General features: G+C 35.9%; 46 protein-coding genes and 1 riboswitch (2 of these 47 running past the window's edge). Of the genes, 26 read left to right on the forward strand and 20 right to left on the reverse strand.

What is annotated here, in order from left to right:
* A protein-coding gene (gene gltB, locus DFQ08_RS14460) for a glutamate synthase large subunit (RefSeq protein WP_245935446.1) crosses the window boundary here: on the reverse strand, positions 1-1033 show its 5' portion. The gene continues 3482 nt to the left of window position 1, outside the view; only the first 1033 of its 4515 coding nucleotides appear in the window; it begins with the start codon at positions 1031-1033; its stop codon lies beyond the left edge, outside the window.
* A 441-nt stretch (positions 1034-1474) separates the two neighbouring features.
* Between gltB and DFQ08_RS14465 the strand changes: the two genes are divergently transcribed.
* A complete protein-coding gene (locus DFQ08_RS14465) occupies positions 1475-2509 on the forward strand; it encodes an outer membrane beta-barrel protein (RefSeq protein WP_114310748.1) in 1035 nt (344 codons plus the stop codon).
* 27 nt (positions 2510-2536) lie between these two features.
* A complete protein-coding gene (locus DFQ08_RS14470; RefSeq protein WP_114310749.1) occupies positions 2537-3835 on the forward strand; it encodes an ammonium transporter in 1299 nt (432 codons plus the stop codon).
* A gap of 337 nt (positions 3836-4172) precedes the next feature.
* Here the strand turns inward: DFQ08_RS14470 and DFQ08_RS14475 are convergent, their stop codons facing one another.
* Genes DFQ08_RS14475 through DFQ08_RS14495 form a run of 5 tightly spaced genes read right to left on the reverse strand, consistent with a single transcriptional unit; the run spans position 4173 to position 11044 of the window.
* Positions 4173-6752 (reverse strand): phosphoenolpyruvate carboxylase, encoded by a 2580-nt coding sequence (locus DFQ08_RS14475; protein ID WP_114310750.1) that lies wholly within the window; start codon positions 6750-6752, stop codon positions 4173-4175.
* 12 nt (positions 6753-6764) lie between these two features.
* Positions 6765-7883: a 3-isopropylmalate dehydrogenase gene (gene leuB, locus DFQ08_RS14480; protein WP_114310751.1), complete on the reverse strand. Its 1119-nt coding sequence runs from the start codon at positions 7881-7883 to the stop codon at positions 6765-6767.
* A gap of 9 nt (positions 7884-7892) precedes the next feature.
* Positions 7893-8483: a 3-isopropylmalate dehydratase small subunit gene (leuD, locus tag DFQ08_RS14485; protein WP_114310752.1), complete on the reverse strand. Its 591-nt coding sequence runs from the start codon at positions 8481-8483 to the stop codon at positions 7893-7895.
* Positions 8483-9865: a 3-isopropylmalate dehydratase large subunit gene (gene leuC / locus DFQ08_RS14490; RefSeq protein WP_114310753.1), complete on the reverse strand. Its 1383-nt coding sequence runs from the start codon at positions 9863-9865 to the stop codon at positions 8483-8485. The genes leuD and leuC overlap by 1 nt, the downstream gene beginning before the upstream one ends.
* Before the next feature lie 3 nt (positions 9866-9868).
* A complete protein-coding gene (locus DFQ08_RS14495) occupies positions 9869-11044 on the reverse strand; it encodes a 2-isopropylmalate synthase (RefSeq protein WP_114310754.1) in 1176 nt (391 codons plus the stop codon).
* A 148-nt stretch (positions 11045-11192) separates the two neighbouring features.
* On the opposite strand from DFQ08_RS14495, the gene DFQ08_RS14500 reads away from it, so the two are divergent.
* The 15 genes from DFQ08_RS14500 (at position 11193) to DFQ08_RS14570 (ending at position 30942) form a co-directional block, all read left to right on the forward strand.
* Positions 11193-12743, forward strand: a complete 1551-nt coding sequence (locus DFQ08_RS14500; RefSeq protein WP_181858417.1) for a hypothetical protein — start codon at positions 11193-11195, stop codon at positions 12741-12743.
* Positions 12744-12842: 99 nt separating this feature from the next.
* Positions 12843-12966: riboswitch (SAM riboswitch) on the forward strand.
* A 144-nt stretch (positions 12967-13110) separates the two neighbouring features.
* Positions 13111-14409, forward strand: coding sequence for an O-acetylhomoserine aminocarboxypropyltransferase/cysteine synthase family protein (locus DFQ08_RS14505; protein ID WP_114310756.1), 1299 nt, complete (start codon positions 13111-13113; stop codon positions 14407-14409).
* A gap of 159 nt (positions 14410-14568) precedes the next feature.
* Positions 14569-15579 carry an alpha/beta fold hydrolase gene (locus DFQ08_RS14510; protein WP_114310757.1) on the forward strand — a complete coding sequence of 337 codons (1011 nt, stop codon included), beginning with the start codon at positions 14569-14571 and terminating at the stop codon, positions 15577-15579.
* Positions 15580-15915: 336 nt separating this feature from the next.
* Positions 15916-16464 carry an NUMOD4 domain-containing protein gene (locus DFQ08_RS14515; RefSeq protein ID WP_114310758.1) on the forward strand — a complete coding sequence of 183 codons (549 nt, stop codon included), beginning with the start codon at positions 15916-15918 and terminating at the stop codon, positions 16462-16464.
* 134 nt (positions 16465-16598) lie between these two features.
* The gene (locus DFQ08_RS14520; RefSeq protein ID WP_245935447.1) at positions 16599-21668 is read left to right on the forward strand and encodes a translocation/assembly module TamB domain-containing protein; all 5070 of its coding nucleotides are present in this window, start codon (positions 16599-16601) and stop codon (positions 21666-21668) included.
* 12 nt (positions 21669-21680) lie between these two features.
* On the forward strand, positions 21681-23963 hold the full coding sequence (gene tamL / locus DFQ08_RS14525; protein ID WP_114310759.1) for a translocation and assembly module lipoprotein TamL: 2283 nt from the start codon (positions 21681-21683) through the stop codon (positions 23961-23963).
* Positions 23964-24061: 98 nt separating this feature from the next.
* Positions 24062-24535 (forward strand): nucleoside deaminase, encoded by a 474-nt coding sequence (locus DFQ08_RS14530; RefSeq protein WP_114310760.1) that lies wholly within the window; start codon positions 24062-24064, stop codon positions 24533-24535.
* A gap of 92 nt (positions 24536-24627) precedes the next feature.
* Complete coding sequence (locus DFQ08_RS14535; RefSeq protein ID WP_114310761.1) at positions 24628-24963, forward strand: arsenosugar biosynthesis-associated peroxidase-like protein; 336 nt, start codon at positions 24628-24630, stop codon at positions 24961-24963.
* Between the two features lie 55 nt (positions 24964-25018).
* On the forward strand, positions 25019-26074 hold the full coding sequence (gene arsS / locus DFQ08_RS14540; protein ID WP_114310762.1) for an arsenosugar biosynthesis radical SAM (seleno)protein ArsS: 1056 nt from the start codon (positions 25019-25021) through the stop codon (positions 26072-26074).
* Positions 26075-26420: 346 nt separating this feature from the next.
* Positions 26421-26885 (forward strand): rhodanese-like domain-containing protein, encoded by a 465-nt coding sequence (locus tag DFQ08_RS14545; protein ID WP_245935448.1) that lies wholly within the window; start codon positions 26421-26423, stop codon positions 26883-26885.
* Positions 26878-27507, forward strand: coding sequence for a TIGR04282 family arsenosugar biosynthesis glycosyltransferase (locus tag DFQ08_RS14550; RefSeq protein WP_114310764.1), 630 nt, complete (start codon positions 26878-26880; stop codon positions 27505-27507). Before DFQ08_RS14545 ends, DFQ08_RS14550 begins: the two co-directional genes overlap by 8 nt.
* A complete protein-coding gene (locus DFQ08_RS14555; protein ID WP_114310765.1) occupies positions 27500-28312 on the forward strand; it encodes a purine-nucleoside phosphorylase in 813 nt (270 codons plus the stop codon). Before DFQ08_RS14550 ends, DFQ08_RS14555 begins: the two co-directional genes overlap by 8 nt.
* A gap of 32 nt (positions 28313-28344) precedes the next feature.
* Positions 28345-29256 carry a sterol desaturase family protein gene (locus tag DFQ08_RS14560; protein ID WP_114310766.1) on the forward strand — a complete coding sequence of 304 codons (912 nt, stop codon included), beginning with the start codon at positions 28345-28347 and terminating at the stop codon, positions 29254-29256.
* Positions 29257-29260: 4 nt separating this feature from the next.
* Entirely contained in the window at positions 29261-30127 is an 867-nt protein-coding gene (locus DFQ08_RS14565) for a DUF547 domain-containing protein (protein WP_114310767.1), read from the forward strand.
* A gap of 32 nt (positions 30128-30159) precedes the next feature.
* Positions 30160-30942: a TIGR04283 family arsenosugar biosynthesis glycosyltransferase gene (locus DFQ08_RS14570; protein ID WP_114310768.1), complete on the forward strand. Its 783-nt coding sequence runs from the start codon at positions 30160-30162 to the stop codon at positions 30940-30942.
* Positions 30943-30948: 6 nt separating this feature from the next.
* Here DFQ08_RS14570 and DFQ08_RS14575 read toward each other — a convergent pair whose 3' ends face one another.
* Complete coding sequence (locus tag DFQ08_RS14575; protein WP_114310769.1) at positions 30949-31683, reverse strand: metallophosphoesterase family protein; 735 nt, start codon at positions 31681-31683, stop codon at positions 30949-30951.
* Positions 31684-31865: 182 nt separating this feature from the next.
* Here DFQ08_RS14575 and DFQ08_RS14580 point away from each other — a divergent pair, with 182 nt between their 5' ends.
* Complete coding sequence (locus DFQ08_RS14580) at positions 31866-33383, forward strand: carboxypeptidase-like regulatory domain-containing protein (RefSeq protein WP_114310770.1); 1518 nt, start codon at positions 31866-31868, stop codon at positions 33381-33383.
* Between the two features lie 15 nt (positions 33384-33398).
* Here DFQ08_RS14580 and DFQ08_RS14585 read toward each other — a convergent pair whose 3' ends face one another.
* Positions 33399-34403 carry a glycoside hydrolase family 113 gene (locus DFQ08_RS14585; protein WP_114310771.1) on the reverse strand — a complete coding sequence of 335 codons (1005 nt, stop codon included), beginning with the start codon at positions 34401-34403 and terminating at the stop codon, positions 33399-33401.
* A gap of 96 nt (positions 34404-34499) precedes the next feature.
* On the opposite strand from DFQ08_RS14585, the gene DFQ08_RS14590 reads away from it, so the two are divergent.
* The 4 genes from DFQ08_RS14590 (at position 34500) to DFQ08_RS14605 (ending at position 39861) form a co-directional block, all read left to right on the forward strand.
* Positions 34500-35810, forward strand: coding sequence for an NAD(P)/FAD-dependent oxidoreductase (locus DFQ08_RS14590; protein ID WP_114310772.1), 1311 nt, complete (start codon positions 34500-34502; stop codon positions 35808-35810).
* 71 nt (positions 35811-35881) lie between these two features.
* Complete coding sequence (locus DFQ08_RS14595) at positions 35882-37471, forward strand: 4Fe-4S binding protein (protein ID WP_114310773.1); 1590 nt, start codon at positions 35882-35884, stop codon at positions 37469-37471.
* Between the two features lie 210 nt (positions 37472-37681).
* A complete protein-coding gene (locus tag DFQ08_RS14600; protein WP_114310774.1) occupies positions 37682-38371 on the forward strand; it encodes a glycosyltransferase family 2 protein in 690 nt (229 codons plus the stop codon).
* Between the two features lie 56 nt (positions 38372-38427).
* Positions 38428-39861 carry a cellulose synthase family protein gene (locus DFQ08_RS14605; RefSeq protein WP_394347190.1) on the forward strand — a complete coding sequence of 478 codons (1434 nt, stop codon included), beginning with the start codon at positions 38428-38430 and terminating at the stop codon, positions 39859-39861.
* A gap of 94 nt (positions 39862-39955) precedes the next feature.
* Here the strand turns inward: DFQ08_RS14605 and DFQ08_RS14610 are convergent, their stop codons facing one another.
* Positions 39956-41047, reverse strand: coding sequence for an SMP-30/gluconolactonase/LRE family protein (locus DFQ08_RS14610; protein WP_114310775.1), 1092 nt, complete (start codon positions 41045-41047; stop codon positions 39956-39958).
* A 204-nt stretch (positions 41048-41251) separates the two neighbouring features.
* On the opposite strand from DFQ08_RS14610, the gene DFQ08_RS14615 reads away from it, so the two are divergent.
* A complete protein-coding gene (locus tag DFQ08_RS14615; RefSeq protein WP_114310776.1) occupies positions 41252-42634 on the forward strand; it encodes a mannosyltransferase in 1383 nt (460 codons plus the stop codon).
* A 15-nt stretch (positions 42635-42649) separates the two neighbouring features.
* On the opposite strand, the gene DFQ08_RS14620 is transcribed toward DFQ08_RS14615, so the two are convergent.
* The 6 genes from DFQ08_RS14620 to DFQ08_RS14645 all read right to left on the reverse strand — a co-directional run bounded on the left by DFQ08_RS14620 (position 42650) and on the right by DFQ08_RS14645 (position 48702).
* A complete protein-coding gene (locus tag DFQ08_RS14620; protein WP_114310777.1) occupies positions 42650-43018 on the reverse strand; it encodes a hypothetical protein in 369 nt (122 codons plus the stop codon).
* Positions 43019-43335: 317 nt separating this feature from the next.
* Entirely contained in the window at positions 43336-43662 is a 327-nt protein-coding gene (locus DFQ08_RS14625) for a hypothetical protein (protein ID WP_114310778.1), read from the reverse strand.
* Between the two features lie 45 nt (positions 43663-43707).
* Positions 43708-45240: a carbon-nitrogen hydrolase family protein gene (locus DFQ08_RS14630; protein ID WP_114310779.1), complete on the reverse strand. Its 1533-nt coding sequence runs from the start codon at positions 45238-45240 to the stop codon at positions 43708-43710.
* Positions 45240-46217 (reverse strand): deoxyhypusine synthase family protein, encoded by a 978-nt coding sequence (locus DFQ08_RS14635; RefSeq protein WP_114310780.1) that lies wholly within the window; start codon positions 46215-46217, stop codon positions 45240-45242. Before DFQ08_RS14635 ends, DFQ08_RS14630 begins: the two co-directional genes overlap by 1 nt.
* Entirely contained in the window at positions 46207-47148 is a 942-nt protein-coding gene (gene speB / locus DFQ08_RS14640) for an agmatinase (protein WP_114310781.1), read from the reverse strand. The genes DFQ08_RS14635 and speB overlap by 11 nt, the downstream gene beginning before the upstream one ends.
* 108 nt (positions 47149-47256) lie before the next feature.
* Positions 47257-48702 carry a type III PLP-dependent enzyme domain-containing protein gene (locus tag DFQ08_RS14645; protein WP_114310782.1) on the reverse strand — a complete coding sequence of 482 codons (1446 nt, stop codon included), beginning with the start codon at positions 48700-48702 and terminating at the stop codon, positions 47257-47259.
* A 698-nt stretch (positions 48703-49400) separates the two neighbouring features.
* On the opposite strand from DFQ08_RS14645, the gene DFQ08_RS14650 reads away from it, so the two are divergent.
* The 3 genes from DFQ08_RS14650 to DFQ08_RS14660 all read left to right on the forward strand — a co-directional run bounded on the left by DFQ08_RS14650 (position 49401) and on the right by DFQ08_RS14660 (position 52089).
* The gene (locus DFQ08_RS14650) at positions 49401-49919 is read left to right on the forward strand and encodes a hypothetical protein (protein WP_114310783.1); all 519 of its coding nucleotides are present in this window, start codon (positions 49401-49403) and stop codon (positions 49917-49919) included.
* Positions 49920-50154: 235 nt separating this feature from the next.
* Positions 50155-51096: a nucleoside hydrolase gene (locus tag DFQ08_RS14655; protein WP_114310784.1), complete on the forward strand. Its 942-nt coding sequence runs from the start codon at positions 50155-50157 to the stop codon at positions 51094-51096.
* Between the two features lie 12 nt (positions 51097-51108).
* The gene (locus tag DFQ08_RS14660; RefSeq protein WP_114310785.1) at positions 51109-52089 is read left to right on the forward strand and encodes a phosphotransferase; all 981 of its coding nucleotides are present in this window, start codon (positions 51109-51111) and stop codon (positions 52087-52089) included.
* Between the two features lie 21 nt (positions 52090-52110).
* On the opposite strand, the gene DFQ08_RS14665 is transcribed toward DFQ08_RS14660, so the two are convergent.
* The 5 genes from DFQ08_RS14665 to DFQ08_RS14685 form a co-directional block, all read right to left on the reverse strand.
* Positions 52111-52872 (reverse strand): helix-turn-helix domain-containing protein, encoded by a 762-nt coding sequence (locus tag DFQ08_RS14665; protein WP_114310786.1) that lies wholly within the window; start codon positions 52870-52872, stop codon positions 52111-52113.
* 47 nt (positions 52873-52919) lie between these two features.
* On the reverse strand, positions 52920-54059 hold the full coding sequence (locus DFQ08_RS14670; RefSeq protein WP_114310787.1) for an MFS transporter: 1140 nt from the start codon (positions 54057-54059) through the stop codon (positions 52920-52922).
* Between the two features lie 166 nt (positions 54060-54225).
* On the reverse strand, positions 54226-54960 hold the full coding sequence (locus DFQ08_RS14675; RefSeq protein ID WP_114310807.1) for a LytR/AlgR family response regulator transcription factor: 735 nt from the start codon (positions 54958-54960) through the stop codon (positions 54226-54228).
* A gap of 66 nt (positions 54961-55026) precedes the next feature.
* Complete coding sequence (locus tag DFQ08_RS14680; RefSeq protein ID WP_245935449.1) at positions 55027-57153, reverse strand: tetratricopeptide repeat-containing sensor histidine kinase; 2127 nt, start codon at positions 57151-57153, stop codon at positions 55027-55029.
* Positions 57154-57483: 330 nt separating this feature from the next.
* A protein-coding gene (locus tag DFQ08_RS14685) for a PorP/SprF family type IX secretion system membrane protein (protein WP_114310789.1) crosses the window boundary here: on the reverse strand, positions 57484-57671 show its 3' portion. The gene runs 826 nt beyond the window's last position; only the last 188 of its 1014 coding nucleotides appear in the window; the start codon falls outside the window, past its right edge; it ends in the stop codon at positions 57484-57486.

Here is a 57671-nt window from a genome sequence, read left to right on the forward strand (position 1 = left end):
CATCCCAAGGCTCCATTATACAAGCATTATAATCGTAAAAGGCCTTACGTTCTGGCGACATGGTTTTATGTTTCTCCCAAGCTTCGGGAATCATCATCATCATCACCTCTGGTAAAGATCGTCCGGTATGGGTTAAGAGTTCTACCACCATATCCATAGAGGCCGAATCTGATTTTCCAGGTAAAATAATAGGAAAGAGCTTATCGATTTGCGGTCCAAAAACCTCACTTTTCATAATTTCTTCTCTTACCCGCATACGGCTTACATTACCACGAAGGGTATTGATTTCACCGTTCTGACACATAAAGCGGAAGGGCTGAGCCAGCTCCCAAGTAGGCATAGTATTCGTAGAGAAACGTTGATGCACCAAAGCCAAACGTGTTACCAAGTCAGATTCCTGTAAATCTTTGTAGTACGTCCCGATATCTTCAGGCATAATAATCCCTTTATAGATAAGGGTATTTACGGATAAACTTGAAACATAAAAATAAGAGCTCTGAGACATCTTAGATTTAGCAATAGTATGTTCGGTAATCTTACGCGCCGCGTAGAGTTTGGCCTTAAAGGCCTCTTCAGAAACCTCGTTAGATTTCCCAATAAAAAGTTGCTCTATATTAGGCTCTGAAGCCAACGCTATAGGTCCTAATTGTGTGGAATCTACAGGCACTTCTCGCCAGCCAATAACAGACAGTCCTTGAGCAATAACTTCTTTTTCAAATGTATCTTTACAAAACTTATATTGATTTCTATTTTTAGGTAAAAAAACCATCCCTATGGCATACTTTCCACGAACCGGAATTTTAAACCCACAAACACGCTTAAAATAAGCGTGAGGAATATCGATTAATAACCCTGCTCCATCACCTGTTTTTCCATCGGAACTAACTCCCCCACGATGTTCGAGTTTTACTAGGATTTCTAGGGCATCATGGATAATTTGATTGGTCTTCTCTCCTTTGAGATTACATATAAAACCTGCACCGCAATTTTCATGTTCAAATTCCGGCAAATAAAGGCCTTGTTTCTTCAGCATAATTCAAGATATTTTCGAGGTTTTTAAACCTCATTACTCCCCTAATATAGAAGCAATAATTTTATAAAAAAAATTGTTGAAACACTTTTCAGAAATCCATAGTTTACAGCATTGAAACTAAATATTTTTCAAAATATAGCAGTTTACACTAGGAATTAGTCAATATGTAATATTTAATATTATTCAGAAAATTTTGACAAATCCACTTTTTTAAGACTTCAAAAGTGAAAATAACGCACAAAAATGAAGATTTTAACAAAAAATTAATTATTTCAAATTATTGATTTTTCAAAAAAATAGCGAAAATAAATTTTAACCCTAAAATTTATGGGGTATAAAACTCTATATTCATAAAAATTAATATTTTACCCCTATTTTTGCAGGGGCATTAGATAAGATTACATAGTTTTGGAAGACACTAACTAATCTAAATACTTAATTATGAAAAAATTACTTTCTCTGACTTTATTATTTTCAACGTTAGCATTAAGTGCTCAAGACACTGAAGACACGAGTAGCGACAAATCATTTACCTTAAGTGGTAGTGTAGACGCGTATTTTCAAACTTACATTTCTGCCCCCGACAATGTTGGAGCCTCTTTTGGTACCGCCTTCGCAGATAAAACAGGTTTTGCATTAGGTATGGGAAACATCATTGCTAGTTACGAAAGCGGCAAAGTAGGTGCTGTACTTGATTTAGTCACAGGACCAAGAGGTGGAGCCGCCACTTTTAATTCTGATATTATTGACGGCATTGTAAATCAGGCGTACGTGTATTGGAATGTTTCTGAAAGCACAACCTTAACCATGGGACGTTTTAATACGTATTTAGGTTATGAAGTTATTGCTCCCGCAGCAAACTTTAACTACAGTACATCTTACTTATTCTCTAGTGGTCCTTTTTCGCATATGGGTTTAAAAGCTGATTTTGCTTTATCTGACGATTTTAGTTTAATGCTAGCCGTTATGAATCCATGGGATACAAATGACACCTCAACAACCGGAGAATATTCTTTTGGCGCACAATTAGGATATTCTGACCAGTACTTAAATTTCTATTATGACAGTGGAAACAATGGTGGATTAGGATTTGAAGTAGACTATACCGGTGGCTTTGATGTTTCTGATGACTTTTTCTTAGGAATCAACGCAGCATATAACGATAATGATGGAAGTGGTTTCTACGGTGCCGCGCTTTACCCGCAATACGCAACATCTGATGATTTTAGCCTTGGACTAAGAGGTGAATATTACGCTTTACACGGTGATGACGACGCTATAGATTACCCGAGCGTTTTAGGATTAACACTAACAGGAAGTTACACAGTAGAAAGTTACCTTATCATTAAGCCAGAATTTAGATTAGACTCTTTAACGGATGCCGATGGAGGAATCTTCGGTAACGTTGTAGACAATGACGGTCTACCTGCAAGCAGCCTTAGCGCCTTTACTTTAGCTGCCATCTACACATTCTAAACCAAAACACTAACTAATATACAGATTATGACAAACATTTTTTTACCCCTAATTCCAAGTCTAACGATTACTCAAGAGGCCGCTTCTTCCGCAGAAATTGAAGCAGCCGTTAGCGCAATTAACACTGACATGGGGATGCTATGGATGCTCCTCTCCGCATTACTGGTATTCTTTATGCAAGCTGGTTTTACCTTAGTAGAAACCGGAATGACACGCTCAAAGAATGCAGCCAATATTGCCATGAAGAACTTACTCGATATTTGTGTAGGATCTTTAACCTATTGGTTTATTGGTTACTCTTTAATGTATGGAGACACGTCTAACGGATGGTTTTTCTGGAGTGGATTAATGCAAGGCGAAGGTGCCGATTTACTTTTCCAAACTATGTTTGCTGCTACTGCTGCAACTATTGTTTCAGGAGCCATCGCAGGAAGAACAAAATATTCTACTTACGCAATATTCTCTATTGTAATGACCGCTTTAATTTACCCAATAGCTGGTGGATGGCAATGGCAAGGATCAGGTTGGTTAACCGAACTCGGATTTATTGACTTTGCAGGATCTTCAATAGTACACTCTGTAGGAGGATGGGCTGCCTTAGTTGCCGCTTATATGGTAGGACCTAGAATTGGAAAATACGTTGATGGTAAGGTTATGCCTATTCCAGGACACAACCAAATATTAGCCACTTTAGGAGTTTTTATCCTATGGATGGGATGGTTCGGATTTAATGGAGGATCTCAATTAGCTTGGGGAGGTGATGATGCTATTGCCGCTTCAAACGTGGTATTGATTACCAATTTAGCTGCTGCCGCTGGTGGATTAGGAGCTTTAATCACAACATGGATCTGGTACGGAAAACCTAATTTACCACAAACTCTTAATGGTGCCTTAGCTGGTTTAGTAAGTATTACTGCTGGTTGTGGAAACATGAGTACAGGAGGTGCTATTTTAGCCGGTCTTATTGGTGGTGTTATTGTGGTTTTCTCTATTGAAATTATTGAGAAAAAACTTAAAATTGATGATGCTATTGGTGCCGCTTCAGTTCACGGTGTTGCCGGAGTTTGGGGAACACTTGTTATTGGCCTGTGGGGTATTAACGGCGATGAAGGTATCGGACTTTTTAATGGTGGTGGATTTGAACAATTAGGTGCACAAGCCACTGGTGTTGTTGCTTACGGACTTTGGTCTGTAGTTTTATCTTTCATTGTATTAAAAATATTAAAATCTACAATGGGACTTCGTGTTAGCGAACAAGAAGAACTTGTTGGACTTGACCTTTCTGAACACGGTGAAATCGCTTACCCAGGAAAAAGAGAACGTTAAGATTCTTTTATATACGTTTATTGATTAATAATTTAGTTGTTAAACTAAACCCCTTAAAGCTCGGCTTTAAGGGGTTTTTATTTTAAGAAGTCTTCAACAAGAACAACCGCTCCTCCTCTATCAACATTCATAATTACAAGAAAGTATCTGGATAACAACTCAAGCCTTCCCTTTGCCACTCGTTTAAATCCTAACAGTAATAATCATCGTGTTATTAACAAAAACTACTTTTAAGATTCATTTGTTACGGAGTACTTATACCTCATTTTTAGGCATAAAAAAAACCTTAGAAGCTTACATCGCCTCTAAGGTTTTTCATTATAATTATAGCGCTATCTTAAGCCGAATTACGACTCGCATTAATATTTCCGAATAAAGATCTAGTGACCATTTTTTCAAATATCTTAATTTGCTCTTCGTCTCGCACTTCTGCTTTCTCCAATTCTTGAATTTTCTTTAAAGCATATTGCTGTATTGTTAATAACGGTAGCACAATAGATTCGCGCATAGCAATTGATGCCTTACCTGAAGGCTCTTCTTGCATCAATTCCGTGTACCCTGTTAATTTCAGAATTAAACGTTTAGACGTCTCATATTCTTCATTAATAAGATTCCAGAATTCTCCGTATTCTTCATCTTCAGACATATAACGTGTTAAATCAAAGAATGATTTAGACAAGGACATCATACTGTTTTCAATTAAAGTCTTAAAGAAGTTAGAGGTTTTAAACAGTTCTTGAACTTTATCAAACTCCCCAGCATCTTCATAATGCTTTAAAGCCGTACCCACACCAAAGAATCCAGGGACGTTTTGCTTTAATTGACTCCAAGACCCTACAAACGGAATCGCTCTTAGGTCTTCAAAAATTAAACCTTCAGACTTACCACGTTTAGATGGGCGACTTCCAATATTCGTTTTAGCATAGTACTTAAGCGTACTCATATGCTCTAAATACGAAATAAATTTAGGATGCGCTTTAAAGGCCGCATAAGCCTCATAACTACGCTCCGCCAAATCGGTCATTACCTTTCTGTTCTCTGGGTGCATGGTTAAATCGACCTCACTTAAACTATTATCAATACCAGAACTAATCAGTTGTTCTAAATTATACTGAGACGACTCTAAGGTTCCGAAATTAGAACTAATTGTTTGTCCCTGTATAGTTAACTGAACTTCTTTATCTTCAATTGTTGGTCCTAAAGAAGCATAGAAATTATGCGTTTTTCCACCACCACGAGCAGGAGGTCCACCACGTCCATCAAAGAATATAACTTTGATTCCGTTTTCTCTAGACACTTTTGTAAGATTTTCTTTTGCCTTAAAGATAGCCCAATTGGCCATTAAGTACCCACCATCTTTTGTTCCATCACTGAAACCAAGCATAATGGTTTGCTTATTACCACGAGCCTTAAGGTGTGCCGCATATTCTGGGTTGGCATATAATTCTGCCATTACCTTAGGTGCATTTTCTAAATCTGTAATCGTTTCAAAAAGCGGTCCTATATCTACCGTTAAATCATCTTGAAATGCAACCAACTTTAACATAGCAAATAATTGCATCACATTTAAAGTGGTTTGGTTGTTACTAATAATATAACGGTTGGCTGCCGCTTCTCCATTCTGTTCTTGAATGGTTTTAATCGCTTTCATGGTTTCTAAGGCCATCAGGGTTTCTTCATCTTTTATAAGCGATAAATCTATTGAACCTTCAACTTTAGACAGAATTTCTATCTGTTCGTTTTCTGGTAAATCGTGATAATTCTTAGGAAAAATAGAACTTCCACTTTCAATAAGTGCATTCACCATATCGTTAAAGAATTGCGCATGTTTACGGCTATCTTGTCTGATATCTAAATTCGCAAAATGGAATCCAAAAAGATGAGTCTTGTTGATTAAGCTATTTAATTCATCGGCATATAAAGACTGATGTTTCGCTCTCACAATACTTTTGATCGCTTTTAATTCTGAAACAAAAAAGTCTAGCGTTAAATCAGATGGTTTTTCAATAACCAAATTATAGAGCTCTTGCTCTAAATGCGCCATACGCTCTTCAACACCTTGGAACGTCAGTTTTCTTTTTAATTCCCTGATGCTTCCGTAATAACTTTTTACAATGGAGTTCTTTAACCTATCTGCCACTTTTAAAGTGATCTCTGGAGTTACAAATGGGTTTCCATCTCGATCTCCACCAGGCCAAAACCCAACATTGATAATACTATTATCTATGTGTTCGCCTTCAAAAATATTCTGCTGAATATAATCGTAAATATCTCCGAAAGATTTATAAAAGACATTCTGAAGGTACCATATAAGACTGATTGCCTCATCATAAGGCGTAGGCTTTTTATGTTTAAAGAACGGTGTTTTACCAAGCTGCGCTAAGAGATCATTAATCTTAAGCAAATCGTTTTGACGAATGGCTTCTGTAAGGTCTGTAATAATCCCTAAAACCGACCCAGGATAAAACTGCGTAGGGTGCGCTGTTAAAACGATACGCACTTTAAATTCTTCTAAGTATTTTTTTAAGGTCTCTAGTTTATTATCTGCAGTAACCGTTTCCTTCAAACTTCTTAAGGTACCGATACCATCCATATTATTTACAATTGGAAATGCAGCATCTTCAATAGCATCAAATAAAACGACCTGTCTTTCGATATACTGAATAAATCGAAACAACAAGTTAATCTGACTTTCTGAAGAACGTCGTGCTTGGTATTTATCAAAAAAAGTGTTTACAATCGTCGTAGGATCATCACGGTTTTCAAAGCCTTTATGGCAAGTTTCATGAAACAGAGGCAAGAGCGCGCCTGTTTTTGTCACTGTATCAAACGGCAATGTCATAAATATACTGTTGTAAATCTGATATTTAGACAAGACGTTCTGATTAAAACGTGTTAATTTTGGTTGTGTAGGCATTTTCTTTTAAAATTAAATTATTGTAGACTGCCCTAAATGAATGTTTTTGAAATTGAGATTGGAATCTTTTGGATGAAAAAGAAAATCTTCAATAAAATCACCCACATTAGCAGTCGTTACTGTGTTTACTACCGAATTTATATCCGAAGTTGTGATGTTTAATTTTAATGATTTTTCTACAGCTAACCTAATTAATTCGGCTTCATTATGTAAATCGAAATGACTCAGTAACATAGCGGCCGATAAAATTGAAGCGATTGGGTTAGCAATTCCTTTATTCGCCGCTTGCGGAAAAGATCCGTGAATTGGCTCAAACATAGCGTACTTATCACCAACAGAAGCTGAGGCTAACAAGCCTATAGACCCACCAATAACACTAGCTTCATCACTAATAATATCGCCAAACATATTCTCGGTTAAAATAACATCGAACTGTTTTGGGTTTAAAATCATTTGCATTGCCGCATTATCTACAAACAAGAAGTCTAAAGTGACATCTGGATATTGCTCTGCGACCTCCTTAACAACTTTACGCCATAATCTAGAGGTTTCTAACACATTGGCTTTATCTACTAAGGTTACCTTATGGTTTCTATGCTCTGCAGCAACAAAAGCCAAATGCGCAACACGCTCAATTTCTTCACGCGAATACGCACAAAGATCTGACGCCGAGTTCCCATCTTTAGAAAGGGTTTTATCTCCAAAATAGATTCCTCCTGTTAATTCTCTATAGATAGAAATATCCGTCCCTTCAATAATATTTTTCTTTAAAGGCGACTTATCTAACAACGTGTTATAAGCTTTTACAGGTCTGATGTTAGCATACAATCCCAATTCCTTACGCAACTTAAGTAAGCCTTGTTCTGGACGTACTTTTGCTGAAGGGTTATTATCGTACTTAGGATCGCCAATAGCTCCAAACAAAATAGCATCACTTTTTTTACATAATTCTAAAGTTTCTTCTGGCAAGGCGTCATTGTGCTTATCAATAGCAACTGCACCAACATCTGCCGTTGTAAATTTAAAATTATGATTAAATTCTGAAGCAATTGCTTTCAAAGCTTTTACAGCCTGATTTGTAACTTCTGGACCTATACCATCTCCTGGTAAAACTGCTATATTTAATTTCATTTTTATAGACTAATATATTTTTTGAGCTTCAAAAGCTTCAATTAATTCTTTATTATTCACAAGATAGTCAATATCATCATAACCATTGATCATACAGGTCTTTTTATAGGCGTCAATTTCGAAATTTTCTGATAAATCCGAATCTTTCACCGAAATGGTTTGCTTTTCAAGGTTGACAATCAACTCCGTTTCAGGATTAGACCCAATTAATTGAAGAATGTCACTTAAAAATTTTTCGGACACCTGCACAGGCAACAAACCGTTGTTTAAGGCATTCCCTTTAAAAATATCTGCAAAAAAGCTAGACACCACAACTTTGAATCCGAAATCGGTAATGGCCCAAGCGGCATGTTCCCTACTTGATCCACACCCAAAATTATCTCCGGCAACTAAGATTTTTCCTGAATACCGAGCGTCGTTCAATACAAAATCTGTATTTACGGTACCATCTTTATGATACCTCCAGTCTCTAAATAAATTATCTCCAAATCCTTTTCTATCGGTCGCTTTTAAAAAACGTGCCGGTATAATTTGATCTGTATCCACATTTTCTATCTGTAATGGAATAGCTTTAGATTGTAAGGTTGTAAATTTTTCCATTAATTTAAATGCTTTGTTATATCAATAATTTTTCCTTCTACAGCCGTTGCTGCAGCGACTAAAGGACTGGCTAAAATTGTACGAGACCCTTGCCCTTGACGTCCTTCAAAATTTCTATTAGAGGTTGAAACACAATATTCGCCTTGCGGAATCTTATCGTCATTCATCGCTAAGCATGCAGAACAACCTGGCTGACGCAGCTCAAATCCGGCTTCATCAAAAATTGTTTTTAAGCCTTCTTCTATTATTTGATGCTCTACCTGTTTACTTCCAGGAACTAACCAAGCCGTAACATTATCGGCCTTTTTCTTGCCTTTAATATATTGGGCTGCCACTCTAAAATCTTCAATTCTAGAATTGGTACAACTCCCGATAAACACATAATTAATAGGCTTATCTACTAAACGTTCTCCCGCTTTAAAATCCATATAAGCTAAAGACTTTTTAAAGGATGGGTTCTCATCCTCAGGGATAGCTTCAGAAATTTTAATTCCCATTCCTGGGTTTGTCCCATAGGTAATCATAGGCTCAATATCTTCAGCATCAAAACTATATTCCTTATCAAAAGAGGCATCAGCATCGGTTGGCAAGGTTTTCCAATAGGCTACTTTTTTATCAAAAGCCTCTCCTTCGGGCGCAAATTTTCGACCTTTAATATAATTGAAAGTCGTATCGTCAGGTGCAATCATCCCCCCTCGAGCTCCCATTTCAATACTCATATTACAGACAGTCATACGACCTTCCATACTCATCTCTTCAAAGACATTTCCGGCGTATTCACAAAAATATCCGGTCCCTGAATTGGTTCCTAGTTTTGAAATTATATATAGGATGACGTCTTTAGGTAAAACGCCTTTTTTTAATTTACCATTTACGGTAACTCTTAAGCTCTTAGGTTTGGTAAGCAATAAACATTGACTTGCAAAAACTTGCGCCACTTGGCTGGTTCCTATACCAAAAGCAATGGCCCCAAACGCACCATGGGTTGACGTGTGACTATCGCCGCAGACCATGGTTAATCCCGGTTGAGTCACCCCTAGCTCAGGAGCCATCACATGCACAATACCGTTGTATTTATGTCCTAGTTGGTATAATGTGATATTATTTTTTTTACAATTTTCTGATAACTGCTCTAACTGCTTTCTAGAAAGGGCATCTTTAACAGGCTTATCTTGATTTAAAGTTGGCGTGTTATGATCTGCCGTAGCAACAATTTGGTTAGGCCTAAATATAGGAATTCCGCGTTCCTCCAATTCATTGAAAGCCTGCGGACTTGTTACCTCATGTATTAAGTGTTTATCGATATATAGAATCTGTGGCCCGTTATCTATGGCATCTACCACGTGTGCATCCCAAACTTTATCAAATAGTGTTTTTCCCATAAATTAAGCTGAAATTATTTGTTGATAGACATTACTTGTCTCGATAATTTGATGTATATCATTATCATTGATTTCTTTTTTACGATCGGCAAAGCTTAAAAAATTAGAATAAACGTCATCTAATTGCAACTTCGTAAGCTCATACCCTACATTCTTTGCTCTATAGGCCAAGGCCGCTCTACCGCTTCGTGCTGTAAGCACAATGGCAGACTCTGTAACCCCAACATCCGCTGGATTTATAATTTCATAGGTCTCCCTATTTTTAATTACACCATCTTGATGAATTCCAGAACTATGCGCAAAAGCATTAGCGCCCACAATAGCTTTATTGGGTTGAGTGTAAATCCCCATACTCTCACTCACCAATTGGCTCGTCCCATAAAGCATAGAGGTATTAATATTAGTTTCTAAATTAAGGTATGGATGCTGTTTTAACACCATTACAACTTCCTCTAAAGCAGTATTACCAGCACGCTCACCAATACCATTAATAGTGCACTCTATTTGACGCGCGCCACTAATGACACCTTCAATAGAATTTGCAGTCGCCAAACCTAAATCGTTATGGCAGTGGCAAGATAATATGGCTTTTTCAATTCCCTTTACATTTTCCTTAAGGTATTTTATTTTAGCACCATACTCACTTGGCAAACAGTACCCTGTAGTATCAGGAATATTTAAAACGGTAGCTCCGGCTTTAATTGCCGCTTCACAAACCCGAGCGAGATACTCATTGTCGGTCCTCCCAGCATCTTCAGCATAGAACTCAACATCCTCTACAAAAGACTTTGCATATTGTACAGCTTTAAAAGCACGCTCAATAATCGCCTCTTTATTCGACTTAAATTTATGTTTTATATGTAAATCTGAGGTTCCAATCCCAGTATGAATTCTTGCAGTCTTTGCCTTTCTTAAAGATTCAGCAGCCACTTTTATATCGTTCTCAACAGCACGTGTTAATCCACAAACAGTAGCATTTTTTACAATCTTAGAAATGGCTTCTACAGACTTAAAATCTCCAGGACTAGATACAGGGAATCCAGCCTCAATGACATCTACTCCCAACAGATCTAATCGCTCTGCAATTATGACCTTTTGTTCTGAATTAAGCTTACAACCAGGGACTTGTTCCCCATCTCGCAAGGTAGTATCGAATATTTGAATACGGTTATTAGACATTTATCAAAATATATTTATAGTATTGTCTTACGAATATATAGATTGAGTTTGCCTTTAAATACCGATCTTAGTGCAACTTTACGATGTTCAGTTTAAAAAAAATATCATAAATAGCTGATTTACAGTATTATAAACCATTTTGCAATTGATAACTAAAGACCAAAAAGATAATTTATTCTCATTAGTTAAGTCCTTAACTAAATCTGAAAAGCGTCAGTTTAAACTGTACGTGGGTCGTCTTGGAGTGAATTCGGACTCCAAATTTTTAAATTTATTTAATTTCTTAGACAAGGCGAAGGCTTATAATGAAAGTGCCATTTTAAAGAGTGGCATTGTAAAAAAGCAGCAACTCGCCAATGTAAAATCGCATTTATACAAGCAAATCCTAATCAGCTTAAAACTGAGCCCTTCGCATCAAAATGTAAGATTACAGATTAGAGAGCAACTCGATTTTGCTTCTATTTTATACCATAAAGGCCTTTACAAGCAAAGCCTTAAAATTTTAGATAAAGCGAAAGAGTTGGCCATTGTTAATGAGGAAAAGAATTCGGCTTTTGAAATTGTAGAGCTTGAAAAAGTTATCGAATCCCAATACATTACTAGAAGTATCAGCACACGCGCCGATGAACTCGCCGTACAAGCTAAAGAACTGAGCACCCTTAATGTTATTGCCAGTAAACTCTCTAACTTATCGCTTCAACTGTATAGTAATATTCTTAAAACAGGCTATGTAAAAAACGAAGATGAAGCCACCATGGTAATCAATTACTTTAACAAGCAGCTTCCTAAAGTTAATGTTGAAGATTTAGGTTTTCGTGAAAAATTATGGCTTTATAAAGCCAATTTATGGCAGAGTTTTTTACTTCAAGATTTTCTGAATTGTTTTAAATACGCTTTAAAATGGGTGGATTTATTTTATCAGAATCCAAGTATGATTAACCTTAACCCAGTATTTTTCTTAAAAGGAAATAACTACCTCCTTGAGGCACTTGTATTCATTGGAAATAAAAATAAATTCTTAGAAAAATTCACCGAATTTGAGACTACAGTGCAGCATCCTAATTTTCCTCAAGATGAAAATGTAGCAAGCTTAGTTTTTCTTTACACCAATTTTCATCGTATTAATAAACATTTTATTGACGGTAGTTTTGAAGAAGGTTTAAGTCTTATCCCAGCCATTGAAAAAGACCTTATTCCTTTTGGTGAAAAAATTGACCAGCACCATAAAATGATCTTTTACTATAAGTTTGCCAGTCTTCATTTTGGTGCCGGAAACAATAAAGCCTGTATTAAATATCTGGATAAAATTATTTCGAACAAATCGCTCTCCATGCGCGAAGACCTCTTGTGTTTTTCTAGGGTCCTAAATCTTGTTGCACATTACGAAGCCGGATTAGACTACCACTTAGAAACGTTATTACGAAGCACTTATAAATTTTTAATTAAGATGAATGACCTCCATGAGGTACAAAAGGAAATGATTAAATTTATTAGAGGCTTACAAGACATTTACCCCCACGATCTTAAAGATGCCTTTAGAGCCTTACACAAAACATTAAAGACGTTTGAAGACCATCCTTACGAGCGTCGCGCCTTCTTATATCTCGATATTATTTCTTGGTTGGAGAGCAAAATAGAGAATAAGCCTGTAGCTGAAATTATTAGAATTAAATATTTAGCAAAAAACAATCTCTTTTAATGAGATTTCCATAAAAACATCACAAATTCTATAATTAATTTGGATTTCTAAATTTTGTGTTGCAATATTTGTATTCACAAAGTTCAAACACTTACTGAAATGTTATCAAGAAAGGTGGAGGGAATGACCCTATGAAGCCTTAGCAACCCTTAGATTTACTAAGAAGGTGCTAAATTCTACTTAATTTTTAAATTCATTAATTTAAGAATTGGATAGATAACTCAAGACTAATTACTCATCTGTAGTTAGCATTTTCTTTATAATATTTTTCTATTAAGTTCGCTTCACGCTTCGATTCCATTCGAAATTTATTTGAAGCTTATTTGGCTTTTGGTTTAATCTTTTATTAACTCAAAAACTTAGAAAAATGAGTACACAAAAATTCGCAACCCAAGCGTTGCACGTAGGACACGACGCTAGTCAAACTTCAGGAACTAGAGCAGTTCCAATTTACCAAACCTCATCGTATGTATTTAAGGATTCTGACGAGGCCGCAGGGCGCTTTAACCTATCAGTTCCGGGTTACATTTACACCCGTTTAAACAATCCTACCAACGACATTTTAGAGCAGCGTTTAGCCGCTTTAGAAGGCGGTATTGCTGCAGTGGTCACCGCATCAGGAACCTCAGCGATTTCCACAACATTACTCACATTATTAAGAGCAGGAGATCATATCGTAGCATCGAGTAGTTTATATGGAGGCACCTATAATTTATTAAGTGTAACCTTACCAAGACACGGTATTACGACCACTTTTGTAGACCCTTCAGATCCGGAAGCTTTTAAAGCAGCAACCCAAGAAAATACAAGAGCCTTTTTTGTAGAATCTTTAGGAAATCCTAAATTAGACGTTCTCGATTTAGAGGCCATTTCAAAGCAAGCCAAAGCCTTTAAAGTTCCGCTTATCGTTGATAATACGGTAGCAACGCCTTACCTCTTAAGACCTATTGAGCATGGAGCTAATATTGTTATTCACTCCTTAACCAAATATATTACCGGAAACGGCACCTCATTAGGGGGCGTTATTATAGATGCAGGAACTTTTGATTGGACCAATGGAAAATTCCCGGAATTTACAGAACCTTCTGCCGGCTATCATGGTTTAGTCTATAGTGAAGCTATTGGCGCCGCTGCTTTTATTGCAAAAATTAGAGTGGAAGGTCTACGTGATTATGGTGGTGCACTAAGTCCATTTAATGCATTTCAAATTATACAAGGTCTTGAAACTTTAGAACTTCGTATTCAGAAACACAGCCAAAATGCCTTAGAACTTGCGCAATGGTTAGAAACACAGCCTGAAGTGACTTGGGTAAATTACCCAGGTTTAAAATCGAGCAAATACAATGACCTAGCACAAAAATACCTCCCTAAAGGTCAAAGTGGCGTGGTTACTTTTGGAGTAGAAGGTGGTTATGAAGCGGCAAAAACCATTGCAGATACCACTAAGTTATTCTCGTTACTAGCTAATATTGGCGATACAAAATCGTTAATTATTCACCCTGCAAGTACCACACACCAACAACTTGATGATGCGGCACAAAATGCTACGGGAGTAACAAAAGATCTTATTCGTTTATCGGTAGGTATTGAAGCCATTGAAGATTTAAAAGACGATTTAAAAGAAGCCTTTACAGCTGTAAAACAAAAGCTATCACTTCAAGATTAAATTTAGACCCTCAATTTAAATTCTAAAAGTTTTCAAACTGCTAATAAGCTTAAAAACATCCATGCTATATAATGATGCTTTAAGACCTTAGCACAGTTTGAAAACTTTTAATCAGGATTACTTAAGACACTTAGGCTTATCTCTTAGCACAATACAAACATGGTACATTTACAACATATTAAAATTTCAAATTTCACAAATGAGTCGCATGAAACGACCTCTCATAATTTGTATTATCAAACTTTTGGGCAACCCTTACATAGCGCACCAATCATCATGGTGAATCATGCGCTTACCGGTAACTCTAACGTTATTGGTGAACAAGGATGGTGGAACGAAATTATTGGTGAAAACAAATGTATAAACACAGAAAATTACACCATAATATCGTTTAACATTTTGGGCAATGGTTTTGATAATAATGCGGAGAATCTCATTGTGAATTACAAAGATTATACCGCAAGAGACATTGCCAAACTCTTTGCTTTAGCTTTAGAGGAATTAGACATCACATCCTTACTTGCTGTTATTGGAGGTTCTGTTGGTGGTGGAATTGCTTGGGAACTAGCCGCCTTAAAACCTCGCTTAATTCAGCATCTTATCCCAATTGCTACAGATTGGAAATCTACGGATTGGGTTATTGCAAACTGCCATATTCAAGATGCTATTTTAAACCATTCTTCTCAACCGTTAGTTGATGCTAGAATGCATGCTATGACCTTGTACCGTACTCCAGAATCTTTAACGCAAAAATTTGATCGGACTAAAAAGGATCAGGGTTTATTTCATATTGAGTCTTGGCTCAATTACCACGGAACCGCTTTAAACAACCGCTTTCAAGTGGCGGCCTATAAATTAATGAATCAAGTTTTACGAACTATTGATATTACGAGAGATCGGAATGATTTTATAGCTGTAGCCTCTAAAATAGAAAGCGACATCCATATTATCACCATTAACTCTGACCTCTTCTTTAAGGCCGATGAAAACTGGAATACTTATGTAGACCTAAAATGCATTAAAGACAATGTTCATATTCATGAAATAAAATCCATACACGGTCATGATGCTTTTTTAATTGAATTTGATCAAATAGAACGTTTTCTAAGTCCAATTTTCGCCTCAGACTTATGCTATTCTAAAAAAAAACATGAACCTCAAGTGGCTTAAATTTTAACTTTTAGATTTACCATTTATAAACCGAACCTTATGTTCGGTTTTTTTTACATTATACCTGAATAATATAACACCTTACATTAACAGCTCTAAGCCATTTAAAATTAGTGGCTCTAAGCCTGTAAGTTACTGTTCCTTTTTAAACATACCGAGAAAAAAAAGAGAGCTTATCTATACTTAAAAGCATTCAACTTTTTCAGAAAAATTTAAATTTTAGTTAATTTTTAGTTCTAGAGCGTTAATATTAACAGCAATAAAGACAATTGTAATACTTTTAACCGTATATATTTGAACTGCTGAAGCGCAGTAATGTAGAAAAACTTAAATTTTATGATAAGAGACTATTGGAAAGAGGAATGGAAAGACATTAAATTTGATGAAGGAATTGCCGAAAATGAAAAATTCAAAATATCAAATTACGGTCGGATTTTAAACTGTAAAGGCGAAAAGGAATTTGAGGTAAAGAAATCTTATATAAATGGATATCAAAATCTACCCTTAAAACAAAAACGAAACGGAAAATCGACTAGCAGATACGTTCACAAACTTGTAGCAGAACATTTTCTTGAAAGGAACGATGGCATCTACGTTATCCACTTGAATTATGATAAAACCGATAATCATGTAGAAAATCTCAAGTGGGTCACCAAAAGAGAAAAAGAGCTTCATCAATTTAACAATCCAAATTGGGAATCCGTCGTTAAAAAGAGAAGTAAAAATATCGGAAGATTAAACCCTGGAAAAGTAAAAATCATTAAACGTCAATTGAAAAATAATAGAACTAGAATTAATATTATTGCAAAACGTTTTGGAGTTTCTGACACACAAATTCACAGAATAAAGAAAGGGGAAAATTGGAGTCAAGTAACCGATTATTAAAAACACACTAAAACACTGTGTATACACCATTGCTTTATATGGGCTTACCTATAAAAATTCAAGTAGCATTTCTTTTGACCAGTTAAAGTTTCCTAATTTAGCTACTAGACCGTGCCACTAATCACACAAATACGTTGACTAACACTGAAAACACCAATCGCAAAACGCCAACAAAACATAAATTTCGTTGGTTACGCAGAACTTTACGCGTACTGCTTGGTTTGTTTGTATTTTTATTAATCATTCTCCTCTTTATTAGAAGTCCATGGGGCCAAAACCTTATCGTTAATAAAGCGGTTACCTATATCTCGGATAAAACGCATACAAAAATTGAAATTGAAAAGCTTTTTATCACATTCGATGGGGATGTACAATTAGATGGACTGTATCTTGAAGATAAAAAAGGAGACACTTTAGTATATTCTCATTCAGTTGAAGCCAACATTCCATTATGGAAAATGATTAGAGGTGAAGCTGTGGGCGTTGAGTCCTTAGATTGGGAAGGGTTACGTGCTAATATTTACCGAAAAGACAGTCTTACAGGTTATAATTTTCAATTTTTAATTGATGCTTTTGCCACTATAGACAGCACAGCCACCAAAACAGATACCACAACAGCAACCACAGCGCTTGTTCTTGGGCAACTCAATTTTAAATCCATAGATCTTGTCTTTGATGATGCTATTGCTGGCATTACATCCCGATTTAAGATTGGCAGCCTTGAGGCCCAAATGACTACAACCAATCTTGAGGCAATGGTCTTTGAAGCTGCTGATATTTCCTTAAGTGATTCTGACATTAAATTTATTCAGAAACCTATTGTTGAAGATACGACAACCTCCACCACTCCATTACCTAAATTAGCGCTAGAAACTTTACGCCTAAATAATGTGGTGGCTTATTATGAATCGCAACCCGACCGTCTTATTGCCGATGTTAACATTAAGGAATTCTCAAGCCAATCTCCAGATCTAAATTTGACCGACAGTGATTTTAGTTTTGATGAGATTACCTTAAAAAACTCATACATAAAGATTACAACGGAAGCTAATTTTGAAGGCTTAGCCCCACAAACCACTTCTAAAAACACTTCTGTTACCACAGAAAATTCAGCTTTTGAGTGGCCACAAATAAAGTTAAACTTAGGGACTATTGATTTTGAAAACAATTCGTTTACTTATAACGTCGGAGAAGCACGTCCTTCTGAAGGTGTCTTTAATCCGGACGCGATAGCGCTAAGCCATTTTAGCCTAAAAGCGCAAGACCTAATTTTAAAAAACGAACAAGCAGCGCTTCAACTTCAAACGCTTCGTTTTAATGAAGCCTCCGGTTTAAACTTAAAACAATTAGCATTCAACCTTGAACTTACGGACCAAAATTTAGATTTAGACCAGTTAGATTTTCAACTTAATAATAACCGTATTTTAGGTGACGCCCATTTACAGTACCGATCACTTTCAAGTTTAATCGCACAACCAAAGCACACTCAAGTCAATGTCAATTTACCAAATATCCGTTTGTCTCTAGCTGAAATTTTCAAGTTTCAACCGCAACTAAAAAACAACACTTATATCAAAACTCTTAGCGAACAACCCATAGAAGGTCTTATCATTGCTTCTGGAAATCTAGCCGCGGTGTCTTTAAACCAAATTCAATTCATCTGGGGGAGCAACACGACAATTACGGCTTCAGGAGACCTTAAAAATATCACCGATCCTGAAACACTTCATTTTAGTATTCCTGAATTTTCTGCTGAGACTTCCAAAAAGGATATCAGTCAATTTATAAGTGAAGCCGATTTAGGACTGCAATTTCCTGAAACCCTAAGCTTAACCGGACAGGCCCAAGGGCAGCTTCAAGATCTCACCGTAAAAGCCAATTTAAATACCACACAAGGCCTTGCAATCCTTAATGGACATTTTAGCAATTCTGACGGCATAGCGTACGAAGCCCATGTAGATATTGATTCTTATAAAATAAATGAACTGTTAAACAATCCGCAATTAGGAGCTCTTAGCCTTGAGCTAAACTCTAAAGGAAGTGGTACAAACCTTAATGATTTAGATGCACAAATTGAGGCCAATGTTTCTAAATTTCAGTTTAACAACTATGCTATTTCTAACTTAAATCTTAAAGGAAAATTGGTGAACGGGCAAGGAAATGTCACGGCCAATTATAAGGATGATAACCTCAATGCTGAACTCGATGTTTTTACCGTTTTAGACTCTATTGCTTCAGAAGCCACTTTAAAACTTAACCTTATTGGTGCCGATCTACAAGCGCTTGGACTTATGCAACGCAATGTAAAAACCGCCATGATGGTGCATGCGCAATTTAAAGGGAATACCGAATTTTATGACGCCACAGCAGACGTTAAAGACGGGGTCATTGTTTATGATAACAAAACCTATTTATTGGGGAATTTGGAAGCAAAAGCACATGTTGATAAAGATTCCACAGCCGTTTCTGTATTTAATAAAATGTTAGATATTAACTTAAAATCGAACGCCAATCCGCAAACATTTAGTACCGCTATTCAACGTCATGTTTCAAGTTATTTTTATACTCAAAATCGTACTACAGATAGCATTTCAGATTTTGTAAATTTAAAATTAGAAGGGAAAATTTCCCAATCGCCCTTACTTAATGAGGTTTTCTTAGTTAATGTAAAGGATTTAGACACCATTCAGCTTTATGTAGATTTTACTGAAAAAGAAAAACGCTTAAAAGCGAATATTACCGCCCCGCATATTAACTATAGCGGCAACACTTTAGACAGCTTGGCCTTTTCTATGGACACAGATACGACCAACTTTAATTTCAATCTCGGGTTTAAAAATATTACGGCTGGTCCTTTAAATATTCCGAAAACTATGATTACAGGCCGCCAAACCGACCAAAAATTAACCCTCAATTTCCTAGGTTATCACGACAATAAGAAACTTATGAATGTCAATTCTAAGCTTGTGAGTCGTAATGATAGTTTAAGATTTTCTATTCGTCCAGACACCCTACTTTTAAATGGTAAAAATTGGACTATACCCAAAGACAATGAAGCCGTATTTACAACAAATAATTTAGCCTTTACTAATTTTAAAATTACCCATGATAATCAATCAATAACCCTAACCGATCAATTGGCTAAAATTGCAAAGCGCCATATTGCTTTGACTTTTGAAAACTTTAATATTAATGAGGTTTTTAACTACCTTAATCCTGAATCTAAAATTGCCACAGGGCAACTTAATGGCGATTTTATTCTTGAAAATCCTTTTACCAACACAGGTATTTTAGCGGATATTAACATTAAACAATTTAAAATGTTGAAAACGGATTTAGGGACTTTTAGTCTCAATGGAAATGCTCTAAACACCAACAATTATGCTTTTAATGCCGGATTAAAAGGTGGTGATATCGATTTTGATCTTGTGGGTGATTATACCGTAACCAACAACTCCGCCAATCTAGATCTTAATTTAGATATTAACGAATTTAAAATGGAAGCCCTCAATACGCTTTCCATGGGAGAAATTAAAGAAGCCGATGGTCGTTTTTCTGGGCAGTTTAAAGTTACCGGAACCACCGCAGATCCGCAATACGATGGATTTATAAACTTTAATGACGCCACATTTAACATCGCTAAATTAAATTCACAATTTAGTATGGCAAACGAAAAGCTAAATGTCGATAATGCCGGACTTTCAATGACAGATTTTACCATTAGAGATAAGAATGATAATGCTTTAGTTATATCGGGCGCTATTGGCACAGAAAGTTTTATTAACCCTACTTTTAACTTAGACATTAAGGCTAACGATTTCCAGGTTTTAAATGCCACCAGAAGAGATAATGATGCGTTTTACGGCACCGTAACCTTTGATGCCGACGCGAAACTTACAGGAGACCTACAAATTCCTAAACTCAGCGCTCAACTGACACTTGGTGCAGATACCGACCTTAAATATGTGATGCCAGCCTCTGTGGCAAGTATAGAAGAACGCGATGGTGTGGTGGCTTTTGTAAATCGAGAAAATCCTGATGCGATCTTAACCCAAACGGAAACGCAAACGGCTACCTTAAAAGGTTTTGATCTTAACACCCAAATAAAAGTTGATAAAGAAGCCTCAGTTACCGTGATTTTAGATGAAGAAACTGGCGATAATTTTAAAGTTTCAGGAGAAGGTGATTTTATTTTTACAATGGTTCCTAATGGGCGTATGTCCTTATCTGGCGCCTACGAAATTGCAGATGGCCATTACGAACTAAATTTATACAACCTTGTTGACAGAACTTTTTTAATAGCCCCAGGAAGCCGTGTCACATGGTCTGGCGACCCTTTAGATGCGAAACTCGATGTTAGGGCGATTTACAATTTAGAAACCTCAGCTTCTGGCTTAATGGCCTCTCAAATTTCTGGTGCCGATCCTTCGGTACAAAATAAATACAGACAAGTGCTTCCGTTTAATGTCTACCTTAATATTGATGGCGAATTAATGCAACCACAAATTTCCTTTGGTTTAGATATGCCCGAAGAAGACCAAGGCGCTATTAGCGGACAGGTATATAGTAGAGTGCAACAAGTCAATCAGCAAGAAGGTGAACTTAACCGTCAGGTATTTTCATTGTTAGTTTTAAATCGTTTTTATCCTGAATCGGGTAGCGACGGAAGTTCTGGTGGATTTGCCACCATTGCTAGAGACAACCTTAACGACGCCGTTTCCGAACAACTCAATGCTTTTTCAGATAAAATTATTGGAGGCACTGGTGTAGAACTTGACTTCGGATTAGATAGCTATACCGACTACCAAGGAGAAACAGCTACAGACCGTACCCAACTTGATATTGCCGCTCAGAAAAAACTTTTTAACGACCGTCTTATTGTAAGAGTCGGAAGCGCTGTAGATTTACAAGGAAGCAGTACAACAGATGAAGAAACCCCGATTATAGGTAATGTTAGTTTAGAATATATCATATCCGAAGATGGTCGCTATCGCTTAAAAGGTTTTAGAAAAAGTGAGTTTGAAAATGTCATCGATGGCCAGACCATAATTAGTGGTATTGCCCTCATATTTACTCAAGAATTTAATCAGTTTAGTGAACTTTGGGAGGCCATTTTCAAGTCTCAAAAAAATATAGCAACAGAACCTGAAACCCCTTCTAAAAAAGAAGACGCCACCGCAAAAAATAACACTACCGAAAACTAAAAGCCTAAACCTTTGAATTTCAAAATTAAACATATCTTTAGTATTGCACTGATCAGCATCCTTGCCTACTCTTGTAGTGTAAAGAAATACATCCCAGAAGGCCAACGTCTTTATACCGGCGCTCGTATAGAAATTGAAAATGATACTAGCGTAAAGCATATTGTGGCATTAAAAACAGAGTTAGAGAGTGTTTTAAGACCCGAGCCTAACTCTAAATATTTAGGAATGCGCCCAGGCTTGCACTTTTATTATAAAGTACAACAAGAGCATCCCGGATTCCTTAACCGATGGCTCTACAGGCAAATTGGAGAAGAACCCATTTACCAGTCGGATGTAGAAACTTTTGAAGTGGAAGACATCCTCCGCAATCGCTTAGAAAATAACGGGTTTTTCTACAGTTCAGCAACGAGCAGTTTTGAAGAGAAAGCTCAAGAAGCCTCCGTCACTTATCAACTTAAAATAACCCAACCTTATGCTATGGAACGGTTTCAAGTTGATACGATGCCTTCACCGATTTATGAAGCTGTAAAAGCACAAACGGCCAATTCTCCTTTTAAAGCGACGGCACGTTTTGACCTTTCTAATATGAAATTAGAACGCCAACGTATTGATTCCGAATTAAAGAAACGAGGGTATTATAACCTGAATCCGGAGTTCTTCATCTTTGAAGCCGACACCAACCAATACGACAACAAAAAATTTGATTTGTTTTTAAAACTCAAGGCTGGAGTTCCTAAAAAATCTATCGTTCCGTATTACATAAAGAACGTTCACATCTACCCGAATTACAACTTAAACGACTCTACACAAATTACCGCTGAGCGTTTCAACAATAAAACTTATTATCAAGACTCTTTATTCTTTAAACCGGAGCGTCTGGATAAATTCATCACCTTAAAAGAAGGCGAATTATACAATCCGAGAACGTCAAAAAACACGTCTCGACGCTTATCAACTATCGGCGCCTATAAATTTGTCAACATTCAATATAAAGAAATTGACAGTGCCTTAACCGATAGTTTAGCGGCCTTAGAGGCGCATATTTTCTTGTCGCCCTTAACCAAAAGAGCGGTACGTGCCGAATTGCAAGCCGTAACAAAATCGAGTAACTTCACAGGGCCTAACTTAGCTTTAACCTATAGTAATCGTAATTTATTTAAGGGAGGAGAAACCTTAAATATCAGCACCAATTTAGGTTACGAAACCCAACTTGGCAGTGGCGATAATGCAGGGCTGAGCAGTATTGAACTAGGTCTTAAAGGAGAACTTATTTTCCCTCGGGTGATTTTCCCTATAGAATTTAATGAAGACTTCTTTGAATATTCTATTCCTAAGACCAAAACCAGTCTTGGAGTGAGTTATTTAAGCCGTAGTGAATTATACACCCTAATTTCGGGGAATGCACTTTTTGGGTATTCTTGGAATGCGAATAAATACATCACTTACGAGCTCAACCCTATTTCTGTTAATTATACGCAGCTCGCTAAAACTTCAACAGAATTTGAAACCATTTTAGAAGACAACCCTTTTCTCCAACTCAGCTTTGATCAGCAATTTATTTCCGGACTTACATTTTCATTTATTTATAATGAAATGGTAGATGCCAATGATCCGTACCAATTTTACCTCAACACCACACTAGATGTCGCAGGTAATTCAATTAGTTTACTAGGAAGCTCTGGAGAAAATGGCGAAGCCGATACCTTTCTAGGATTGCAATATGCCCAGTACGCCAAAACAGATATGGATTTTAGGTTTCATTATAACTTCGGAAAAAATAAAGAACATACCATAGCCACGCGTTTCTTTGCGGGCTACGGTTTACCCTACGGAAACTCGGATGTAATTCCGTACGTTAAACAATATTTTTCTGGTGGCCCTTATAGTGTAAGAGCTTTTAGCATTCGTTCATTAGGTCCAGGAACGTATGATGGCGAAACAGATGATGATAGCAGCAGTTATTTTGATCAGACCGGAAACATTAGATTAGAGGCCAATGCCGAATATCGTTTTCCAATTTTTTCATTTTTTAAAGGGGCTATTTTTGCCGATGCCGGAAATGTATGGAACTCTAAATCTAACCCGTCCTTTAATGGTGAAGATAAATTCACTTCAAACTTTATTAACGAACTAGGAATGGGTACTGGGATTGGCCTTAGAGTAGACGTCCAAGGGTTTGTTATTCGTTTTGATTTGGCGGCACCCTTCCATGATCCGTCTTTAGAAGAAGGGAAACGATGGGACTTTAGGGCGGATGATTCCGTTTTAAATTTTGCCATTGGTTACTCTTTTTAATCCTAAGAACACAGCAAGACTTAGAGAATAAAAATACCTTAGTATCTTTGGCACGCTTAGCAGCGACTGCTAACACTTAATAAACTGACACTATAATGATGAAAAATAAAGAACAATTTATGAAAGAAGCTGTGAATGCAGCTTTAAAAGGCATGCACAATAATGAAGGTGGCCCTTTTGGTTGTGTTATTGTAAAAGATGGAGAAATTGTTGGACGCGGAAACAATAAGGTGACCTCTACAAACGACCCTACAGCACATGCTGAAGTTACAGCAATCAGAGATGCTTGTAAAAATCTTGATTCTTTTCAGCTAGAAGGCTGTGAAATTTATACCTCTTGCGAACCTTGCCCTATGTGTTTAGGCGCTATTTATTGGGCAAGACCAGATAAAGTTTACTACGGAAGCAACCAAGTTGATGCTGCAAATATTGGCTTTGATGATGAATTTATTTATAAAGAAATTCCACTTCCTTATGAAAAAAGAAGCATCCCTTTTGAGCAATTGGCCCGCGATATTGCACTTGAACCTTTTACTGAATGGACCAAGAAAATAGACAAAACGGCCTATTAACTGGAATCTCGATTTCATAAATTTCTGTAAGCTTTAAGGTTAACTTCAAAAGAAAACAGTATCTTGATTTTTATTAATTAAAACATACTGAAATGTCTAAACCCTATTACGACGCTGCAGACTTAAGAAAATTTGGAAAAATCACGGAATGGAATGAAGAATTAGGCACTAAATTCTTTGATTACTACGGCAAAGTTTTTGAAGAAGGTGCCTTAACCGCCCGTGAAAAGTCGCTCATTGCCTTAGCCGTAGCACACACCGAACAATGTCCTTATTGTATTGATGCTTACACCAAAGATGGTTTAGAGCGCGGCGTTACAAAAGAAGAAATGATGGAAGCCATACATGTTGGGGCTGCTATTAAAAGCGGAGCCACATTAGTTCATGGCGTTCAGATGATGAATAAAGTGAATAAACTAGACGGTTAAGGTCTTACTCCTCCCTAACGGGAAAGTAAGAATTACAAATCCTGATATTAAATCCATGGCAACACAATCTCTACAAAAACTAGGAAGCAACTTAGCAGAAAGCAATAAACAATTAGACATCCTTTCTAATGGTATTTTTAAAAATGGGGAATTACCCACCTTTAAAACTAAAATATCAGAAACGGCTCAATTTCCGCTTAAAGCCAAAGCTCTAGAAATTTTACAAATTAATGTTGGTTATATGTGTAATCAGGTTTGTGATCATTGCCATGTAGACGCTGGTCCAGACCGAAAGGAGATTATGACAAGAGACACTATGAAACGCTGTCTTGAGGTCATCAAAAACTCTGGCGCGCACACTTTAGATCTTACTGGTGGTGCCCCTGAGATGAATCCAAATTTTAGATGGTTTGTAGAGGAAGCCGCCAAAGTAGGAATCAAGGATTTTATAGTACGTTCTAATTTAACCATTATAAGAGCCAATAAAAAATACCATGACTTACCTGAATTCTTCAAGAAACACAATGTTCATGTAGTGAGCTCTATGCCACATTGGACGCGTGGCAAAACAGACAAACAACGCGGAAATGGTGTTTTCGATAAATCTATAAAAGCCTTACAAGACCTCAACGCCGTTGGCTACGGCATGCCCGATTCTGCGCTAAGATTAGATTTGGTCTATAATCCATCAGGAGCCTTTTTACCGGGAAATCAAGCCGCCATGGAAAAGGATTTTAAAAAAGCCTTAATGGAAGATTTTGGTATTCAATTCCATAATCTCTTTGCCATAACCAATTTACCTATTGCCCGTTTCTTAGATTATTTAATCGCCTCAGAAAATTACGAAGACTACATGTATGCTTTAGTGGATGCTTATAACCCTGCGGCTGTAAAAAATGTTATGTGTACCAATACGCTTTCTGTAAGTTGGGATGGTTATCTTTTTGATTGCGATTTTAACCAAATGTTAGAGCTCCCTGTGAATAGTCCGTCCAAACATATTTCTGATTTTAACAAAACTCTTCTAGAAGGTCGTGATATTGTTATTTCTCAACATTGTTATGGCTGTACAGCTGGTGCGGGAAGCAGTTGCCAAGGTGTCGTGGCTTAAGGCCTCCTTCATTAGTTTTTTTGTATATCTAAAACTCTAGACTTGAAGAAAGTGAACACCTAGAACAAACCTTGATCTGAGCTTTTTAGAGCTTTGCTAAAGGCTAGGGCTCATTAGGCGTTCTACAAACGGTAATCGGTTTCTAACAATCACAAAACCGATGTCATCATTATGTCGTAAATTAGAGTACAACGTTATCTTAAACCAATGACATAAACACAATAATTCCCCTTAAAACACACACCATATTAAAAAATAATAACTTGCTTCACCACCTTTGGTGTAAGGTTTGCCTTGTTATCTACACTAATTAAAAATGCGGAAGGTTATATTAATTTCTTTTTTAATGTTAAGTTGTATTGGCTACAGTCAAGAGACCTTGAGTGCTTTATTAAAAACCTATAATAAAGAAAGTGTACCCTATATTTCCGTACAAGAATTAGCGATGCCCAAAACAAAAGCCATTCTTCTTGATGCAAGAGAAATTGAAGAATATGAGGTGAGCCATATTAAAGGCGCAATTTTTGTAGGGTATTCTACTTTTAACTTGGAAGATGTGGCGCTGTCATTTCCTAATCTTAATACTAACATTGTTGTTTATTGTTCTCTTGGGGTCCGGTCTGAAACTATTGCAGAACAGCTTAAAAAAAGAGGTTACACCAATGTTTACAATTTATTTGGTGGTATTTTTGAATGGAAAAACAACAATTTTCCCGTTTATAATTCCGAAGAAAAAGAAACAGAACACATTCACGCATACTCTAAAGCTTGGAGTAAATGGTTGATAAAAGGCAAAAAAATATATGAATAAATCACTTGTTATTGTATTTGTAAAAAATATAAAACTAGGCAGAGTAAAAACCCGATTGGCTAAAACTATTGGCGATTTTGGAGCTTTTGAAGTTTATACCGAATTGGTTAAAATCACAGAAAAAGCGACGGCGCAATTAGACGTTGACAAACGCATCTATTTTTCTAACACTGTGGTGAATTCACAATGGGAAAACACTTATAAAACTACACAACGTGGTGCGGACTTAGGCGAACGGATGTGCAATGCTTTTCAAGAAGGTTTTGATGAAGGTTACGAAAAGATTGTTTTAATCGGCTCGGATTTACCAGATATAAGCAGTACACATATTAACAACGGATTAAAAGCCTTAGCGCAAAGCGAAGTTGTTTTTGGTCCGGCGGAAGATGGTGGTTACTATTTAGTAGGCATGTCTAAAATGAATGCCGATATTTTTAAGAATAAACCTTGGAGCGAGCCCAATTTACTAGAGGAAACGTTACAAGAGTTACAAAACAAAGCGGTTTCTGTCCGTACCTTAGCCATCTTAAACGATATTGATACTTATGAAGATTTAATTGCTTCAGACTTTTATAAATCGAATATAAAATTACAAGAAAAAATACAGCAACTCAATGATTAAACTTATCACCGAAAGCACAGAATATTTACAAAGTAAAGGTTTTGACACCCCAGAACTTGGTATCATTTTAGGTACAGGTTTAGGACAGCTCATTAATGAAATTGAAATTATTGCTGAAGCTAGTTACAACCACATTCCTAATTTCCCAACAGCAACAGTTGAGTTTCACAAAGGCAAACTCATTTACGGTCTATTAGAAGGTAAGAAAGTGGTGGTGATGCAAGGCCGTTTTCATATTTATGAGGGCTACACCTTACAAGACGTAACATTTCCGGTAAGAATAATGGAAAAATTAGGCATTAAAACTTTATTAGTTTCTAATGCTTCTGGTGCCGTAAACTTAGATTTTAAGAAAGGGGAATTAATGCTTATTGACGACCATTTAAATCTACAAGGCGGTTCTCCTCTAGCGTTTAAAGGTGTTTCTGAATTAGGAGAACGTTTTACAGATATGAGCGCGCCATATGATGCCGAAATTAATTCGAAATTTGAGCGTATTGCCAAAGAACACAACATCACTTTACATAAAGGAGTTTACGCTTCTGTTGTAGGGCCACAGTTAGAAACTCGTGCCGAATATAGAATGCTTAAAATCCTTGGTGCTGACGCCGTAGGTATGAGTACAGTGCCCGAAATTATCGTAGCCAATCACCTTAATCTTAAGGTTGCCGCTGTGTCGGTATTAACCGATGAGGGTGATCCCGACAACCTACAACCGGTTGAAATTTCTGAAATTATTGCTATGGCCGAAAAAGCAGAGCCGCAAATGATTACCTTATTTAAAGAATTAATAAAAACATTATAAACCCACCCTTTCTACCAACACAAGAAAGTTTTATGGAAAAATACTTAGACCTCATCCTAAAATCATATTCCGGGTATTGGAATTATCTGAGATATGAACTTATTGATCTCAATCATTGGGACAACTTTTTCTATGGTCTTATTTTAATTTCTGTGTTGGTATGGATTTTAGAAATTGCCTTTCCATGGCGTAAAGAACAAGCCTTATTTCGGAAAGATTTTTGGCTAGACACCTTTTACATGTTTTTTAATTTCTTTCTTCTGAATCTTATCATACTCATTGCCTTGTCTAATACGGTAGCCGAGTTATTTAATGATGTGCTTGGTTTAGTCGGTTTATCGTTATCCAGTTTCCAATTGTTTAACGTTAACGAACTTCCTAAATGGTTAGGCTTATTTATTCTATTTATTGTTTCTGATTTTGTTCAGTGGAACACACATCGGCTTTTACATCGTTTTGAATGGCTTTGGAATTTCCATAAAGTACACCACAGCATCAAGGAAATGGGATTTGCTGGGCATCTCCGCTATCACTGGATGGAACCTGTGGTTTACAAATCTATTTTATATATTCCTTTAGCCATTATTGGAGGTTTTGATGCCCAAGACGTGGCTATCATTTACTTTTTTAATATTGCTATAGGTCATTTAAACCATGCCAATTTGGGTTGGGATTATGGCATTTTAAAATACATTTTCAACAATCCTAAGATGCACATCTGGCATCATGTTAAAGAACTTCCAAAAGGCGAGCGCTTTGGCGTAAACTTCGGCATTACTTTAAGCTTATGGGATTACCTTTTTAAAACCAATTATATTCCGCATAACGGAAGAGATATTGCCATTGGCTTTGAAGATGACGACACTTTTCCGCAAGATTTCATAGGGCAATCGATGTACCCTGCATTCTCTAAAAAACGTAAAACACCGCCATCTAAATCCTAAAACCATGAGTTCTAAAAAATATCTATCCGCCATTCTTATCCTTGTAGGTTTGAGCACTTGCGGAGCTAAAAATCTTCAAGAGCAAAATACACTTCAAAAAACAGAAGTACGACTTACAGACAAGACGACTCCCGTAGTGAACAAAAACACGGCAACTCTCAAGGAGGAGGCTATACCACTTCCACCGAAAGCGCCATTACTTTCTAAAAAAGACAGCACAACAGCGGAAACTTTTAACCATTCGCGTTGGGACCGCATATTACAAAAGCATGTCTCTAACTCCGGAGAGGTTAATTACGAAGCTCTTAGAAATGACCCTTCAGAATTAAACATCTATATTGACGCCTTAACTCATAATACGCCAACAGACGCTTGGACAAAAGAAGCGAAATTGGCCTATTGGATTAATGCTTATAACGCTTTAACGATAGATTTAATTTTAAAAAATTATCCAGTAAAAAGCATCAAAGACATTAAAAACCCTTGGGATCAAAAATTATGGCAATTTGGAGACACTTGGCAGGACCTAAATACGATTGAGCATAAAATTTTAAGGCCCATGAAGGAACCTCGAATTCACTTTTCTATAGTTTGCGCTTCAATATCTTGTCCTAAATTACAGAACAAGGCTTTTACGGCTTCAACATTAGAAACACAATTAACCCAAGCGACCAAAGAGTTTTTAAACGATCCTACTAAAAACGAACTTACTAAAGATGCCGTTCAACTTTCTAAAATCTTTAAATGGTTTAAAAAAGATTTTGAAATTACCGGGAGTTTAATCCAATTCTTAAACCAATATACCGACTATGAGATTTCAGAATCGGCAAAAGCAAACTACAAAGATTACAACTGGAATTTAAATAATTAAATCTGTACTCCTAATTCTATCGTAGGTACTATATGATTAGTATAATTATCCCTGTTTTAAATGAAGCCGATAGTATTGGAACTTTATTGTCGCATTTAGTCACAAATATGACGTCCAAAAAGCACTGCGAAATTATTGTGGTGGATGGCGGAAGCACCGATGGAACAACAGACATTATTAGCGCGATTATCTCGCAAAATTCTTCTGAACAATCTAAAACCTTACCTCATCAAGCTCTCAAAAATGGTAGCGAAATGAAAGTCCGAAACCAAAATTTCAAGCTAACAGAGTTACAACTTATAACTTCAGAAAAAGGTAGAGCCAAACAAATGAACCAAGGGGCCAAACATGCTAAGGGCGATATTTTATATTTTCTTCATGCCGACTCCTTTCCTCCTAAAGGCTTTGACCAACTCATTATTGATGAAGTAAAAGCAGGCCATAAGGCTGGTTGTTTTAGAATGGCCTTTAATAGCACCCATTGGTGGCTACAACTTGCGGGGTGGTTTACTCAGTTTAGTTGGCGTGCTTGCAGAGGTGGAGACCAAAGTCAGTTTATTACCGCTTCACTTTTTAATGCTATTGGAGGCTATGATGAAAATTATACCATTTATGAGGATAACATGTTAATAAATGCCCTTTATGAACGGAACACTTTTGTGGTTATCAACAAAAAGTTAACAACCTCAGCCCGACGCTACCAAAAACATGGCGTTTGGACATTACAATACCATTTTTGGGCCATTTATATTAAGAAATACTTCGGAGCTTCTGCTGACGACTTACTCCACTATTACAAAAAGCACATTTATTAACATGCTTTACTTTTTCTTATTTCTTCCCATTTCATTAGGATAAAGCGTCTTTAAAAGCTCTGATTGAAACACGGTTTTTGTATCAATATCTATCGCCGATAAGGGTCCGGTAAAGGCGGCCCCAGTATCTACATTCCAAACATTGCCACGGTGCATGGGTTGGTCTTCTCCAAAATTAATGGTAGGCGTATGACCAATATAAATCTCTTTATAATGCTTTAGTCGATTGGGATAAAACAAAGAATTTTTATTTATACTAGGATTTAATGTTAAGGCCATTTCCCAAAGGGTTCTATCAAAATAAAAATTCTCGGTGTGCAACTCGTCTTCCACACCTTTCATAGATGTAAAACCAGCGTGTAAAAACAAGCGGTTGTCCGTATCGATATGGTAGAGTTTCATCGCCTCAAAAAAATAAAGATGGCGCTGTTTATCTTCTAAAGAAAGGCCCTCGTAACTTGCCATGGTTTCTTTTCCGCCGTGATTATACCACACCTCATTTACAGTCCCCGTAGCCAGCCATTTTTCACACCACACATCATGGTTGCCTTTTATAAAAATACAGGTGTTGGTTGAAGATAATTCTATTAAGTATTCAATAACCTGAGCGGCTTCACTCCAACCATCAACATAATCTCCTAAGAAAATAAAACGATCCTCTGCCCCAAACTGGGCACGTTGTTCCAAATCTTTCAACCCTCTTAATCCGCCGTGTATATCTCCAACTGCTAATGTTCTCATACCTCCTTATTTTTTAATCAAAGCTAAAGTATAATTTTAGAAAAACAGGCTTATCTCCCTTATTATCAAAAATTTTTACAATTGTTAAACTTAAGATAAATCTTACTTAACAAAACTCTAAATCGATTTCATAAAACAATTCAATGCTCTAATTTGCTGACCATTAATCAATCAATCAAAAAATGAACATCAATCAAATCTGCATTGCGCTATCCCTTTTTATGGTAGCGCAATCTTACGGACAGCAAACATTTTCATCCACCTTACGCGACGCAAAAACCGAAGTCCCTATTCCTTTTGCAACCATTCAATTTAACTCTAAAACCGGAGTTATAAGCAATGACCAAGGCGAATTTAACATTAGCATTAGACGAGAAATTAAGGCCAGCGATTCTTTAAAAATAAGTTGCCTTGGCTATGAAGAAAAACAGATTCCCTTATTAAATTTTAATCAAGCGCCCATCTATTTAACCCCACAAACGATAGACTTATCAGAGGTTTTAGTGACCAACAAAACCTATAGTATAGATGAAATCTTAGAAAACATAAAAGAACGGCTTACTCAAAATTACGATTATAACTATAAGCGACGAAAACTGTTTTATAGAACCTCATACTACAATGAAATGGACAAGTATGATGTGCACTTAGACAAATCTACCATCCCTGAATTTAATCAGCAATTTGTAGACAGTCTTCTGCAAATTATGCCAAAAACCAATAGCAGTCATACTGAAATTTTAGGTGAAATTTACGGGAAGATAGAACCAAAAACACATCAGAAATTAAACATTTTAAAGGCCTGCCGTTTATATGATAAATCGAAGGATATCAACCTAGACAATTACGAAAAACGCTTTAACGCCATTTTTAAGAAATACGTAAAACGCGACTCGTATTTCAAAATTAAATCGGGTTGGTTTAGTGTGAAAGAAGATATGGATCCTTCATTATTTGGAGAGGAACAACAAGCAACTGAAGCCTTAATTGCCGAGCAGAAGAAGAAAGACTCCCTTAATAAAATTAGTTTTTTAGCATGGCGAAAGCTGCAGATTCACAATTTTGAAAACAATAATTTTATTGATGAAGACAATGATCTTAACATCATTCATAAATCGCAACGCTATGAGTTTGAATTGAAGGATTACGCCTATATCAATGATATGTTTGTCTATGTTATTCCATTTCAACCTAAACGAAGCGAAGATTTTTCAGGAACAATGTATGTAAACACGGAAGATTTTGCAGTGGTCCGAGTGGATTACAAAAACGTAAAACCATTGAGTAAATTTTCATTATTAGGCATCTCCATGCGGAAATATTTAAAGGAAGGTACTATTATTTTTCAGAAAAACGAAAATAAGAAATACACCTTAAAATACAGAGACGAAACCTTAGGCGAACTTGTTGGTATAAAACGACCACTTAAGATTGTTGAAAAAAACAAACATGTTAAAGGCCGACGCAAGCAAAATGAACTAAAAGGAGACATTCACTTTATTGTTAAAAATATTGATAAAACAGAACTCATTGTATTTGAAACCGACGCCATAACGGAAGCGGATTTTAAAGCATTAAAACAAACCGCTTATACAGAACCTACAGCACTGGATGAATACGATCCTGAATTCTGGAAAGGCTATAATATTATTGAACCCAATAAGGCCATCAAAGAATTTAAATCCTTAGAATCGGAATAACATCAACCTTATAAACTAGCTTTTATAATGTGCTTTTATAATTTGCTCCACAGGTTTATTCTGTGGGGTAAATTGATTATTATCTACACCGCCAACATTGTTGTGATCTACAAACCATTTCCACAGATAGCCTCCGGCAAACCAATCTTCATCCCAAACCGCATCAAATAAAGCTTGGGTGGCATTATTTTGTGCTATGAGATTTACAGACGTCATAGAACGGTCGTAGCGCCATGGCTCTTTTCCTGTATAATCTACACTACGATACCCAAACTCGGTAAATAATATAGGTCGATCTAGTTTTTCAGAAAATGCTTTTAGTCCTGGTTTATGCTTGGCCCAGCCTTTAATACAGTCTTCAACAGTTGGAGTTTGCATGGTGCTCACAGGAAAATAAGCATCAATCCCAATATAATCGAGTTGGTGCCAAAAAGGTGTTGTCCAAAACTCATCCCAATTTGCCGCATAGGTTAACTTCCCGGTATAAACTGCTTTAACAGCTTTTATAAGCTCTTGCCAATACGCAGGTCTGTGCGTAATAAAGGCTTCAAGTTCGGTACCAACACAAAAGACCTCTACATTATATTCTTGAGCCATTTCAGCATATTCTAAAATAAAATCGGAGTAAGACGCTTCTAATAATTTCCAATCGGCCTCTGAAGACGCCTCTAAAAATCCGGTAAACTCACCATGGGCAATCCACAATTGGGGTTTCACCATAACGTTTATACCCTCTTTATGCAGGGCTTCTATATATTGTCCGGCACCAGAGCGGGTTTCTCCAAACCATTGTCGCTTAGTATTGTGCGTCACTTCAGGATGAGCCTGATCTCTAATAAAACCAAAGGGCATCACAGCTGCCGCATTCGCATTAATATTCACAATAGGTTTCACATGGGAGGCATCAACCACGCCCCGAGAAGCCACAAAACTTACCCCGTTTATCTTTAACGGTTTATACTTTGCTGCGGCACAACTGAGCATTAGAATACTTAAAAGGCTATAAAAAAGAGGTCTCATACTGCGAAATTATGCTTAAATTTAAATAAAATCGACTAAGAGATTAAGGTTTTAACAAAAGCTTCGACCTATAATCCACATTACAACCTCAACGATATGGAACACATTGTTATTATTGGCAACGGCATTTCTGGAGTGACCTTGGCCAGACACCTTAGAAAGTTATCAAATAAAAAAATAACTATCATCTCTGCCGAAACGGATTACTTCTTCTCCCGTACCGCTTTAATGTACGTTTATATGGGCCATATGAAGTTTGAACATACACAACCTTATGAAAACTGGTTTTGGGAAAAGAACCGAATCGGTTTAAAGAAAGCCTATGTTAAACACGTTGATACAGAAGCTAAAACCCTTCATTTTGCTGAAGGTGATTCCCTAAACTATGATAAATTAGTCATTGCAACCGGTAGTAAACCGAATAAATTTGGCTGGCCAGGACAGGATGCGAAAGGCGTTATGGGGATGTACCATAAACAAGATCTAGAACACTTAGAAGAACACGCCCCAAATAATGAGGTTTGTAAACGTGCCGTTATCGTTGGTGGTGGTTTAATAGGAATTGAATTGGCCGAGATGTTAAATTCTAGAAGTATTCCGGTGACCTTTTTAGTCCGAGAAAATAGTTTTTGGAATGGCGTTTTACCGCAAGGTGAAAGCGAAATGATTAATAGACATATTAAAAATCACCATATAGACTTACGATTGTCTACAAATTTAAAGGCTATAAATACGGATGAAAATGGTAAAGTAAAATCTGTGATTATTGAAGAAACAGGAGAAGAACTTGCCTGTAATGTTGTGGGCTTAACCGCTGGCGTGACACCTAATATCGATTTTTTAAAAGACTCAGGTATTGAATTAGGAAGAGGCGTTAAAGTAAATCGTTATTTAGAAACCAATATCCCTGACGTGTATGCTATTGGTGATTGTGCTGAGCAACACGAAGCTATTGGTAATCGCCGACCTATAGAAGCCGTTTGGTATACAGGCCGTATGATGGGCGAGGTTTTAGCACAAACCATTTGCGGAAATAAAATGACCTATAATCCTGGTCACTGGTTTAACTCAGCGAAATTTTTAGATATTGAATATCAAACTTACGGTTGGGTTTTTGGCGAACGCGGACGCCCAGAATACGAACAACATTTTCATTGGAAACATGAAGACGATACCAAATGTATAACCGTAGCCTTCCATAAAGAGAGTCACAAATTCTTAGGAATTAACACCTTTGGAATCCGCATGCGCCACGAAGTTTTTGACCGTTGGCTCACCGAACAACGTGATGTCGATTATGTAATGCATCACCTCTCTGAAGCTAATTTTGATCCTGAATTTTATTCAAGATTTGAAAAAGACATTCTTAAATCATACACTAACCAACCACAACTTGCCAAATCTTAACCCCTATAGATTTTAAAAGTTAATACCGCTAAAAGCAGCACACCCTTTAAGCATAAACAACCCATATTACAATGAGCAACAAATTAAATCATAGTATGTCTTTGGCAAAACCTGATGCCTTAGGAATTAATAACAAACAAAAAGTAGCTGTTGCCATTGGCGTTATTGGCTTATTTATTTTTGCCCTAGCACTTTTCAATGTTAATTTCCCTAATAAAGCCCTGTTTTTAACCCTTTCTTTAGCGGCAATTATTGGCGGAACTGTCGTTTTTTCTAGAGAAGCATACCTCACAAAATTAGAAGGCATAAAAAATGATGGCGTCTGGTTTAAATCCATTTCTTCTCGAGGTATTCTCGGTTGGATTCTTGGCGTCGTACTAACGACCTTTTATATTGTGCTTTATTTTTTCCCTACCTATTTAGGATTAGGCACCGATGGAGAAGAAAACACAGGACTTATTAGTCTTTTTGACCCTTTAAGCCAATTATTAAGTGGACGTAACGCCAGCCAATGGTTTGTCTATGGGACGCTTTACACCGTAGCAATTTTAGCGTTTGGCTATAAGTTTATTTTAAAATACAGACACAATCGCTACCAACAATTACGTACCGTTTCAGTGATGTTTTTTCAATTGGGTTTTGCCTTTTTGATTCCTGAATTTATGTACGTCATGAATAACGACTTACCATACTATGACCTAAAGAGTATTTGGCCACTTAACTATTATATTTTTGATGAATGGTCCGTAAACGGGTTTCTGTCTAATGGTACTATAGGACTCGCTTTACTCCTTTTTGGTATTTTATCCATTTTTGTTTTTACTCCAATTTTAACGTATAAATACGGGAAACGATGGTATTGCTCATGGGTTTGTGGCTGTGGAGGTTTAGCCGAAACTGCTGGAGATTCTTTTAGACAATTATCTTCTAAAAAACTATACGCATGGAAAATAGAACGCTGGTTAATACATGTGGTTTTAGTCTTTTCTGTTGTAATGACTACGGCAGTCGTTTACACCTATTTAGGCTACGATAAAAACGATTTCTGGCTCACTCGTGGGGTTTTCATCAGTTTCGTTATTGGTTTATTAACCTTAGTATTTGCTGGGACTATGATTTTTAAACGTCAGGAGTTGGCAAAAGATGCTAAATATGGCGCTATAAGTTTCTTTATTACCATTACCCTTTTGTTAGTGATGCATTTTACAGGAACTACAGATCACCTTTTTTATATTAAAGCTGGAGCTTTAAGAGCCGCTTACGGAATTTATATAGGATCTATTTTTTCTGGAGTTATAGGAACAGGCTTCTACCCTATTTTAGGAAACCGTTCTTGGTGTCGTTTTGGTTGTCCTATGGCGGCTATCCTAGGTTTTCAACAACGTTTATTTTCAAAATTTAGAATTACCACCAATGGCGGACAATGTATTTCTTGTGGAAACTGTTCTAACAGTTGCGAAATGGGGATCGATGTTAGACATTATGCGCAAAAAGGAGAAAACATCGTTCGTTCTAGTTGTGTAGGTTGTGGTATTTGCTCTGCTGTTTGTCCTAGAGGTGTTCTAAAATTAGAAAATGATGGCATGAAAGGTCGTATCAATTCTAATGAAATTCTTTTGGGTAATGATGTGGATTTAATGGAGCTTGTTAACCAAAAATAAGATTCTAAATTCTTAAAACCGTATAGTTCATAAAGACGTTTCAGTTGCACCTCGGAACGTCTTTATGGTTTATATAAACATTATATTTCATCTATTAATTAGGCAAAACAAGCTTGAGGTTATCGCAATAAAATCAAGTGTTTATTGAGTAAAAAGATTTCTTAAAATTAAATTCTCAAATATTGTACATTTGCCACACAATAAGATAAAATGCCCAAAATAAAAGTTATTATTCCTGCCTACAACGAGGAGGCGTCTATTCCTTTAGTTATAAAAGATATCCCTTCTATCGTTGATGAAGTTATTGTTGTGAGTAATAATTCTACCGATAATACCGAGATTAACGCTAAAAATGCTGGGGCAACAGTGCTGGTTGAAAAGAGAAAAGGTTATGGTTTTGCCTGCTTAAAGGGTATGGATTATATTTCTAAACAAAAAAATACAACAGACATTGTTGTGTTTTTAGATGGTGATTATAGTGATTATCCGGAGGAATTAACAAAACTTGTACAACCTATTATTGACCAAAACATCGATTTTGTGGTGGGCGCTAGAGTGAAAGCCTTACGTGAGGATGGTTCAATGACGACGCCACAAATTTTTGGCAACTGGCTAGCAACAAGCCTTATGCGTTTATTCTTTAGATCTACATTTACCGATTTAGGTCCCTTTAGAGCCATTAAATACAGCACACTTCTAGACTTAAACATGGAAGACAAAACTTATGGGTGGACGGTAGAGATGCAACTTAAAGTACTGAAGCGAAAAATTAGCTATAAAGAAATCCCTGTAAATTATAGAAACAGAATAGGTGTCTCAAAAGTTTCAGGAACGATAAAAGGTGCTATCTTTGCAGGCATAAAAATCTTGACATGGATTTTTAAATACAGTTTTAAGTGATTTACCTTCAATACACCATCATCGTTATTTACACTGTGGCTATAGTGCTTATTTTTATGTATGCCTTAGCACAGTTAAATTTACTCTACAATTATCTTTCTTCAAAAAAGAAAAGAGAAACTTGTGACAAATTTAACTTTTCAAATACTGAAGAGATTCCATTTGTTACCATTCAACTTCCTGTATACAATGAAATGTATGTTATGGAGCGTTTGCTCGATAATATTGCATTACTAGAGTATCCTAAGGATAAATTAGAGATTCAGGTGTTGGATGACTCTACCGATGAAACCGTAGCGACAACTAAAGCTCATGTAGAGCAGTTGGCCAAAACGGGGTTAGATATTACACATATTACAAGAACGGATAGAAGTGGTTTTAAAGCTGGAGCTCTTAAAGAAGGTTTAAAGGTTGCTAAAGGTGAATATATTGCCATTTTTGATGCCGATTTCTTACCGAAACCTAATTGGTTAATGCGTACCATTCCTTATTTTAAGAATGAAAAAATAGGCGTTGTTCAAACAAGATGGGGACATATTAACAGAAACTATTCGTTATTAACAAAAATTCAAGCCTTTGCCTTAGATGCGCATTTTACTTTAGAGCAAGTAGGTCGAAATAGTAAAGGACACTTCATTAACTTTAACGGAACCGCTGGAGTATGGAGAAAAGCCTGTATTATAGACGCAGGAAATTGGGAAGGTGATACCCTTACTGAAGATTTAGATTTAAGTTACCGTGCTCAATTAAAAAACTGGGAATTCAAATACTTAGAAGACGTAGAAACGCCTGCTGAATTACCAGTCGTTATAAGTGCTGCACGTTCTCAACAATTCCGTTGGAATAAAGGAGGGGCAGAAAACTTTCGAAAAATGTTATGGCGCGTTTTAAAGTCAGACAATATCTCTACAAAAACTAAAGTTCATGGTTTATTGCACCTTTTAAACAGTACCATGTTCTTAAGTATCTTTACGGTAGCTATTTTAAGCATCCCAATGCTTTATATTAAAAACGAATACGCTCACCTTAGAAACTACTTTTATATTATGAGTTTCTTTGTAACGAGCACCATCATCTTCTTTGTATGTTATTGGTTTATGTACCGAAATATCTATGGAAGTGGTTTTAAGAAATTCTTCAACTATGTGGGGATGTTCTTTACCTTTTTCTCAATAGCCATGGGCTTCTCTCTTCATAATTCTATTGCAGTTATTGAAGGTCATATTGGAAAACGTAGTGAATTTGTAAGAACTCCAAAGTTTAATATCAGTACGATAAGAGACTCCTGGAAAGGCAACAAATACATTATGAAAAAGGTTTCACCTCATGTTATTATTGAAGGTATGCTTATGCTGTATTTTGCATTTGGAATGTATAGTGCTTTTATAGTAGGCGACCAAGGTGGAGATTTCGGATTATTTCCTTTTCACCTTATGTTATTCATTGGTTTTGGTTATGTATTCTTTAAATCATTATCTTCTAAGGTTTAAATAACATTTAAACATAAAAAATCCGTAAAGTCTTTAACTATAAAGATTTTACGGATTTTTTTGCTTTAATTTAGTGTTATATTGCTCTCAACAGTTATTTATTTGGCAATGCAACTTTGTTTAAGGTAAATTCCATTTCAGAAATATCTCCTGAAATCTCATTAATCCTAGAGTTTGTAAAATATAGTTCGTTATTATATATACTAAACGTATCTGCCCATTTTACCTTATCACCTTCTAATAGAGTCGAAATATTTCCATCAGCTTGTCTAAATTGTATTTTGTTATGCTCTAAATCTGCATAATACAAATTACCGCTAGCATCTAAAATCATTCCATCTGGAGCAGCTGTTTTTGCTATAAACTCAACTTGATTTTCTATCTGAGTTTCATCTTCAAGATCAAAAGCACTCGTAGGAATAGCATACAAACTATAACCAGTAAGTGCATGGTAATACAGTATATCATTTTCTGTATCTAAAGCAATACCATCAGAGTTAATTGCTCTTTCCCATTTTTTATCACCAAAGGTTAAATAGGAAGCTTCGGCACTTGTAGATTTATGATTATCTAAAACTCTTTTAGATACTTCAGAGTTCATATCTAAGATTACTAATCCGGCATGACCAGAATCTGTAAAATAGATTTTATTCTTTTTCTTATCTACGCGAAGATCATTTATATAAGAATCTGGATGGTAACTCCCTTCAGAAAGCTTATATACTTTACTTAAAGTGTTATCAACTAAATTAAATACAAAAACACGAGGTGCATCTAATACATTTTGAAACAACTGACTTCTTGTATCTAAAACATATAGTTTATCTTCAAAAGCGACAACAGATTGTACACCTACAAACTTATCTTCAAGGACTTCGTCTCCAATTTTCCACGAATTCCATTCTGCATTAGGAAAGCTTACCTCTTCTTTATTCTTATTAACTTCAACTACCGAATTTTTAACTCCTTCTCTCCATCTTGGAAAATTCACAAAAACACGACCATCATTAGCAACCGAAACTCCTGTAACCTGTTGCCCTTTAAAACTTATAACTTCATTTACTTTTAATGTTCTTGTTGTTGTATCTTTTTGTGTATTCACAACTGATTCTGTTTTAGATTGACCAGCATCTTTACATGAACTTAGTACAATTAAAAAAGCAGCAAAATAAAATATATTCCTCATATTATCTGTTATTTTTAGTTCCTCAAAAGTAGTAAAGATTAACTTATTACACTTAGATTATTAACAGGAAGAGCTGTCGTACAAAAAGAATATTTAGATAAATAACTGAGTTATTGTAAGCTCTGCATTAAAAAAGAGTCTTAGACACCTCACTACAAATTTAGCAATTAACCAAACCCCGCAAATAATATTTATATTTGATTTATGCTAGACATCACCTTATTTTCAAAATTAAAAAAGTCCTCAATTTTGTTAGTTGTTACAAGCTTAATCCTCTATTTTATTTTTGCCTATTACACAGCAAGAACAGAATACTACAAAATAGTCGCCTTATATGCTGCTCAATTTTTTCTGTTTTACAAATTAGTAGATTTTAATAAAACAAACCTTAAACTTTTAACATACACAGCAGTTATATTTCGGATTGTTTTTATTTTTTCAATCCCAAATCTATCACAAGATTTTTACCGTTTTATTTGGGATGGACGAATGATATTTGGAGGTTTTAACCCTTATTTATACACTCCAGATTCTTTTATTAACAACGACATATTTCCTATTAATCAAGCACAAGAATTATATAATGGAATGGGCGAATTAAGCTCTTCTCATTATACCAACTATCCACCAATAAATCAACTCTGTTTCACAATTGCTGCTTTATTTTCTAGTCATAGTATTTTAGGCTCTATCATATCAATGCGACTTATAATTATTGCTGCAGATATTGGTACGCTTTATTTTGGAAAGAAACTCTTGAAACGTTTAAAACTACCTTCAAATAGAATTTTCTGGTATATTTTAAATCCTTTTATTATTATAGAATTAACTGGTAATCTTCACTTTGAAGGTGTAATGATTTTCTTCCTCATTTGGGCACTGTACCTTTTATACTCAGGTAAATGGAAATGGGCCGCCATCATTTTTGCATGTTCAATTTCAGTGAAGTTAATTCCATTAATGTTATTACCTCTATTTTTTAAATTCTTTAAAACAACAAAAACATCACAAATATCCTATCGTAAGCTAATTGTATTTTATGTTATAATCGGAATAACTATACTCCTCCTATTCCTTCCTTTTTTTTCTATGGAATTTGTGAACAATTACTCTAAAACAGTTGGGCTTTGGTTTGGAAATTTTGAATTTAACGCAAGTATTTATTATCTCTTAAGAGCAATAGGCTACAGTATAACGGGCTATAATGAAATTGCTATTATTGGTAAAATTCTACCTATAATTTCGGTCTTTATAATTTTTGGGTTTTCATTGTTTAAACAAAACAATACTTTATCTAAACTGATCACTTCAATGCTATTAGTATTTACTTGCTATTTATTTTTAAGTACCACGGTGCATCCTTGGTATATTGCGACCCTTGTGCTCTTTTCTGTTTTTACCAATTATAAGTTTCCATTGGTATGGTCTTTCGTTATTATCTTAAGTTATTTAGCCTATGCTAACCCTTCTAATTCAGAAAATTTATGGGTTGTTGGTTTAGAATATGCTGTTGTCTTTGCGGTCTTTATTTGGGAAGTGGCGCTAAAAAAAACTGCCAGTTTCCCGGCAGTTTCTCAACATTATTAGTAGATTAAGACACGTTTATTTTATGTGTTTTAGTGCTACAATTTTATAATCCTCATAGATTTCAGCGTCTCCATTTTCATCAATTTCTTCATAGGTTGTAACTTCATAAGTGATTTCAAACCGTTTACCAACCCATTCCTTAGATTTTAAATTAAGCGTTTTCAAAAGCCCTTCCTTCAAATCTGAAAAGTAAATTATAGTGGTATCCTCATCATCATTTAGGTCTTCTGCTATAACAAAGGCATAGCCATCATTAACATCATAACCATCATAAACCCCTTCGGAAGTAATCACTTTGGTGTTTTGACATGGGTTAGCGTTCAAGGCGTTAATTGGTAACGTCGCTAGGAATAACACTATAATACTGAATTTTAATACGTTCATGAGATTGTATTTTTAAGCTGAAATTAATCAGCTATAATTAATTTTAGTTTAAGGTTTTGGGATTTTGCCACCTCAAGCCCAAATGCTTTTAGATTACAACCGCTAGGGTTTAATGTCTGTGGATCGGAATGTGAACGTGTATTTTGAAGTGTTATCGTTTTAAGGTTATAAGGATAGGTATTTTAAAAGTTAAATAAAAATTCCAGGTTTGCCCCAGAATGTTTGGTAAAAAAAACTCAGCTTAACCCTTTAATTAAAAAAAGTAGCACTGAGTTTCTATAATTGTGTAAAAAATAAGGTCTATGTTAAGACGCTTCTTAAGAAAAATCTTCGTCTTCAGCTCCAGGTTCTAATTCCGGATCTACAACCGCATTAGGATCATCATCTTCGAAATCTTCATAATCTTCTTCGTCATAATTCTCCATCGTTTGCTCTAGCTTCGTACTGACTTTTACTAAATACTTAGTATCTTCAGTAGTCACCTCTACGGCATCAACAATTTCATTTTTTGCATTTTTAAACGAAATCACGTTGTCATCATCGTACCCATCAGGATATTTTTCGACCAGAAGGGCTAAAATTTCAGGGGTCAATTTTTTGAAATCAACTATAACTCGTTTTAAATGTGCGTCTTTTGGTTTCATTATCTAATATTATTTCTAAAGCTAATTTTTTTTTAAATATAATACTTATTTACTTACTCGTATAACATCGTAAACATCTTTTCTACGATCTTTTAAATTCTTTACGGCACCAAAAGCATGCAACTCCCTTAATAGACCTAGGTCTACATCGGCCACTAAAATCATTTCAGTATTCGCCGTTGTTTCGGCTTTAATCCCATGACTCGGAAAGGCAAAATCACATGGCGTAAACACCGCAGACTGTGCATATTGTATATCCATATTGCTCACATTAGGCAAATTTCCTACACTTCCAGCTATAGCGACATAACATTCATTTTCTATGGCACGGGCTTGAGCACAAAGGCGCACACGCGAATAGCCATTTTGCGTATCGGTTAAAAAGGGCACAAACAAAATATCCATCCCTTCATCTGCCAATAATCTAGACAACTCAGGAAACTCCGAATCGTAGCAAATTAAAACGCCTATTTTACCAGCATCAGTTTCAAAAGTTTTTAATTGATGGCCGCGTTGCATGCCCCATACTTTAGCTTCATCTGGAGTGACATGTATTTTTTCGTAACGTTCTAAACTTCCATCACGACGGCATAAATACCCTACATTATAAAGTACATCATCTACCAGCTCGGGCATACTTCCTGTAATAATATTAATATTATAAGAAATAGACAACTGCTGCATTTTCTCTACAATGGTTTGGGTATAACGCGCTAGTTCTCTAATGGCTTGTGGCTCGTGCAAATGATTGTACTTTGCCATTAATGGCGCATTAAAAAACTCCGGAAACACTGCAAAATCTGAACGGTAAGCAGACACACTATCCACAAAATATTCTACCTGCTGCATCAAATCTTCTAAAGTCTTATAAGGTCGCATTTGCCATTGAATCAACCCTAAACGTACCACCGTTTTTACACTGCTCGCCTTTTTATTAGGTTTGGTATAATAGATATTATCCCATTCCATCAACACCGCATACTCGCTCGAAGCCGTATCCCCTTCTAAGTAGCCTTTAATAATTCTTATAGGATGAAAATCGTTTGAGGTTTGAAAGTTTAATACCGGATCATGAATTTCCTTATGCTTTACCTTCTGTAGGTATTCTTTAGGGGAATACTGTGCCTTATACTTATGGTAATTAGGGATCCTCCCTCCAAAAACAATACCTTTAAGGTTTAAGTTTTCACACAATTCTTTTCGGTAATCATAAAGACGACGTCCTAATCTAAGGCCTCTAAATTCTGGTTTTATAAACACATCAATACCATAAAGCACATCGCCATGAGGATCGTGATTCTTAAACTTATCGCCTTCAATAATATCGGCATAGGTATGGTTATCGTCAATTTTATCGTAATCTACAATTAAGGATAATGCACAACCCGCCAATTGCCCATCGATACGGATTACCACTTGACCTTCAGAAAATATAGACGTTAAACGTGCAATATGTTCTTTTTTCCAATAAGAATTTAACACCCCATCATAGGCTTCTAGGGTGGCCGATTTCAATTCTTCAAAATCGTCCACCGTTAGAAAACTTAAGGTAATATTATCAATTTTATGATCTTCCATTACATCTCTAAGAGATAAGCAAATATTAAAGGCGCCACGATAGTCGCATCACTTTCAATAATAAATTTAGGGGTATTAATATCAAGTTTGCCCCAAGTTATTTTTTCATTTGGAACAGCCCCTGAGTAGGACCCGTAACTGGTGGTACTATCACTAATCTGGCAGAAATAACTCCAAAATGGGGTTTCGGTACGTTCCATATCTTGGTACAACATTGGCACAACACAAATAGGAAAATCTCCTGCAATTCCACCTCCTATTTGAAAGAACCCAATACCATTTTCAGAATGATCCGTATACCAATCCGCCAAAAAGGTCATGTATTCTATCCCCGATTTTACCGTACTCGCCTTCAATTCACCTTTAAGGACGTAGCTTGCAAAAATATTTCCCATGGTACTATCTTCCCATCCTGGACAAACAATAGGTAGATTTTTTTCCGCTGCGGCATACATCCATGAATCCTTGAGATCAATCTCATAATGCTCTTCTAAAACCCCAGATAATAATAATTTGTACATGTATTCATGTGGTAAATAGCGTTCGCCTTTGGCCTCGGCATCTTTCCAAATTTTTACGATATGTTCTTGAATTCTTCTGAACGCCTCTTCCTCTGGAATACAGGTATCTGTAACACGGTTCAGGCCTTTTTCTAACAACTCCCATTCTTCTTGAGGGGTTAAATCTCTATAATTAGGCACACGCTTATAGTGAGAGTGTGCTACCAAATTCATAATATCTTCTTCTAAATTGGCTCCTGTACAGGATACGATTTGCACTTTATCTTGACGGATCATTTCAGCAAAAATCTTTCCCAATTCCGCCGTACTCATGGCACCGGCTAAAGACACCAACATCTTGGCTCCCGAATTTAGTTGGGCTTCATAACCTTTAGCCGCATCCACTAAGGCCGCTGCATTAAAGTGTAAATAATATTTTTCTATGAATTTTGAAATTTCTCCTTTATTAGTAGTCATCTTCTGTGTTGAATTTAGATTTTTTGTTTCCGGCTTGGGTTGTATCGTTGAAGTTACTTTCAAAATTATCTTCGATATTCTCATTTTGAAATTTATAACTCAACATTTTGTAATAGAGTTTGGCAGCTAAAAAGTCTGAGGACTTTTCCTGTTCATTTGGGCATAATTCTACGATATCAAATCCGACAACATTTTTCTCTTTAAACACCAATTTTAGGAATTCTAAGGTTTCGTAATACAACAAGCCTCCTGGCTCTGGTGTTCCTGTACTTGGCATAATGGAAGGATCAAAAGCATCCAAATCGAAAGTAATAAATACATTATCTGTCATTTGATCTATAGCCGCATCCATCCAACTATCCTCCATAACCATGTCATGAGCAAAATAAGTTTTCTCCTTATCCATCACCGTTTTCTCAATACTATCCATAGAACGGATTCCTACCTGAATAAGGTTGGTCGTTTGGCTTGCTTCATAAACCGCACAGGCATGATTGCAGGTAGAACCTTCATAGCTTTCGCGCAGATCGGCATGGGCATCTATATGCAATACCGTAAGGTCATTAAACATTTCATTAAAGGCTCTAATGGTACCAATAGATACGGAATGTTCCCCTCCAAAAACGGTAACGAATTTATTCTTTTTTATAAATTTCTTAGTTCTTTGGTGTACCGCTTCTACCATAGCTTCTGGCGAACTGTTTTCTGTCACAGCCTCGGCTAAATAAATGCCTTGTTGGTACACTTCAGAATCGGTTTCAATATCATAAAGTTCCATGTTTTCTGAAGCTTCTAAAAAAGCTTTAGGCCCTTTATCGGCTCCTTTTTGCCATGTGCTTGTACCATCATAAGGTACTGGAATAAGTACAATTTTAGCCGTTTCTAATTTTGCTAAATCTTCTGGAATACCAGCGTAAGTTATTGTTTTCATAATCTTTTTCTGCGGCAGCAGAAATCTTATTTAAGTTATCATTTAATTGAAAAAACACTCTTAATTCCCTTTAGGGGACCTTTTAAATTCGTGAGCTTTTCTATGTATTTAAAATTCTTGATTCAAAAGTTCCTTGGCTTTAGAACTCTTTTCATTTTCTTGATGGTAACCTAAAAGCCCTAATAAGTTTTCGCTTTTTTGTTGCTCTGCAAACACCTCGGTATGTAAGTTTCCATCGGCATCCTTTTGAATTAAAATATGCTTTGGTGTTGGAATTAAACAGTGTTGTAATCCTCCAAAACCTCCAATACTTTCTTGGTAGGCACCCGTATTAAAAAAGCCGATATACAAGGGTTTATCTTTGTTATATTTTGGCAAATAAATAGCGTTAACGTGCTGCTCACTGTTGTAATAATCATCACTATCACAGGTCAATCCTCCTAAAAGCACACGCTCATAACTATCGTTCCAGCGGTTAATAGGTAACATGATAAAGCGTTTATTAATCGCCCAAGTATCGGGTAAGGTAGTGATAAACGAGGAGTTGATCATGTTCCACTTCTCGCGATCATTTTGTTGTTTTTGGTACAAAATTTTGTAAACCGCACCACCACTTTCGCCAACCGTAAAGCTTCCAAATTCTGTAAAAATGTTTGGCACCTCAACACCTTCTTCTTCACAAACCAAATTGATTTGGTTTACGATTTCATCAACCATATAAGCATAGTCAAAATCAAAGGCTAGAGAATTTTTTATGGGAAATCCGCCACCAATATTTAGGCTATCTAAGCTTGGACAAATTTTCTTTAAAGCCGTATAGACCTTTAAACATTTGTGCAATTCATTCCAGTAATACGCATTATCTCTTATCCCCGTATTAATAAAGAAATGAAGCATTTTTAGGGCTACCTTCTTATTATTCTGAATTTGATTTTTATAAAAGGGTACAATATTTTTATAGCCAATCCCTAAACGCGATGTATAAAACTCAAATTTTGGTTCTTCTTCAGAAGCAATTCGGATTCCAACTTTAAATTTGCCTTCTATTGCCTCAGATAATAAATCGATCTCTTCATAATTATCGATAATAGGAATGCAGTTTTCATGTCCCTCATTTATAAGATCAGCAATATTACTAATGTACTGGTCGCGTTTAAATCCGTTGCTCAACACATAAGTTTTATTGGTGATTTTACCCGCTTTCTTAAGCGTTTTAACAATATCAATATCAAAAGCCGAAGAGGTTTCGATATGAATATCATTAGATAAAGCCTCATCTAAAACATGTTTAAAGTGCGAGCTTTTAGTACAATAACAATAATTGTACTGCCCTTTATATTGGTGTTTTTCAAACGCATCGGCAAACCACTTTTTGGCGCGCTGTATATTATTAGAAATTTGTGGTAAATAAGTAAACTTTAAAGGTACTCCATAATCTTCAACCAGTTTCATAAGGTCTAAATCATGGAAATGCAAGGTTTTGTCCTCAAGTTTAAATTCGTCTTGAGGAAAGTGAAAGGATTGATCGATGAGATCAATGTATTTATTGTTCATGTTGTCGATTAAAAAAATTCAAGTATAAAATAAAAAATATAAGCGTAAACTATGTTAAGGTTACGTTATATCATACCTGAATTTGGCTTTGTGTCGTGGGTACAAAACCATAAATATGCTGGCTAGCAGCAATCGCAGAAGCGGAAGTTAGCTCTAAAATTCGGTTACTTAATCTATAAGCGGCTCTTGAATATGACTTCCTAATTTTCAAGCGCCCGAACATAAAAACATGTTTCAATTGTTCAGCTAAAATTGGGTTTATAATCGCTTTTGATCAGCACCAATTTCAAAACAAATGTATATTTTTTTTCAATACGTTGTACTTTTTATTTTTATTTTTGAAATTATTTTTATCACGTTGAGCTTACAACCTCTATAACCACACTAAAACATTGAACTAAACCTAATTAAAATAAGCATAACAATTAAAAATGTCTAATTACAATAACGTATACTGAGCAAAAAAGAGTACAATCATCCATTTATTAGACCTAAAAAATAAGAACTATACCATTTATAAACCCCTTGAATAATAACAAGTCTTTTACTCGACTTAAACTCATATATATTAAATGGTATTTGAGACATATGGGCCAATTAAACTTTAGAAGTTTAAAAAGAATTGGAGATTAAAAACTTTACAAATTTCGTTAGCTTTATGATGAATACATACTAGTACTTTTTCCTTATTCAAAACAATGGATCCTGAAATAGAATTAAAACGCATTTGCGCCGAACATCAAGGCATTTTTAAACATGAGCCCACCAAAGTTAATGGTCCTTCAGGAAGTCTAATTCATATTTCAAAATACAGCTTAGCGATTCCTTACCAGCAACATAGAATAACTATTGTCTACGATTATGGGAATTCGGATACTGCTACATTCAAAATTCATCTTAAACAGCATCCTAAACAAGTTAAGTTTAAAATAAAGACTGTAGATCACCTTAGCCGCTTTTTACAATTTAAAAAGCATCGTTATTCGATTTCCTGTTCCAATTCAATTTTAAAAAACAGCATTAAAGCAAGTGTTAGAAAACATCAATTAGATGATTTGTTTGAAAACACCGCCTTTGAACTTCACAGCACTGGTCAGCATAAAAAAGACATTTATGAGATATTTTCTGTGTTTTCTTTAAAATATTCTTCGCATGCTGAAAGTGCCGCTGATCTATTAAATTTTCATAAAGCCCTCATTAGATCTTGTTCTCGATAAAACTCCTTAAAAAATGGTAGTGTTTAAACTTTTTCACCTTGAAGCCTTCTATTCGTCATATGACATTAGTAACCACACAGCTCTAAATTTTAAAAATTAGAACAAAAAAAGTTAAGTCTTTTTAATTAATCGCCTTACAAGTCGTAATAAATTAAGAATTTTACGACCTATACCTTCAAGCGTCGATACTCTTATTTAAAATTTAAGGATTTATAAACGCTGCTAAATTGATAAAATGACACTATTAAACTCAAAACGCCTTACATTATTCTTTTTTATAGCCACCTTAATAAGCGCTCCTTTCTGTTTAAAAGCTCAAGAAGCTGATAACAAATTAAACCTTATTATTGATGCTGATACCGCTAATGAAATTGATGATTTATATGCTATTGTGAGAGCTATTTTAGAGCCCAAATTTAATTTAATTGCCATCTCTTCAGCACAATTTCATACCTCACCCTTGGCATCAGCACAAACCGTTAAAGAAAGCCAAGCCATCAATGAAACGCTATTAGAGCTTATGGATGTCACCAACGTTTCACTTCCTATAGGCAGTAACAAGCCTTTAGTTGAATATGGCAAACCGGTGAGTTCTGAAGCTTCTCAATTTATTATTAAAACCGCCCATAGTATGCCTGCGGGAGAGAAGTTGCATCTTGTTATTTTAGGGTCGTGTACCAATATTGCTTCGGCCATTTTAGAAGACCCAACAATAATTCCGAAAATTAAAGTGCATTACCTCGGGTTTTGGCATACACCAGAAACCAATGCTTACAATAAAAAAGAGTTTAACTCTGGAAACGACCCTATTGCTGTCGAGGTTTTACTGAATACGAAACCCTTAGATCTTAATGTTATGACCGCTACCACCAGTCAGCATTTGGTTTTTACAAAGCAAAATGTAGACCGTCAATTAAAACACAAAGAAGGGGTTGCTCAATACTTAGTACAACGCTGGGAAACCTATGAACGTTGGTGGACTAAGGACGACCCTGAAAAAACACAGTGGACCATGTGGGATGTGGCTATTATTGAAGCATTAGCCCGCCCTGAACTCTCTACCATAGAAAAAAAACGTACACCACCAGAAAATACACAGCGCAACATAGGCATCCATACGCAAATTGATGCGACTGAAATGACACGTGATTTTTGGAATACTTTAAACAACTTATAACCGAAGTGCTTTATGTTTATAGATTTACAAACCCCAAAAGCCAAACTTAAAACATTTTTAGAGGATCTTAATTTTATTGAAGACCATACCGAAACCATTACCAAGCTTACAAAACCTGGTGAAGGTAATATGAATGTGGTTTTGCGTGTTGAAACTAATTTACGCTCGTTTATAGTAAAGCAATCACGTCCTTTTGTTCAAAAATATCAGGACATAAAAGCGCCGATAGAACGTATCGATGTCGAATATCAATTTTATACAACCATTGCTAATAATAGTGAACTTCACCCTTATTTCCCGAAGGTTTTAAAGTACAATGCAGAGCATCACCTTCTTATTTTAGAAGACTTAGGCACCTGCGAAGATATGACCTTGTTGTATGCTGCTCACAAGATAGACGATACACAGTTAGAACTGCTTGTTAAAATTGCAGCCCATATCCATAGCTCTAAGACGCCTCAAGGTTACCCAAAAAATAGAGCCTTACGCGAATTGAATTACCAGCATATTTTTGAACTTCCTTTTATGGAAAATAACGGGTTTTCTTTAGATGAAATTCAACCAGGATTGGAAGCGCTTTCTAAAGCGTATAAAACAGATACTATATTAAAAGAAAAAATTAAGGTGCTTGGTGACGCCTATTTATCTGAAGGAACAACTTTAATTCATGGCGATTATTATCCGGCCAGTTGGATGACCAATAAAGACGCTCTGTATATTATTGATCCGGAATTTAGCTTTTTAGGATTTCCAGAATTTGATCTTGGCGTTTTAGCGGCCCATGCTATTTTAATCACCAAAGACGCCAGTTTTATATCTAAGATTGAAGCCTATTACCCACATAAAATAGATGTGTCACGTTTAGCCCAAATTACAGGTGTTGAGATCATGCGCCGTCTTATTGGTTTGGCACAATTACCCTTAACGGCGAGCATTAAAGAAAAAGACGCTTTACTACAATTGGCCTATAAGCTTATTATGACAACTTCATAAGAGGCTTAAAAAGTAATCTTATTAATGTAGGCGTTTAAATTCTGAAGGACTCACCCCAACAGACTGCTTAAAAAAGCGAGAAAAACTACTTATCGCGCCAAAACCTAAAACAAAGGCAAGCTCTTTTGTGGAGATATCCCTACGAATTAAACGGCGTTTGGCTTCTGTAATTTGACGTTGTTGAATGATTTGCTTAGCGGTAAGGTTTAATTTATCTTTTAAAATCTGATTTAAGCGTTTGGTACTTACCCCTATTTCTTCAGCATAAAATTGGGTTTGTGTTTCCTGTAAAAAATGAGTTTCCATAAGCTCTAAAAACTGAAAAACGCGTTTTTGCTGAAGGTCTTGAGTTAAAAAGTTTGTATTCTGTAAACGGATCAGGTGCAGCAGCAGAACTTTTAATACGGTTTTTAGCATAATATAAGAAGCGGCTTCGCGGTCCATCTCCTCTGTAATAAGCTTGAAAATTTGTTGCAAAAGTCCCACCTCTTTAGACGGACTAACAATTAAGGTAGGATACTTATTAAAAAGCGCCATAACGTCTAAGGCGTACTCAATATCATCTTCATCTATGAGTTCACGTTCAAAATTGAGTAAGACGCCATAAGGACTTTTAAAAACAGTGGGATTAAATACCTCATTTAAAGGTTTAAAATGAATAATGATTTCAGAGTTGTTAAGACCTTCAAAATAGATACCCATAGAATTTACTGAAAGTAATGCTCCCTTCCCCTCATAAGATCTTATAATCTGAATTTTATTTTTCCAATGTTCCTTTGCCATAATTAGAGTTCAAGTAGCACTCAAAAATAACAAGAAAACCTATACATTTAAGCTTTTGATACGTTTTTAAACAAAGCAAACAAAAGGATTCCAAATAATAAAGCCAATACCGCAGCCGTACCGTAAATCGAATTGTAATCTTTTGAAATATAATTAATAAAGGTTGATAAGAATTGCCCACCAAAAACACCCATAGAAAATAAACCAAGGTTTCTTCCTTGAGTTTTGGCTGTACTTACTTCTAACATCATATGATTAAGCAAGGGAATGGTAAAACCAAATCCAATACCTATAAAAAGTACTGTAAAACCTAAAAACCATACGCTAGTGGTAAAGCTAAGCACTAAATACCCGAACATAAAAAACATAAAACCGAGAGTGACCGTTTTTCCATCACCGAAGGTTTTTACCATTTTAGGCATTTGACTTGCGGTTAAAATAGCGACTACAGAGATAAACGCCATAAGGTAACCAGTTTGAGACTCTGTAAAACCAAAGGCCTTAGGTAGGTATAAAGGTAAGGTTACAAAACCAACAAAAAAGAGCATCATTGCTAATAGTGAAGCGCAGAAAATTAGTCGTACTTTAAGTTTCTCCGGTTTGCCTTTAACCTCTTGTTCACTATTTTGAGAAGTCGTTTTAGCTTGGGGTAATGTTTTAGCCACTAGTCCTAAACACAATAATGCTAAAAGATAAATATAGAAGGGATACTGCCAATGTAATTCCCCTAAAATGCCGCCAATTGCTAGGAAAACAACACCTCCTAATTCAATGGCCATACCTTGCCATGCAATCATTTTTATACGAGCTTGTCCAATAAAGCAATCAGCAATACAGGCCGTTACGGCAACTTGAACGGCAACCGTAGCGCCCCCTAATAAAAACCGATCTAAAATAAGCAGGTAGTCATTGGCAATAAAAGCCCCTAAGAGTCCTAAAATAGCATACGGAATAAGACCAAAAATTAAGAGTTTTATAGCACCCAACTGTGCTAATAACCGTCCTATTAAAGGTGCAAAAACTACCACACCTAATGAGGGCAAAGTAATTAACCAACTTGGTGAAAAACTTAAATTTTTATGTGTAACAATTCCTGAAAGTGAAGGTGCTATTACCGTTCCGACCATGATGGTTAAGCTACTCACCAATAACAACGTGAATATGCCGATGTTTGATATTTTTTTCATGCGGCAAAATTCAGACTATAATTCTGAAATCCCTTTACCAGTTTTCTAAATAAGTAGACCATAATGGACAATCCTTTAAGCACTGTATACCAATAAATTTTGAAATCAATACAACGTTACCCCACAAACCCGGAATGTAATCCTTGCAGAAGTTTAGGGATAGCCCTTATTTAAAATAAGCGAGAAGTTTAGATTTTTTAGAGGCAGAGACCAAAATTTCCTGACCATTACTAAGTACCACACTACCTCCTTTGCCCTTAACGTATTTTACGATTTCATTGACATTAACCAGGTAACTTTTATGCACCCTCACAAAATTGGACGTTTCCAGTCGTTCTTCAATATATTTTAAAGTTTTACTGACCAATTTCTTCTTATTGTCCTTCAGATAGATTTCGGTATAATTATCATCGGCCTTGCAATACATAATATCTGCCGTTTCTAGAACTTCAAAACCATCCTGCTGAGGCAAGGTTATTTTTCCGTTAACCGCATGCACTTTGGGCACCAAAACCTGATCTTGTAGCGCGGTTTCTTTAGTTCTAATTTCAGTAACATAATCTACAGCTTTAATTAACTCGTCTATAGAAATCGGTTTCATTAAATAATAGGAGGCATGGGCATTAAGCGCGTCAAGAGCATAATGATTATAGGCGGTAACAAATATGGTTTCAAAAGTAATATCGCCAACTTTATCGAGCAGATCAAAAGCATTACCATAAGGCATTTCCACATCTAAAAATACGACATCCAAGTCGTGATTTCGAATTAAATCCAAGGCCTCTTCTACATTAGCGGCTTCTCCTAAAATGGAAATATGAGGACAATATTTTTGAATGTAATTCTTTAAAATAAGACGACTATTTTCTTCGTCTTCTACTAGAATAGCGTTTAATTTCATGCTTTTTTCTTTAATGTTTGAAGTCCAAGCTGTGCAATTTTTCACATTCTTCGACCTCTAAACCCATTAATCTTTTTTTAAAGTGACTACAACTTTTGTTCCGGCATCTTCTGACGTTTGAAAATCACTAATAGAGACATCAACTTTATCTTTATACATTTCATTAAGAATGGCCACACGTTTTTTGATGTTATGCATTCCTTTTGACTTATGTTTCTTTTGATTCTCAGTTTTTAAGGCTTTAGAGCGCTCCCGTCCGATACCATTATCCGTGATGCTAATGCTAATTTCATCTTTGGACTTGGGTTGTATATGAATTTTTAAAAATCCTTTTTCGGTTTTATAGCGCAAGCCATGCCAAACGGCATTTTCAATATAAGGCTGTAATAACATTGGTGGAATTTGAAAATGATCTATAACAATAGCCGGATCGACCTCTATAGCATAATCAAATTTATCTTGAAATCTAAAATGCTCTAACTTGATGTACAAGCTTAGAAGTTCAATTTCTTTCTTTAAGGGAATAAAATCTTCTTCGCTATTTTCTAAAACCGAACGCATTAATTGAGAGAAATCGGTTAAATATTTATTAGCTGTACGCTCATCATTGGTGGCTATAAACGTATTTACAGAGTTTAAGGCATTAAAAATAAAATGCGGATTCATTTGACTACGCAAGGATTTTAAGGCTAAAAGATTATTAGCCAACCGTTGTTGCTTGATATATTTAAACATCAGGTAACCCATAATAAGAAGTAGAATTAATCCTCCCGACAGAGAATAAATAATGAGCTCTTGGCGTTTATTACGTTCTTGGGTTAATTCATATTTACTTTTAGACAAGGCCCGATCGCTCTCTAGCGAGGTAATTCTGTTTTGCTGTTCTGCAATACTTCTACTGAAACGGGCGGCTTGAGATATTTCTTGAATTTTTTTGGCATATAAGGCATCCACCACAGACTTATACTCCTCGTTATAAGCCATTGTCTTTTCCGTATTCCCCAACCTTGCATTAACTTCAGAGAGCTTTCGTGTGGCATCTAATTTTACATCTAAATCACCTCGCTTTCCAGCTTCCTCTCTACTTTTTTCTAAGTAAGGAATGGCACTATTAAAATCATTATTCAGCAAGTAAGCATTACCAATTTTATAATTTTGTTTTTGGGCGGTTATGGCACTTGCATTGTGGATTATAGAATCTTTTTCAATAGCAGCGATCCCTTTAATAGCTTCTTTTCGCAATTCAATTTCACCATCATAATCGGCATTAAGGCTATTAAATTCCGCGACTTTAACCTGCGCTTCTACGGCCCGTTTTGGATTCTCTTTTTTTGCTAGATCTAAAGCATTTCTGAAGTATTTTTTGGCTTTAGCTGTTTCGCCTTGTTGGCTGTAGACTTCAGCGATTTTAGAATTTAAATCGGTGATTTTGGGAATAATATTTTGTTGCTGGGCAATCTTTAATCCTTTTTGATATGCTGTAATGGCTAAATCAAACTCTTCTGTTTTTACATAAGCATCACCAATCCCTTCAAACCATCGTGTTTTCTCGTCAAGACTTAAGGTTGCTTCATTAATATTTTGCGCCGTTTTAAGACTGGTTTTAAAATCTCCATTACGCAGAAAAGCTTTGGCGAGCTTAAGTTTCACTGCTGTTTTTTCATTATTCTGAAGACTCACTTTATAGGCCGAAATCGCTAAGTCGAATTGTTTCCAATAGTCATAAATATGACCTAACAACTCATGGGCTTCTGCAATCTGACTGCTATTAACATCAACATTTAAAGCATCACCGATAAACTGAATACTTTTTTCGGCATCTTTTTTAAGATACGCCCGAGCCGAGTCGAGGCTTTGATTAAACCGAGAAGTTTCAGTGATGGTTTTTGAAAGTTTCTGGGATGGTTTGGTTCCTACCACTTCAATAAAAATACGCTCATCAGAATTTATGGTATAATAGAGCGTCGTAAACTCCGGATGTTTAATGGTTAACTCATCCCCGATTTTGGCCTTTATATGAAAGATTCCATCCGCATCTGTAGTTACGTAACCACTACCATTCACCAGGACTTCTACATCCTTGTAAGGCGCTCTGGTATCTTTTTCGTATACCTTACCTCTTATGTTATGTATGGCTTGTTGTTCTTTAGGCTTTTCAAACGTTCTTTGCTGCCCGAAAGCCATATAACTCATCAAAAGAAAGAGGCTATAGATATAATGTATTTTAAAACTCCTCACTGGCTTATTGGTTTGTAAGACTAAGCTACATACTTTAATCGGATTCTTAAAATGAGGAATCGTGAATTCCTACCTTTATTTTCAACACATCACCGCTTTAACGAGGTCAGATGGAGTGTTCACGTATGGAAAGTGGCCTTTAACGCATTATGACTTTGGAAGATATTTTCTTTTATAGGTAAAGATGCCATTCTAGGTTTAGACGACCACAGCATTATTCCCTATTTCATAAAACAAAAAAAGCTCAATTTTCATTGAGCCTCTTTGTATAAAATTAGTGATGTATTAGTTTACTGCAGGACAGTTACACTCGTACTTCTCTCTTCTACAGTTAAAATTAAATCCTAATGTCAGTTGATGAAAACCACCTGAATTAAAATTCACTGTATTGGCTTGATAAGAATAAGTATATGCAAATACAAAATTATTGTAATCGACACCGACAAAAGGTGTGATGTATTGTAATTTTTGAC

The organism is Winogradskyella arenosi (genome assembly GCF_003337305.1).
GTDB classification, from domain to species: Bacteria; Bacteroidota; Bacteroidia; order Flavobacteriales; family Flavobacteriaceae; genus Winogradskyella; species Winogradskyella arenosi.

What these genes read in the sequence shown, in the direction of transcription:
- DFQ08_RS14660 (WP_114310785.1), top strand. Translation starts at nt 51,109, where the DNA reads ATGTTTATAGATTTACAAACCCCAAAAGCCAAACTTAAAACATTTTTA.
- DFQ08_RS14535 (WP_114310761.1), top strand. Translation starts at nt 24,628, where the DNA reads ATGTCTAAACCCTATTACGACGCTGCAGACTTAAGAAAATTTGGAAAA.
- leuB (WP_114310751.1), bottom strand. Translation starts at nt 7,883, where the DNA reads ATGAAATTAAATATAGCAGTTTTACCAGGAGATGGTATAGGTCCAGAA.
- DFQ08_RS14605 (WP_394347190.1), top strand. Translation starts at nt 38,428, where the DNA reads ATGTATGCCTTAGCACAGTTAAATTTACTCTACAATTATCTTTCTTCA.
- DFQ08_RS14565 (WP_114310767.1), top strand. Translation starts at nt 29,261, where the DNA reads ATGAGTTCTAAAAAATATCTATCCGCCATTCTTATCCTTGTAGGTTTG.
- DFQ08_RS14620 (WP_114310777.1), bottom strand. Translation starts at nt 43,018, where the DNA reads ATGAACGTATTAAAATTCAGTATTATAGTGTTATTCCTAGCGACGTTA.
- DFQ08_RS14585 (WP_114310771.1), bottom strand. Translation starts at nt 34,403, where the DNA reads ATGAGACCTCTTTTTTATAGCCTTTTAAGTATTCTAATGCTCAGTTGT.
- leuD (WP_114310752.1), bottom strand. Translation starts at nt 8,483, where the DNA reads ATGGAAAAATTTACAACCTTACAATCTAAAGCTATTCCATTACAGATA.
- DFQ08_RS14680 (WP_245935449.1), bottom strand. Translation starts at nt 57,153, where the DNA reads ATGAGTTATATGGCTTTCGGGCAGCAAAGAACGTTTGAAAAGCCTAAA.
- DFQ08_RS14615 (WP_114310776.1), top strand. Translation starts at nt 41,252, where the DNA reads ATGCTAGACATCACCTTATTTTCAAAATTAAAAAAGTCCTCAATTTTG.
- arsS (WP_114310762.1), top strand. Translation starts at nt 25,019, where the DNA reads ATGGCAACACAATCTCTACAAAAACTAGGAAGCAACTTAGCAGAAAGC.
- DFQ08_RS14465 (WP_114310748.1), top strand. Translation starts at nt 1,475, where the DNA reads ATGAAAAAATTACTTTCTCTGACTTTATTATTTTCAACGTTAGCATTA.
- DFQ08_RS14530 (WP_114310760.1), top strand. Translation starts at nt 24,062, where the DNA reads ATGAAAAATAAAGAACAATTTATGAAAGAAGCTGTGAATGCAGCTTTA.
- DFQ08_RS14515 (WP_114310758.1), top strand. Translation starts at nt 15,916, where the DNA reads ATGATAAGAGACTATTGGAAAGAGGAATGGAAAGACATTAAATTTGAT.
- DFQ08_RS14650 (WP_114310783.1), top strand. Translation starts at nt 49,401, where the DNA reads ATGGATCCTGAAATAGAATTAAAACGCATTTGCGCCGAACATCAAGGC.
- DFQ08_RS14570 (WP_114310768.1), top strand. Translation starts at nt 30,160, where the DNA reads ATGATTAGTATAATTATCCCTGTTTTAAATGAAGCCGATAGTATTGGA.
- DFQ08_RS14645 (WP_114310782.1), bottom strand. Translation starts at nt 48,702, where the DNA reads ATGAACAATAAATACATTGATCTCATCGATCAATCCTTTCACTTTCCT.
- DFQ08_RS14505 (WP_114310756.1), top strand. Translation starts at nt 13,111, where the DNA reads ATGAGTACACAAAAATTCGCAACCCAAGCGTTGCACGTAGGACACGAC.
- DFQ08_RS14560 (WP_114310766.1), top strand. Translation starts at nt 28,345, where the DNA reads ATGGAAAAATACTTAGACCTCATCCTAAAATCATATTCCGGGTATTGG.
- DFQ08_RS14470 (WP_114310749.1), top strand. Translation starts at nt 2,537, where the DNA reads ATGACAAACATTTTTTTACCCCTAATTCCAAGTCTAACGATTACTCAA.
- DFQ08_RS14580 (WP_114310770.1), top strand. Translation starts at nt 31,866, where the DNA reads ATGAACATCAATCAAATCTGCATTGCGCTATCCCTTTTTATGGTAGCG.
- DFQ08_RS14665 (WP_114310786.1), bottom strand. Translation starts at nt 52,872, where the DNA reads ATGGCAAAGGAACATTGGAAAAATAAAATTCAGATTATAAGATCTTAT.
- DFQ08_RS14655 (WP_114310784.1), top strand. Translation starts at nt 50,155, where the DNA reads ATGACACTATTAAACTCAAAACGCCTTACATTATTCTTTTTTATAGCC.
- DFQ08_RS14595 (WP_114310773.1), top strand. Translation starts at nt 35,882, where the DNA reads ATGAGCAACAAATTAAATCATAGTATGTCTTTGGCAAAACCTGATGCC.
- DFQ08_RS14550 (WP_114310764.1), top strand. Translation starts at nt 26,878, where the DNA reads ATGAATAAATCACTTGTTATTGTATTTGTAAAAAATATAAAACTAGGC.
- DFQ08_RS14495 (WP_114310754.1), bottom strand. Translation starts at nt 11,044, where the DNA reads ATGTCTAATAACCGTATTCAAATATTCGATACTACCTTGCGAGATGGG.
- DFQ08_RS14670 (WP_114310787.1), bottom strand. Translation starts at nt 54,059, where the DNA reads ATGAAAAAAATATCAAACATCGGCATATTCACGTTGTTATTGGTGAGT.
- speB (WP_114310781.1), bottom strand. Translation starts at nt 47,148, where the DNA reads ATGAAAACAATAACTTACGCTGGTATTCCAGAAGATTTAGCAAAATTA.
- DFQ08_RS14590 (WP_114310772.1), top strand. Translation starts at nt 34,500, where the DNA reads ATGGAACACATTGTTATTATTGGCAACGGCATTTCTGGAGTGACCTTG.
- DFQ08_RS14630 (WP_114310779.1), bottom strand. Translation starts at nt 45,240, where the DNA reads ATGGAAGATCATAAAATTGATAATATTACCTTAAGTTTTCTAACGGTG.
- DFQ08_RS14475 (WP_114310750.1), bottom strand. Translation starts at nt 6,752, where the DNA reads ATGCCTACACAACCAAAATTAACACGTTTTAATCAGAACGTCTTGTCT.
- DFQ08_RS14510 (WP_114310757.1), top strand. Translation starts at nt 14,569, where the DNA reads ATGGTACATTTACAACATATTAAAATTTCAAATTTCACAAATGAGTCG.
- DFQ08_RS14545 (WP_245935448.1), top strand. Translation starts at nt 26,421, where the DNA reads ATGTTAAGTTGTATTGGCTACAGTCAAGAGACCTTGAGTGCTTTATTA.
- DFQ08_RS14625 (WP_114310778.1), bottom strand. Translation starts at nt 43,662, where the DNA reads ATGAAACCAAAAGACGCACATTTAAAACGAGTTATAGTTGATTTCAAA.
- DFQ08_RS14600 (WP_114310774.1), top strand. Translation starts at nt 37,682, where the DNA reads ATGCCCAAAATAAAAGTTATTATTCCTGCCTACAACGAGGAGGCGTCT.
- DFQ08_RS14635 (WP_114310780.1), bottom strand. Translation starts at nt 46,217, where the DNA reads ATGACTACTAATAAAGGAGAAATTTCAAAATTCATAGAAAAATATTAT.
- DFQ08_RS14610 (WP_114310775.1), bottom strand. Translation starts at nt 41,047, where the DNA reads ATGAGGAATATATTTTATTTTGCTGCTTTTTTAATTGTACTAAGTTCA.
- DFQ08_RS14555 (WP_114310765.1), top strand. Translation starts at nt 27,500, where the DNA reads ATGATTAAACTTATCACCGAAAGCACAGAATATTTACAAAGTAAAGGT.
- DFQ08_RS14675 (WP_114310807.1), bottom strand. Translation starts at nt 54,960, where the DNA reads ATGAAATTAAACGCTATTCTAGTAGAAGACGAAGAAAATAGTCGTCTT.
- leuC (WP_114310753.1), bottom strand. Translation starts at nt 9,865, where the DNA reads ATGGGAAAAACACTATTTGATAAAGTTTGGGATGCACACGTGGTAGAT.
- DFQ08_RS14575 (WP_114310769.1), bottom strand. Translation starts at nt 31,683, where the DNA reads ATGAGAACATTAGCAGTTGGAGATATACACGGCGGATTAAGAGGGTTG.